Origin of the sequence: Cedecea selenatireducens (genome assembly GCF_042138895.1) — a bacterium.
Lineage (GTDB): Bacteria > Pseudomonadota > Gammaproteobacteria > Enterobacterales > Enterobacteriaceae > Cedecea > Cedecea selenatireducens.
The window spans coordinates 171,477-229,147 of record NZ_JBHIKW010000008.1 but is presented as its reverse complement, the minus strand read 5'-3'; the positions used below and the strand labels follow the sequence as shown (position 1 = coordinate 229,147).

Annotated in this window: 49 protein-coding genes (2 of these 49 cut by a window edge); 26 read left to right on the top strand and 23 right to left on the bottom strand. The window is 55.8% G+C overall.

The genetic code is table 11. The features are described from left to right. A protein-coding gene (gene hrpA, locus ACE38U_RS14940) for an ATP-dependent RNA helicase HrpA (RefSeq protein ID WP_038472844.1) crosses the window boundary here: on the bottom strand, positions 1–1,533 show its 5' end (the start). 2,367 nt of this gene lie to the left of the window's left edge; the window shows 1,533 of its 3,900 coding nt (coding positions 1–1,533); the start codon lies at positions 1,531–1,533; its stop codon lies off the left edge, out of view. A 213-nt stretch (positions 1,534–1,746) separates the two neighbouring features. On the opposite strand from hrpA, the gene azoR reads away from it, so the two are divergent. Then, positions 1,747–2,352 carry an FMN-dependent NADH-azoreductase gene (gene azoR, locus ACE38U_RS14935; RefSeq protein ID WP_008459208.1) on the top strand — a complete coding sequence of 202 codons (606 nt, stop codon included), beginning with the start codon at positions 1,747–1,749 and terminating at the stop codon, positions 2,350–2,352. A 690-nt stretch (positions 2,353–3,042) separates the two neighbouring features. Here the strand turns inward: azoR and paaY are convergent. The 7 genes from paaY to ACE38U_RS14900 all read right to left on the bottom strand — a co-directional run bounded on the left by paaY (position 3,043) and on the right by ACE38U_RS14900 (position 9,677). Then, positions 3,043–3,633: a phenylacetic acid degradation protein PaaY gene (gene paaY, locus ACE38U_RS14930; protein WP_176982158.1), complete on the bottom strand. Its 591-nt coding sequence runs from the start codon at positions 3,631–3,633 to the stop codon at positions 3,043–3,045. A 14-nt stretch (positions 3,634–3,647) separates the two neighbouring features. Continuing rightward, entirely contained in the window at positions 3,648–4,574 is a 927-nt protein-coding gene (gene paaX, locus ACE38U_RS14925) for a phenylacetic acid degradation operon negative regulatory protein PaaX (RefSeq protein ID WP_038472850.1), read from the bottom strand. 126 nt (positions 4,575–4,700) lie between these two features. After that, entirely contained in the window at positions 4,701–5,888 is a 1,188-nt protein-coding gene (locus ACE38U_RS14920; protein WP_375530043.1) for a glycoside hydrolase family 5 protein, read from the bottom strand. An 89-nt stretch (positions 5,889–5,977) separates the two neighbouring features. Next, entirely contained in the window at positions 5,978–6,793 is an 816-nt protein-coding gene (locus ACE38U_RS14915; protein ID WP_375530042.1) for a DUF2861 family protein, read from the bottom strand. Next, positions 6,790–7,452 carry a response regulator transcription factor gene (locus ACE38U_RS14910; protein ID WP_375530041.1) on the bottom strand — a complete coding sequence of 221 codons (663 nt, stop codon included), beginning with the start codon at positions 7,450–7,452 and terminating at the stop codon, positions 6,790–6,792. Before ACE38U_RS14910 ends, ACE38U_RS14915 begins: the two co-directional genes overlap by 4 nt. Further along, the gene (locus ACE38U_RS14905) at positions 7,439–8,857 is read right to left on the bottom strand and encodes an ATP-binding protein (protein WP_375530040.1); all 1,419 of its coding nucleotides are present in this window, start codon (positions 8,855–8,857) and stop codon (positions 7,439–7,441) included. The genes ACE38U_RS14910 and ACE38U_RS14905 overlap by 14 nt, the downstream gene beginning before the upstream one ends. A 109-nt stretch (positions 8,858–8,966) precedes the next feature. Continuing rightward, a complete protein-coding gene (locus tag ACE38U_RS14900) occupies positions 8,967–9,677 on the bottom strand; it encodes a YnfC family lipoprotein (RefSeq protein WP_375530059.1) in 711 nt (236 codons plus the stop codon). Between the two features lie 239 nt (positions 9,678–9,916). On the opposite strand from ACE38U_RS14900, the gene ACE38U_RS14895 reads away from it, so the two are divergent. The 8 genes from ACE38U_RS14895 to clcB all read left to right on the top strand — a co-directional run bounded on the left by ACE38U_RS14895 (position 9,917) and on the right by clcB (position 18,658). Continuing rightward, positions 9,917–10,189, top strand: a complete 273-nt coding sequence (locus tag ACE38U_RS14895) for a DUF1161 domain-containing protein (RefSeq protein ID WP_176982885.1) — start codon at positions 9,917–9,919, stop codon at positions 10,187–10,189. 214 nt (positions 10,190–10,403) lie between these two features. Further along, on the top strand, positions 10,404–12,845 hold the full coding sequence (gene ynfE, locus ACE38U_RS14890; protein ID WP_375530039.1) for a selenate/tellurate reductase subunit YnfE: 2,442 nt from the start codon (positions 10,404–10,406) through the stop codon (positions 12,843–12,845). 13 nt (positions 12,846–12,858) lie between these two features. Continuing rightward, positions 12,859–13,485, top strand: a complete 627-nt coding sequence (gene dmsD, locus ACE38U_RS14885) for a Tat proofreading chaperone DmsD (RefSeq protein ID WP_176982887.1) — start codon at positions 12,859–12,861, stop codon at positions 13,483–13,485. Between the two features lie 312 nt (positions 13,486–13,797). Continuing rightward, positions 13,798–14,514, top strand: a complete 717-nt coding sequence (osmY, locus tag ACE38U_RS14880; protein ID WP_038472886.1) for an osmoprotectant ABC transporter permease OsmY — start codon at positions 13,798–13,800, stop codon at positions 14,512–14,514. A gap of 18 nt (positions 14,515–14,532) precedes the next feature. Further along, positions 14,533–15,438, top strand: a complete 906-nt coding sequence (locus ACE38U_RS14875) for a glycine betaine ABC transporter substrate-binding protein (RefSeq protein WP_038472888.1) — start codon at positions 14,533–14,535, stop codon at positions 15,436–15,438. A 9-nt stretch (positions 15,439–15,447) separates the two neighbouring features. Further along, positions 15,448–16,086, top strand: coding sequence for an osmoprotectant ABC transporter permease OsmW (gene osmW, locus ACE38U_RS14870; protein WP_038472891.1), 639 nt, complete (start codon positions 15,448–15,450; stop codon positions 16,084–16,086). 36 nt (positions 16,087–16,122) lie between these two features. Then, positions 16,123–17,268, top strand: coding sequence for an osmoprotectant ABC transporter ATP-binding protein OsmV (gene osmV / locus ACE38U_RS14865; RefSeq protein ID WP_038472895.1), 1,146 nt, complete (start codon positions 16,123–16,125; stop codon positions 17,266–17,268). Between the two features lie 97 nt (positions 17,269–17,365). Continuing rightward, positions 17,366–18,658, top strand: coding sequence for a voltage-gated ClC-type chloride channel ClcB (clcB, locus tag ACE38U_RS14860; protein WP_038472898.1), 1,293 nt, complete (start codon positions 17,366–17,368; stop codon positions 18,656–18,658). On the opposite strand, the gene bioD is transcribed toward clcB, so the two are convergent. The 3 genes from bioD to ynfL all read right to left on the bottom strand — a co-directional run bounded on the left by bioD (position 18,611) and on the right by ynfL (position 21,674). After that, positions 18,611–19,306: a dethiobiotin synthase gene (gene bioD / locus ACE38U_RS14855; RefSeq protein ID WP_038472900.1), complete on the bottom strand. Its 696-nt coding sequence runs from the start codon at positions 19,304–19,306 to the stop codon at positions 18,611–18,613. The genes clcB and bioD overlap by 48 nt on opposite strands. 122 nt (positions 19,307–19,428) lie before the next feature. Next, complete coding sequence (gene mlc, locus ACE38U_RS14850) at positions 19,429–20,646, bottom strand: sugar metabolism global transcriptional regulator Mlc (protein WP_038472904.1); 1,218 nt, start codon at positions 20,644–20,646, stop codon at positions 19,429–19,431. 125 nt (positions 20,647–20,771) lie between these two features. After that, on the bottom strand, positions 20,772–21,674 hold the full coding sequence (gene ynfL / locus ACE38U_RS14845) for a multidrug efflux transcriptional activator YnfL/SxtR(Kp) (RefSeq protein ID WP_375530038.1): 903 nt from the start codon (positions 21,672–21,674) through the stop codon (positions 20,772–20,774). Between the two features lie 99 nt (positions 21,675–21,773). Between ynfL and ynfM the strand changes: the two genes are divergently transcribed. The 5 genes from ynfM (at position 21,774) to ACE38U_RS14825 (ending at position 26,262) form a co-directional block, all read left to right on the top strand. Next, positions 21,774–23,024 (top strand): multidrug efflux MFS transporter YnfM/SxtP(Kp), encoded by a 1,251-nt coding sequence (gene ynfM, locus ACE38U_RS14840; protein WP_038472909.1) that lies wholly within the window; start codon positions 21,774–21,776, stop codon positions 23,022–23,024. Between the two features lie 74 nt (positions 23,025–23,098). Next, positions 23,099–24,583, top strand: a complete 1,485-nt coding sequence (locus tag ACE38U_RS14835; protein ID WP_176982890.1) for a carboxypeptidase M32 — start codon at positions 23,099–23,101, stop codon at positions 24,581–24,583. 152 nt (positions 24,584–24,735) lie between these two features. Then, the gene (gene asr / locus ACE38U_RS14830) at positions 24,736–25,161 is read left to right on the top strand and encodes an acid resistance repetitive basic protein Asr (protein WP_375530037.1); all 426 of its coding nucleotides are present in this window, start codon (positions 24,736–24,738) and stop codon (positions 25,159–25,161) included. 115 nt (positions 25,162–25,276) lie between these two features. Continuing rightward, positions 25,277–25,357, top strand: a complete 81-nt coding sequence (ydgU, locus tag ACE38U_RS22470; RefSeq protein WP_483862443.1) for a small membrane protein YdgU — start codon at positions 25,277–25,279, stop codon at positions 25,355–25,357. A gap of 98 nt (positions 25,358–25,455) precedes the next feature. After that, positions 25,456–26,262 carry a trypsin-like serine peptidase gene (locus ACE38U_RS14825; RefSeq protein ID WP_038472918.1) on the top strand — a complete coding sequence of 269 codons (807 nt, stop codon included), beginning with the start codon at positions 25,456–25,458 and terminating at the stop codon, positions 26,260–26,262. Between the two features lie 3 nt (positions 26,263–26,265). Here the strand turns inward: ACE38U_RS14825 and ACE38U_RS14820 are convergent, their stop codons facing one another. The 4 genes from ACE38U_RS14820 to ACE38U_RS22435 all read right to left on the bottom strand — a co-directional run bounded on the left by ACE38U_RS14820 (position 26,266) and on the right by ACE38U_RS22435 (position 29,449). Then, entirely contained in the window at positions 26,266–28,434 is a 2,169-nt protein-coding gene (locus tag ACE38U_RS14820) for a putative bifunctional diguanylate cyclase/phosphodiesterase (protein ID WP_375530036.1), read from the bottom strand. Between the two features lie 127 nt (positions 28,435–28,561). After that, entirely contained in the window at positions 28,562–28,891 is a 330-nt protein-coding gene (gene mdtI / locus ACE38U_RS14815) for a multidrug/spermidine efflux SMR transporter subunit MdtI (protein ID WP_038472920.1), read from the bottom strand. Beyond that, positions 28,878–29,255 carry a multidrug/spermidine efflux SMR transporter subunit MdtJ gene (gene mdtJ / locus ACE38U_RS14810; protein WP_375530058.1) on the bottom strand — a complete coding sequence of 126 codons (378 nt, stop codon included), beginning with the start codon at positions 29,253–29,255 and terminating at the stop codon, positions 28,878–28,880. The genes mdtI and mdtJ overlap by 14 nt, the downstream gene beginning before the upstream one ends. 104 nt (positions 29,256–29,359) lie before the next feature. Further along, the gene (locus ACE38U_RS22435; RefSeq protein ID WP_445986272.1) at positions 29,360–29,449 is read right to left on the bottom strand and encodes a protein YdgV; all 90 of its coding nucleotides are present in this window, start codon (positions 29,447–29,449) and stop codon (positions 29,360–29,362) included. A gap of 265 nt (positions 29,450–29,714) precedes the next feature. Here ACE38U_RS22435 and ACE38U_RS14805 point away from each other — a divergent pair, with 265 nt between their 5' ends. Beyond that, entirely contained in the window at positions 29,715–30,749 is a 1,035-nt protein-coding gene (locus ACE38U_RS14805) for an AI-2E family transporter (protein ID WP_038472926.1), read from the top strand. A 723-nt stretch (positions 30,750–31,472) separates the two neighbouring features. Here ACE38U_RS14805 and ACE38U_RS14800 read toward each other — a convergent pair. After that, positions 31,473–32,114, bottom strand: coding sequence for an alpha/beta hydrolase (locus ACE38U_RS14800; protein WP_268747105.1), 642 nt, complete (start codon positions 32,112–32,114; stop codon positions 31,473–31,475). Between the two features lie 161 nt (positions 32,115–32,275). On the opposite strand from ACE38U_RS14800, the gene ACE38U_RS14795 reads away from it, so the two are divergent. After that, on the top strand, positions 32,276–33,781 hold the full coding sequence (locus tag ACE38U_RS14795; protein WP_176982892.1) for an MFS transporter: 1,506 nt from the start codon (positions 32,276–32,278) through the stop codon (positions 33,779–33,781). Between the two features lie 40 nt (positions 33,782–33,821). Then, positions 33,822–34,403, top strand: coding sequence for a TetR/AcrR family transcriptional regulator (locus tag ACE38U_RS14790; RefSeq protein ID WP_375530035.1), 582 nt, complete (start codon positions 33,822–33,824; stop codon positions 34,401–34,403). On the opposite strand, the gene ACE38U_RS14785 is transcribed toward ACE38U_RS14790, so the two are convergent. The 4 genes from ACE38U_RS14785 to budA form a co-directional block, all read right to left on the bottom strand. After that, on the bottom strand, positions 34,400–36,292 hold the full coding sequence (locus ACE38U_RS14785; RefSeq protein WP_375530034.1) for a potassium transporter Kup: 1,893 nt from the start codon (positions 36,290–36,292) through the stop codon (positions 34,400–34,402). The genes ACE38U_RS14790 and ACE38U_RS14785 overlap by 4 nt on opposite strands. Before the next feature lie 143 nt (positions 36,293–36,435). Continuing rightward, a complete protein-coding gene (locus ACE38U_RS14780) occupies positions 36,436–37,206 on the bottom strand; it encodes a (S)-acetoin forming diacetyl reductase (protein WP_038472938.1) in 771 nt (256 codons plus the stop codon). A 19-nt stretch (positions 37,207–37,225) separates the two neighbouring features. Further along, complete coding sequence (gene alsS, locus ACE38U_RS14775; RefSeq protein ID WP_038472941.1) at positions 37,226–38,905, bottom strand: acetolactate synthase AlsS; 1,680 nt, start codon at positions 38,903–38,905, stop codon at positions 37,226–37,228. A 24-nt stretch (positions 38,906–38,929) separates the two neighbouring features. Then, positions 38,930–39,709, bottom strand: coding sequence for an acetolactate decarboxylase (gene budA, locus ACE38U_RS14770; protein ID WP_375530033.1), 780 nt, complete (start codon positions 39,707–39,709; stop codon positions 38,930–38,932). Positions 39,710–39,816: 107 nt separating this feature from the next. Here budA and ACE38U_RS14765 point away from each other — a divergent pair, with 107 nt between their 5' ends. The 5 genes from ACE38U_RS14765 to ACE38U_RS14745 all read left to right on the top strand — a co-directional run bounded on the left by ACE38U_RS14765 (position 39,817) and on the right by ACE38U_RS14745 (position 45,077). Further along, a complete protein-coding gene (locus ACE38U_RS14765) occupies positions 39,817–40,695 on the top strand; it encodes a LysR family transcriptional regulator (RefSeq protein ID WP_038472945.1) in 879 nt (292 codons plus the stop codon). A gap of 338 nt (positions 40,696–41,033) precedes the next feature. Then, entirely contained in the window at positions 41,034–42,011 is a 978-nt protein-coding gene (locus ACE38U_RS14760) for a DUF1852 domain-containing protein (protein WP_375530032.1), read from the top strand. A 25-nt stretch (positions 42,012–42,036) separates the two neighbouring features. Further along, positions 42,037–43,068, top strand: coding sequence for a methionine synthase (locus tag ACE38U_RS14755; RefSeq protein WP_038472952.1), 1,032 nt, complete (start codon positions 42,037–42,039; stop codon positions 43,066–43,068). 549 nt (positions 43,069–43,617) lie between these two features. Then, a complete protein-coding gene (locus ACE38U_RS14750) occupies positions 43,618–44,793 on the top strand; it encodes a hypothetical protein (protein WP_038472954.1) in 1,176 nt (391 codons plus the stop codon). After that, complete coding sequence (locus ACE38U_RS14745; RefSeq protein WP_375530031.1) at positions 44,790–45,077, top strand: hypothetical protein; 288 nt, start codon at positions 44,790–44,792, stop codon at positions 45,075–45,077. Before ACE38U_RS14750 ends, ACE38U_RS14745 begins: the two co-directional genes overlap by 4 nt. A 103-nt stretch (positions 45,078–45,180) precedes the next feature. Here the strand turns inward: ACE38U_RS14745 and ACE38U_RS14740 are convergent, their stop codons facing one another. Beyond that, positions 45,181–45,663: a glutathione peroxidase gene (locus ACE38U_RS14740; protein WP_176982933.1), complete on the bottom strand. Its 483-nt coding sequence runs from the start codon at positions 45,661–45,663 to the stop codon at positions 45,181–45,183. Positions 45,664–45,764: 101 nt separating this feature from the next. Continuing rightward, complete coding sequence (locus tag ACE38U_RS14735; protein ID WP_375530030.1) at positions 45,765–46,667, bottom strand: LysR substrate-binding domain-containing protein; 903 nt, start codon at positions 46,665–46,667, stop codon at positions 45,765–45,767. 123 nt (positions 46,668–46,790) lie between these two features. Between ACE38U_RS14735 and ACE38U_RS14730 the strand changes: the two genes are divergently transcribed. Further along, positions 46,791–47,681 carry an MBL fold metallo-hydrolase gene (locus ACE38U_RS14730; RefSeq protein WP_375530029.1) on the top strand — a complete coding sequence of 297 codons (891 nt, stop codon included), beginning with the start codon at positions 46,791–46,793 and terminating at the stop codon, positions 47,679–47,681. Here the strand turns inward: ACE38U_RS14730 and ACE38U_RS14725 are convergent. Next, positions 47,611–48,549 (bottom strand): LysR family transcriptional regulator, encoded by a 939-nt coding sequence (locus tag ACE38U_RS14725; RefSeq protein ID WP_375530028.1) that lies wholly within the window; start codon positions 48,547–48,549, stop codon positions 47,611–47,613. The genes ACE38U_RS14730 and ACE38U_RS14725 overlap by 71 nt on opposite strands. A gap of 93 nt (positions 48,550–48,642) precedes the next feature. Here ACE38U_RS14725 and ACE38U_RS14720 point away from each other — a divergent pair, with 93 nt between their 5' ends. From ACE38U_RS14720 to ACE38U_RS14710, 3 genes are all read left to right on the top strand, one after another. Next, positions 48,643–49,782, top strand: coding sequence for a DSD1 family PLP-dependent enzyme (locus ACE38U_RS14720; protein ID WP_375530027.1), 1,140 nt, complete (start codon positions 48,643–48,645; stop codon positions 49,780–49,782). Between the two features lie 91 nt (positions 49,783–49,873). After that, the gene (locus ACE38U_RS14715) at positions 49,874–50,041 is read left to right on the top strand and encodes a YnfU family zinc-binding protein (RefSeq protein ID WP_375530026.1); all 168 of its coding nucleotides are present in this window, start codon (positions 49,874–49,876) and stop codon (positions 50,039–50,041) included. A gap of 156 nt (positions 50,042–50,197) precedes the next feature. Further along, on the top strand, positions 50,198–57,671 hold the 5' portion of the coding sequence (locus ACE38U_RS14710) for a glycoside hydrolase family 94 protein (RefSeq protein WP_375530025.1). It continues 1,094 nt past the right edge of the window; the window shows 7,474 of its 8,568 coding nt (coding positions 1–7,474); it begins with the start codon at positions 50,198–50,200; its stop codon lies off the right edge, out of view.

The following is a 57,671-nucleotide window of genomic DNA, read 5'->3' as shown; positions in this document are numbered from 1 at the left end:
AAACCTCTGCGCTTCCAGCACCATTTTGGCGAGGCGCGGGTCGACCGGCAGCTGTGAAAGCTGGCGACCAGATGGCGTCAGTTTGTAAACGCTGTGATCTTCATCGCTGGTAATGGCGCCCAGCTCTTCCAGCAGGCGCACGCCGTCCTGGATATTGCGCTTATCCGGCGCTTCAACGAACGGAAACGCCTGAATATCACCCAGCCCCAGCGCCGTCATCTGCAAAATGACCGACGCGAGGTTGGTTCGCAGAATTTCCGGGTCGGTAAACTCAGGGCGCGACAGGAAGTCGTCTTCGGAGTAAAGACGAATACAGATCCCTTCCGACACGCGACCGCAACGGCCTTTACGCTGGTTGGCCGAAGCCTGAGAAACCGGCTCAATCGGCAGGCGCTGGACTTTGGTTCGGTAGCTGTAGCGGCTAATACGCGCCGTACCCGGGTCGATAACGTACTTAATACCCGGCACGGTCAGCGAGGTTTCCGCGACGTTGGTCGCCAGCACAATACGCCGCCCGACGTGGGCCTGGAAAACGCGGTTCTGCTCGCTGTTGGACAGGCGAGCATAGAGCGGCAGGATTTCCGTATGCGGCAAATTAAGCTTCGTCAGCGCGTCTGCGGTATCGCGAATTTCCCGCTCGCCGCTCATGAAGATCAGGATATCGCCCGCGCTTTCATGGCCAAGCTCGTCAACGGCATCGAAAATAGCCTGCAGCTGATCGCGGTCGGTATCGTCGTTGTCTTCGACCATCGGGCGGTAGCGCACTTCCACCGGATAAGTACGGCCCGAAACTTCGATAATCGGCGCGTTATTAAAGTGGCGCGAGAAGCGTTCCGGGTCGATAGTCGCCGAGGTAATAATTATCTTCAGATCGGGGCGCTTCGGCAGCAGCTCGCGCAGGTAGCCGAGCAGGAAGTCGATATTCAGGCTGCGTTCGTGGGCTTCATCGATGATGATGGTGTCGTACTGCATCAGCAGCCTGTCCTGCTGAATTTCAGCCAGCAGGATCCCGTCCGTCATCAGCTTGACCATGGTGTTATCGCCGACGTGGTCGGAGAAACGTACCTTGTAGCCTACGCAGCCGCCGGGTTCGGTTTGCAGCTCTTCCGCAATACGGTTTGCCACGGTACGCGCCGCCAGGCGGCGAGGCTGAGTGTGGCCAATCAGGCCTTTAACACCGCGCCCCAGCTCCATGCAGATTTTTGGCAACTGGGTGGTTTTGCCCGAGCCGGTTTCACCCGCCACGATCACCACCTGGTTTTCGCGCACGGCATTAAGAATGTCCTGTTTTTTCTGGCTGACGGGCAGGTTTTCAGGATAGGTAATCGCCGGCCGCGCGGCTTCGCGCAGCAGCACTTTAGCCGCCGCGGCGTCTATTTCTGCGGCCAGCGTGTCGAATAAGGCCTGCTGAGAATCAGCGTTTTTAATTTTCTTCGCGCCGTGAAGACGGCGAGAAAAGCGTTGTCTGTCGCGGAGCATCAGCCCGTCAAGACGGGCAAACAAAGAGGACAGCGAGGGTTTAGTCATTTCCATTTTATCTATCGTTATTTCGCTACCGGGCACAACCGGATAAGTCACGGCGTTGATTTCAGCTATTTTACCACACCCCGATTTTTAGCGCCTTGTTCAATAAATTCGAATATAGGGTTCGATATATTGCGCTATCTCTGTAATCGGATTGTGAATACATTAAGTCCTAGCGAACGGGCACATTGTCCGACTGACCAAACACTAAGGAATCACCCCATGAGCAAAGTATTAGTTCTAAAATCCAGCATCCTGGCAGGTTACTCTCAGTCCAACCAGCTGTCCGACTATTTTGTTGAACAATGGCGTGAAAAACACAGCGCTGACGAAATCACCGTTCGTGACCTGGCAGCAAACCCAATTCCGGTGCTGGATGGCGAACTGGTCGGTGCTCTGCGCCCTTCTGATGCGGCACTGACGCCGCGCCAGCAGGAAGCTCTGGCGCTGTCTGATGAGCTGATTGCCGAACTGAAAGCGCACGACGTGATTGTGTTCAACGCGCCGATGTACAACTTCAACATCCCTACCCAGTTGAAGAACTACTTCGACCTGGTGGCTCGCGCTGGCGTCACCTTCCGTTACACCGAGAAAGGCCCTGAAGGCCTGGTGACCGGTAAACGTGCCCTGGTTGTGACCAGCCGCGGCGGGATCCACAAAGACACCCCAACCGACCTGCTGGTGCCATACCTGAACGTGTTCCTGGGCTTCATCGGGATCACCGACGTGAACTACGTGTTTGCTGAAGGTTTTGGTTACGGCCCGGAAGTGGCTGCTAAAGCACAAACTGATGCGAAAGCCGCTATCGACAGCATCGTTGCTGCGTAAGATTTGTTCCTGGAGTGACTAACCCTCACCCCGCGCTGTGTCTTAGTCACAAATACGCTCTATGAAGGACTGCCCAAGTTTCCGTTCACTTCCAGTCCTGCTTCACATGTCACCATTATACCGGTGAACGTCTCGGGGAAATCACCGTCATTCCCCCGAGACCCCGGACTCCCGGCCAAATAAATCGCCGCAAGCGGTAAACCTCCGTTTTATCTCCCAGTCCTGGGTCGGCTGAGATGCGTTCCCGACGCTCTCAGCCTCCGGCCGTTCCCGACGTCCGGACCCTGGCCAGTCGGAGAGAAAACGGAGGCGATTTAAGCCGGAACCGAGCCTCGCTTCTTATTTTTACCCTCACCCTAACCCTCTCCCTGGAAGGGAGAGGGGATAAACAATGTTTCCCATAGCTTTTGTTTTCTCCCTCGCCCCTTTGGGGAGAGGGCTGGGGTGAGGGGAAGATTTGTTCCCGGCTCTCATCGCCCCCGGTTATGACCCAACTCAGGCGGGGTTGAGCTGCCGGGCGCCGGGGGTTGTCAGGGGGCATGGCGTAATGCCACCTGACACGTTCACCGTGCTCTGAGCGTGCACAGAAAACAGATCTATGGGTGAACGGAATAACTGCGGAGCGAAAGATACCTCCTGCATTTGAAAGGAAAATATGTAACAGAGATAACCTCCGGGGAGAGGGTCACTTTACCGCTTAGGCTGGTGCAAATCCTCAAACACCAGACGTTTACGCCCCGCCTCTACCTCACGCAGCGGCTCAACCTGATGCATCGTTTGCTGACAGCGAATCACCAAATCCTGATACTCCTTCGTCCCCTGTTTTTTCCAGGCCAGCTCTTCCGGTCTTAACTCACGGATCGCTTTCGCCGGGCTGCCAATAATCATCGTATTCGCCGGAAACTCGGCTTTGCCTTTGACAAAGGCCGCCGCGCCGACAATTGAGTTTTCGCCAATTTGCGCGCCGTCCAGAATGACCGCGTTCATGCCAATCAACGCATTTTTGCCGATGCGGCAGCCATGAAGAATTGCGCCGTGGCCGATATGGCCGTCCTGCTCCACAACCGTATCCTGCTCCGGAAATCCGTGCATTACGCAGTTATCCTGCACGTTCGCCCCATCTTCTACAATGATGCGCCCAAAGTCGCCGCGCAGGCTGGCATTAGGGCCGATGTAGACGCGGTGGCCGAGGATAACATCGCCAATCAGCACCGCCGTGGGATGCACATAGCTGTCTTCCGGGACAACCGGCGTCAGGCCATCAATCTGATAAATGGACATACGGGCTCCTTATTTTAGGGTGTGAGTCCGCCGAATCGCGTGTGGTAGCCGCTTACCGGGGCAGGCAAATCACCCACCGAAGTTTCGCCCAGTTCGCTGAGGTAAGCCAGTGAACCGGCGGCAACCCGCTGATAGATATTGATGCACAGCTGACGGGCGCTCTGCCCCAGCCAGTGCGGCGGCAGCAGTTCGTCCGGCAACAGCGGATCTTTCAGCACAACACGACGGTAGAAATGGATCAACAGCAGCTGAATCTGGAAACAGCGCTGCGGCGTCAGTTCATCGCTTCCCGCCTCGCGCAGCAGCGGCAGCAGCGGGCGGAAGGAGTGAATAAACTCGGCGTAGCGTTCGTTTTTATCGGTCAAAAGCCAGCACTCTTCGACGCGGGACTTTAGCGCCGCGCGCGATGTTTGCAGCGGGGATTCGGCCTCAAAACAGATAACCTGCTCGGCCACGCCCGCCTCGTGCAGCAGGCTTTGAATGTCCGCCAGATTTTGTGAGGGAGAAGCCATCAGGTTTGGCGCCAGCGCCCCAAAGCCCTGCCAGATAAGCTGTTTTTTCACCTGCTGCAGCGTGGTTTTTTCCAGACCTTCAGAAAGCAGCAGCAGCCACTTCCCGTCCCAGGCCGGCTGGCCGGCACGGTAAATTTTGGACTCCGCACGGCGGGTCATTCTCTGGCCCATGTCCGTCAGGCGATAAAAACTGCGTCGCCCCACCCGCTCCACGTCGAGCCAGCCCTCTTTATTAAGGCGGAAAAGCGACGTCCGGACAAAACGCTCGCCAAATCCTAAAGGCTCCAGCATCGCCGCCAGGCTGCCCAGCCAGATCTCGCCGCCGCGATGGGCCAGCGCATCGCCGTATAAAGAAACAATCAGCGAAGTGCCGCTGATGGGCACCGCGCTGACGGCCTGCTGAATAAACTGATCGAGTTTGCTGCTCATCCTGCCTCATTGCCGCTATGGGAATTCCTGAGAAAAAACATAGCATAATAAAGCCATAGAGCATGACTGAATTAGTCATTATGATTCAAAATACCCATCAACTGGCATTAGTGCGTAACGCTTAACTCATCGCGTGGGTGATGCCAGCCGGCGGCTTATCGGCTCAAACTCGGGCGTGGCATGGCGCGGTAAAGTATCTCGCTTATGCGCATCAATCGCCTTCCAGTACGACCAGGGCACTTTGCTTTTCCCGAGTTCGTAATCCATGCCGTCCCAGGCATCTTCGCGGAAGCTGTAAAATGCCCAGTGGGCCTGCGTTTTATCCATGACGCGGAGGACATCTTCGAGATACTGACGGCACCCGGCCAGCTGCCGCATACAGCCAAACTCACCGGCCACCATGCGATTCTCTGCCACGCCGCGCTGCTTAGCCCACGAAAACGGCTGCTGCAAATAGCCGGCCACGCGTTCACCGTCCCATTTTTCCTGTTTGCCGCCGAAAGGGACGACGCCGGGATAGGCATAGGGCTTCAGACGTTTAAGGTTGGGTGCGCTGGTCGCGTCGTAGGGTTCGTACATATGGAAGCTGTAGAGCACGCGACTGTCGCTCAGGGCGGATGGCCAGTAGCTGAAGCTGTCGGCGGCGGCATACCAGCCGCTATCTACCATCACAGGCGTGGTCTTATCGACTTCACGTATCGCTTTAATAACGGTTTGATAGAACTCAGGCAAGTCTCTCGCCGTACCCTGCTGTTTTTTATACCAGGCCTTCATTTCCTCCGGTGAGGCGTGTTCCGGCAGCCCCGCCCGCTTCTCTGGCGCAGGCTCGTTAATCAGGTTGTACGCGGCAACAGCCGGGTTATCTTTTAGCTGTGCGGCCAGATCGCGCCAGAACTTCGCGCTTTGCTGCCAGTAACGTTTGTCCTGCCACAGCCGGTCGTCAAACCGGCCATTATTGTTCTGTGACCAGCGCATACCGGGCAGCGAAAGCGGCGTAATCACCACTTTAAGCCCGGCGGCATGGGCGCGGGCCAGCGTGTCTTTGAGCGTTTGCAGATCCTGCTTCATCAGCCCCTGATAGTTGTCGGCATTCCCCAACAAAAAATCACGCTGCTCCGGCTGCCATTTATCCCAGGACAGCCTTACCCAGGTGGCGCCGTAGCCCTTAAGAGCAGAAAAATAGGCCTGGTCAGGCGGCAGGCGGTTAAAGCTGTTGCCGCCGTGCTGCGGCGAATCCCAGAAAGCGAGGCTGTCAGCGGCAAAAGATGAGGCAGAGATCAGGGCCAGCCCTGCCAGGAGTGCTTTAAGTTTCATGGCAAATGTCTCGGTAACAAAAGAGACTGCAGTATTGCTGGTTAGTAGAGGGGGATTGTCAGATGAATGTCAGAAAAGCGCTGCGAGCGTTAATTTTGTAGCATCACCAGCGGCCCGGCCAGGCGATGCTCGATTCTCACCGCCACGCTTCCCCTGTTTTCAGCGCTCACCACTGCAACGGTTGCCCATACGCTGTCAGGCAGCTTAGAAGGCCAGGGAACCAGCGACAATTTATCGCTCCTTGCCCACCAAATATGGCTGTAGTCTGTCCGGTTAAGCAGAGTCTGCTCAAGCCATGGCTCAGGACATGAGGAAGCTACCTGCGGTGCATTAAGCGTAATTTCACGATCGTGAAGTTGGATGCGGCTAAGTCCCGCAATACCCTGCAACGCCAGAGGCTGCTGCCATTGCTGCCCGCCGCTTGAGACGGTCAGCAAATAGACGCCCTCGCTCAGCGGCTGGTTAAACTCCTGACTCTCAACGCGATATTCATTTTCCGGTTCGTGCTGTATTGGCGCGGTGGAAAGTACCTCTTTACCGTCAGGCAGCACCAGGGAAACCTTCAGATCGTGGCGGAGGCTTTTGCCGCTCAGGGTAATGCGATAAATACGATTAAGCGGCATATCCCGCTGCATCAGCGTTAACGTTGTATCGTCCAGCCACTCAGGCGCTGCGGGAGGCAGATCTTTGCCACACTGCTTGCTGACCAGGGCGTAAAGCGCGTCTTTCCATGCCGTGCGCTGTGCATCGCTGTTCAACTGAGGCCAGACATGAATCAACTGGCTATTGGCAAGATCGCTACGCTCGTTAAACAGTTGATGATAAAACGGCTCCAGCGGCGTTTGCGGCAGCGTCGCGCCGGCGGTGACAGACGAGATCATGAGGGCAAAGAGACACCGTTTCATGACGATATCTCCAGCCGATAACCAACGCCACGCACGCTCGCAATAGGCAGGCCAGGAAGCTTTTGCCGTAATTGCAAAACATGAGTATCAACCGTTCGGGTAGACGGAAAATGTTGATAGCCCCAGACCTGATTAAGCAGTTCATCACGGGTAAATACGCGCCCTGCCATCTGCATTAGCATTGCCAGCAGCGCAAACTCTGTTGCCGTCAGTGCAACCTCTTTCTGCTGCCAGTTCGCCACCTGCCGCGCCGGAAGTAAGCTGAGCTCCCCGCAAATCAGCAGGCCATCCCCTAACGGGCGAAGCTGGGCCCGGATCCGCGCCAGCAGTTCGACATGGGCAAAAGGCTTGCTGAGGTAATCCCGCGCCCCTGCCTCAAGCCCTGCCACCCGTTCTGCAACGCTCACTTTTGCCGTCAAAACTATCACCGGCAGGGCTTTCTTAGCCAGCCACTGCGGCAGTAGCCGGAGGCTGTCACCCTCGGGAAGCTGGCGATCGAGAATCGCTAAATCGACCTGATACCAATATTCAAGAACATGCTCAGTACTACGCAACCAGCGGCAGATAAACCCTTCCTGTTCCAGAAATGCCGCCAGCCCCTCGCCCAGCGCAATATCATCTTCAATTAACAATAAAGAGTGCGCTTTATTCGTGGTCATAAGGCAACTCCAGGGTGAAAGTGGTTGGTCCGGGGCTGAACGTCAACCTGCCGTTGAGCCGATGAGAAACGCGCTGAACAATGGTTAACCCCAGGCCAAGACTGCTGTTTGACCAGCGCAAGCGGCGGGTCTTCAGCAGAGGATTGTGGCTTATGTTCCCGCGATCGCTCACCTGAAATATAAGGTGTGTTTTATTTTTGCAGACCGTCAAATGCACGGGAGCAGCACCGTGACGAAGAGCATTATCCAGTAAATTCGTCAGACAAAGGCTGCTCCAGTACAGCGAGACGCCAACGGTAGCGTCCTCTTCCAGGCAGTAATTCACTCCGTCCCTGCCTGCACAAAGATGATCAAGCCAGTCGCTAATCTGCACCTGGGTTAGTGTTTCCAGCGCTTCCTTCTGGTGCTCAGCAATAAGGTAATGTTTGCTGGTTTCAGCCATCTGACGCATGCGTTGCAGCGTGTCGGCAAGCGCCACAAAATTGAGCTGTGCACCTTCGGGGAGCAAGTCAAAGTCACGGCGAAAATGCTCGACAACATTGCTTAACTGGGCGATGGGCGTACGCAGCTCGTGCGTCAGCATCTGCGTGATAAATCTCTGCCGTTCACGTAGCTGGTGCCGTTGCCAGCCCATCCACATCAGGCCTGCAGTAGTCAATATCGCCAGCAGGCCAAAAAGCCAACGCCAGACATCGCGGTATCCTTCACGAGCATTGACGCACAGCGCCCCTGCGCGCAAATCGCAGCGCCCTCCTGCATTCACGAGTTCAAGGCCGGACTGCCGGGCCAACGGCTGCCAGACCCTGGGGGCATAGCGCCGCCACTGCTGGTGATTAAGCTGCCAGAGTTCACCGTTCTGCAACAGCCAACGTTGGCCACCCAGCAGCGCATTGAGATTGTCATCGGACAAAGTACCTATGCCCGCAAGGTCGTCGGGTCTTTCCCGCACATGCAGCGAGTTTCTTAGCGCAGCGGCTGCCTCCGGGTGACGCAAAATATACTGCCGGGCGCTGCTTCCGCCTAAAGGGTAGATGGGATTCGCGTTGAACCAGGACGCAGAAGGTATGTTCGGCTGGCATAACGCCGCAATGAATGATTTCACTGCGGCGGATAACCCGATCTCGCTGGCACAGCGCTTGTCCAGGTGATAAAACGCCGTGAGTTCCGGCAACGACCAGGCCTGAAACTGTGGATACATGGATTCGGGCTTGAGCAGCGTAGCATCTAGCTGTTGCAGGGTTTGCAGCGAGACCTGCGCCGAGGGCGTGGACTGGTTTAACGCCGCGCTAAACTGCTCCATCTGCTCATTGAGATCTGCGCCACGCGCTGCCTTTGCGGGCAGCCAGCAGCTGACGCACAGGCAAAACAGCGCTAAATATAAATCGAGCGAGAGACGCTGGGCCACGGGAGAAACCTTAGTCAAGAGCAAACGGCAAAGTTGTAGCTTTGCGCCAGGTGGTTGTCAAAAAATTACGAAGAAAGAAAACGGCTTCAATCTTCGTAATATGGCGCTATCAATAATACTCCACCGTATTTTTGATGGTGTAATGCGTGACGGTTGGCGGCGTGACGGAGTCATCCGTCATTTCCAGGTCGCAGGACAGCGAGTTGAAATGGCTGTCGTAATCACAGGTTTGCTTCGCTACGCCGATGATTTTGCCGTTCAGGCTGGTGGTTGCGCTGTAATCCAACTTTTTCTTTTTATCGTCCCCGGCTGTTGCCACGATGGCAAGCTCGCTGTCTTTTGATTTAGTCACCTTTCCCAGCGGATAGCCTTCGCTGTCGTATTTGTAGGTCACCAGCACGTCTTTGCCCTTCGCGGCTATCACAAAATCATTGTCGTCGGTGTCGTAGCTGATGCCTGCGGCGGGCAACTCTGCAAGCTGGCATTTGCCCTGCAGCCTCACCCGTTTTTCACGGCTGACTTGATCAACATAGTAGTTAGCGTCGAGCGCTAGCGAAGCGCCGCTGTTGTTTTCAAGATCGTGAAATTCCAGGCTGTCGAAGCACCCTTCCTCAGACAGCGAGCCGCTGACCCTTTTCAGCACCTGCCCCTGCTCATTCATCAAGGTCTGGCTAAAGTCTTTGACCGGGCCGCGCATAGGATCGAAATCGAACTCGTTAGAAAAACTGGCCATTTCCGGCGTGAACGCCTGCGGTGACGTCGAGTTGTCGCACCCGACAAGCCCTAAAGCCAGCGTACCGAGGATAATGATTTTCTTCACGTTTTGCCGCTCTCTTGTTTTCATGTCATAACATGATATAAGCAAATACAACACTTTACACTAGAAGCGCTATTCTTATAGAAAGGGTAACGGCAATGTTCATTGTTTCTTTAAGTCCGGCTTATGGTCTGATAAAAACAATGAATAATGTTTTCTGGTTTGCCCCAAACGGCCGAAAACCACGTTTTTCGGCCGTTTGACATCAAGCTTATAGTTCGCCTCAACATAAGGAAGAGATGATGAAACGTACCGTTTGGTTAAGCACGATACTGCTGATCGCTGCCACCCCGGCGTTGGCCGCACAGGGCAGTTGCGAAAAGGTAAAAGCTGACATTCAGCAGAAAATTATCAATAACGGCGTACCGGAGTCAGGCTTCTCGCTCACCATCGTCCCGAACGATCAGGCGGATAAAGCCGGCGGTCAGGTCGTTGGTCACTGCGCTAACGATACGCAAAAAATTGTCTATACCCGCATTGCCGGCGGCGCCGCGCCGGAAAATGAACCGCAATAAACGTTGGCAGGGTGCCTGGCGCCCTGCTTCCCCCTGTATACCTGCCTATTTGCCCTCAACAGCCGCAACTTTGATTGGCGTTAATAACCTCTACTCCTAAATAAGTAACACTCTTCCCCCGAAAGCGCCCGTTAGCGGGCAGCCTTAGCAATCACCAAAACTCAAAACACAAATAATAACGTCTTCCACACGACAAAAAGTCATGGAGAGAGCGATGTCGAACCTCAATAATCCAGGCGGGATCAGCCGCCGTAGCCTGGTAAAATCTTCTGCAATTGGCGGCCTGGCGCTCGCCGCTGGCGGCATTTCTCTGCCTTTTGGCATGCGTAGCGCGGCAGCCGCGGTCGCTGACGCCCTGTCGCCGGAGAGCAAAGACAAAGTTGTCTGGGGAGCCTGTTCGGTAAACTGCGGCAGCCGCTGCGCCCTGCGGTTGCACGTTCGTGACGAGGAAGTCTTCTGGGTTGAAACGGACAATACCGGGTTGGACACCTACGGCGACCACCAGGTCCGTGCCTGCCTGCGCGGGCGCTCTATTCGCCGCAGGATCAACCATCCGGAACGCCTGAATTACCCGATGAAGCGCGTAGGCGCCCGAGGCGAAGGCAAGTTTGAACGCATCAGTTGGGACGAAGCGCTGGACATCGTCAGCGCCAGCCTGAAACAAACCGTCGAAAAATACGGCAACGAAGCGGTTTACATTAACTACTCTTCCGGCGTAGTCGGCGGGAACATTACCCGCTCGTCCCCTTACGCCTCATTGGTGGCTCGCCTGATGAACTGCTACGGCGGTTTTCTGAGCCATTACGGCACCTACAGCACCGCTCAAATCGCCTGCGCGATGCCGTATACCTACGGCAGCAATGACGGCAACAGCACGTCGGATATCGAAAACAGCAAGCTGGTCGTTCTGTTCGGCAATAATCCGGCGGAAACACGCATGAGCGGCGGCGGCATCACCTATTACCTTGAACAAGCCCGCGAGCGTTCAAACGCCAGAATGATCGTTATCGACCCGCGCTACACCGACACGGCCGCTGGCCGCGAAGATGAATGGATCCCCATTCGTCCCGGCACCGACGCGGCGCTTGTGGCGGGTCTCGCCCACGTAATGATTAGCGAAAATCTGGTCGATCGGCCCTTCCTGGATAAATACTGCGTCGGCTACGACGAGAAAACCCTGCCGGCAAATGCCCCGCGTAACGGGCACTATAAGGCCTATATTCTGGGCGAAGGCGACGACGGCGTGGAGAAAACCCCGCGGTGGGCCTCCGCAATTACCGGCATTCCTGCTGACAGAATCATCAAGCTGGCGCGTGAAATTGCCGGTACAAAACCGGCCTACATTGCCCAGGGCTGGGGTCCGCAGCGCCAGGCTAACGGTGAGCTGACCTCACGCGCCATCGCTATGCTGCCGATTCTGACCGGCAACGTGGGCGTTAACGGCGGCAACAGCGGAGCTCGCGAATCCACCTACACCATTACCATCGAACGCATGCCGGTGCTGGAAAACCCGATCAAAACGCAAATCTCCTGCTTTAGCTGGACCGATGCCATCACCCGCGGCCCGGAAATGACCGCCAAACGCGACGGCGTGCGTGGCAAAGATAAGCTGGACGTGCCGATTAAGTTCATCTGGAACTACGCGGGCAATACCATCATCAACCAGCATTCCGACATTAATAAGACCCACGCCATTCTGCAGGACGACAAGCAGTGCGAGATGATTGTGGTGATCGAGAACTTTATGACCTCTTCGGCGAAATACGCTGACATTTTACTGCCGGACCTGATGACCGTTGAGCAGGAGGACATCATTCCTAACGATTACGCGGGCAATATGGGTTACCTGATTTTCATTCAGCCCGCCACCGCGCCTAAGTTCGAGCGCAAGCCTATTTACTGGATGATGAGCGAGGTTGCAAAACGGCTGGGCGACGATGTGCATCAGGCCTTTACGGAAGGCAGAACCCAGCGCGAGTGGCTGCAATATCTGTACGCGAAAATGCTGGCAAAAGACCCGGCACTGCCCGCCTATGAGGCCCTGCGTGAGATGGGCATTTACAAGCGTAAAGATCCGGCGGGTCATTTTGTGGCTTACAAAAAATTCCGTGAAGATCCGCAGGGCAACCCGCTCAAAACAGCGTCCGGCAAAATTGAAATTTACTCCAGCAAACTGGCCGATATTGCCGCCAGCTGGGAGCTGGAAAAAGACGAAACCATCAGCCCGCTGCCGGTATATGCCTCAACGTTTGAAGGCTGGGACTCTCCGCAGCGCAGCGAGTTTCCGCTCCAGCTGTTTGGCTTCCACTACAAATCCAGAACACACTCAACCTATGGCAATATTGACGTCCTGCAGGCCGCAGCGCGTCAGGAAGTCTGGATTAACCCGCTCGACGCCAAACGGCGCGGAATAACCAACGGCGACAAGGTCAGCGTGTTTAACGGGCGCGGTGAAGTGCGTATTGAGGCCAAAGTCACTCCACGCATCATGCCAGGGGTTGCGGCGATGGGCCAGGGTGCCTGGCATAATGCCGATATGGGGGGCGATCGAATCGACCACGGGGCCTGCATCAATACGCTGACAACGCATCGCCCATCGCCGCTGGCAAAGGGCAACCCGCAGCACACCAATCTCGTTGAGATTAAAAAGATCTAAGAAGGAATCAATCATGACCTCTGAACAACAACGCCTGTCGGCGGTAGCCCTTAGCGGCCGGGTGCTCGGAGCCCTGTTTTACCATGCGCCGAACCACCCGGACTGCGCCTCGCTTCTCGGGATGCTCTCAGCCCCTGAGTGGGTAAAAGAATGGCCGGTACAGGCTCCCGAACTTGCGGAAATAGCCTCGATGATGGCCACAGGCCTGGCGGACAGCGACACGCCGGTAGGCGAAGAATATCAGCGCCTGTTTATTGGCCCGTACGCGCTGCCCGCGCCGCCCTGGGGTTCCGTCTATCTGGATAAAGAAAACGTGCTGTTTGGCGACTCGATGCTTGAGCTTCGCCAGTGGATGCGCGCGCAGGGCTTTGCCCCGCAAACGGAGCAAAACGAGCCAGAAGATCATTTTGGCTTAATGCTGATGCTGGCGGCCTGGCTTGCCGACCAGGGGCAACAGCCGCAGCTTGACGAGCTGCTTGCCTGGCACCTGCTGCCCTGGGCCGATCGTTATCTGAACCTGTTTACCGAAAACGCGGCGAATGATTTCTATCGTGGGCTAGGTTTACTGACCAGAATGACGCTTTCAGGCTGGCAGCAAGGCATGCTGATGCCCGTTGCCCGCAAAGAACTGCACTTCTAAGAATCCTGGACTTTCAGGAGGCCGGGCGCGACCGGTTTCCTGAAAAATCGCTGATTTCCCCACACCACAAATGTGACAACGTCACTTCACGTTAACATTTTTAAGACAAATCTTTACTTTTCTCCCTCAGACCAGAAGCCATAAGGCCTGGGCATTACTTTATCCGCTAAACCATTAGCCACTTAATTGTCCCCAAAGCTGGAATCCTTCCCGCTGCGTTGCTATAGCTCCAGACACCCTGCCGACACATGGCATAACAACAGGCCGCCCCTCCGGCGGCGATAACGCGTGCACCCAGGGAGACACACTGCAATGCAAAACGCATCCTTCGCAACACGGTTCCTGCTCGGACTGCTTGCGCTTTTTTTAGTGCTCGGTCTACTGGTTTGGGGCATCGGCCTCGACACCCTTAAAGCCCGCCAGGTCGATTTACTCTACCTCGGGCAGCAACACCTGATTCTGGTCTTCAGCTCTATGGCTCTCGCCCTGCTGGTCGGTATTCCCAGCGGGATTTTGCTCAGCCGACCTGCGGCTCGCCGCTGGGCAGAGTACGTCATGCAAATTTTCAACATTGGCAACACGCTGCCGCCGCTAGCGGTGCTGGCGCTGGCGATGGTTATCATTGGCATCGGCGACAAGCCGGCCATTATCGCCCTGTTCCTCGCCTCGCTGCTTCCCATCGTACGCAATACCTATGCCGGACTTTGCAGCGTTCCCCCCTCGCTAATAGAGGCCGCCAACGGGATTGGCATGACCAAAATGCAGCGACTGCGTCAGGTAGAAATCCCCAACGCCTGGCCGGTAATTCTTTCCGGCGTGCGTATTGCCACCGCCATTAACGTCGGTACGGCGCCGCTGGCCTTTCTTATCGGCGCGAGCAGCTACGGCGAGCTTATCTTCCCGGGGATTTACCTGAACGACTTCCCGACGCTGATACTCGGCGCCGTGGCAACGGCTCTGTTTGCCTTGATTCTTGACCTGGCGCTGGCCAGCCTGGGCCGGGTGCTCAGCCCCCACACAGCTCAATAACAACAATAAGGAGCGTTTATGAGACTGCTTTCACGCGTGCTGACGGCGGCGTTTGCCGCGGCATCACTTATCGCCTCACAGGCCCAGGCCGCGCCGCTGATTCTGGCGACCAAGAGCTTTACCGAGCAGCATATTTTGTCGGCCATGACCACCCAGTATCTGGCTAAAAAAGGGTTTCAGGTTACGCCCCAGACCAACATCGCGACGGTGATTTCTCGTAATGCGATGATCAATAAACAGATTGATATGACCTGGGAGTACACCGGTACTTCGCTGATTATCTTCAACCATATTAATAAGCGCATGACGCCCGAAGAGTCGTACAACACGGTCAAAAAGCTGGATGCAAAACTTGGCCTCGTCTGGCTTAAACCGGCCGAAATGAACAACACCTACGCCTTCGCCATGAAGCGCGAGCGGGCAGAAAAAGAAGGCATCACCACGATGTCGCAGCTGGTAGAACGCATCGAGCATATTCGCCAGACCGACCCGAAACATAACTGGATGCTCGGCCTTGATCTCGAATTCGCCGGACGCAGCGACGGCCTGAAGCCTCTGCAACAGGTTTACAACATGCCGCTGGACCGCCCGCAGATCCGCCAGATGGACCCTGGCCTGGTCTATAACGCCATCCGCGACGGTTTTGTCGATGCCGGGCTGATCTACACCACCGACGGACGGATGAAGGGCTTTGACCTGAAAGCGCTGGTGGACGATAAGGGCTTCTTCCCAAGTTACGCTGTCACGCCCGTCGTGCGTAAAGACGTGCTGGACTCGCATCCCGGGCTTGAAGAGGCGCTGAACACCCTTTCGTCCGAGCTGAACAATGAGGTGATAACAACCCTGAACGCCAAAGTTGATATCGACCATGAAACCCCGCAGCAGGTCGCTCGAGAATTCCTGCAGCAGAAAGGCTTGCTCTAAGGAGGTATCGTGGAAACGTTACACTATATGATTGATAACGCGGGGTATATTGGTTCCCTTACCCTGCACCACCTTTGGTTAGTCCTGATTGCCGTCGGCCTGGCCATCATCATTGGCGTGCCGCTGGGTATTCTTATCGTGCGTCACAAATGGCTTGCTACGCCGGTTCTGGGCTTTGCCACGATTTTGCTCACCATTCCGTCCGTGGCGCTGTTTGGCCTGATGATCCCCCTGTTTTCGCTGATCGGTCAGGGTATTGGCGTGGTGCCTGCCGTTACGGCGGTATTCCTCTATTCCCTGCTGCCGATTGTGCGCAACACTCACACCGCGCTGGACAGCCTGCCGCCGGGGCTGCGTGAAGCCGGACGCGGCATCGGCATGACGTTCTGGCAGCGCTTGCGCTGGGTGGAAATTCCCATGGCGCTGCCGGTGATTTTTGGCGGCATCCGCACCGCCGTAGTCATGAACATTGGCGTCATGGCGATTGCCGCCGTCATCGGCGCGGGCGGCCTGGGCCTGCTGTTGCTCAACGGCATCGGCGGGAGTGACATCCGCATGCTGATTGCCGGCGCGGTGATGATCTGCCTGTTAGCCATAGTACTTGACTGGCTGCTGCATCGCCTGCAGCTGCATTTCACTAAGTGGTAGCCCCACCGTGAAGCCGTATTCAAAGGAGAGTTAATAATGATAAAACTTGAAAATCTCACGCGACAATTTGTGCAGAAAAACGGCCAGACCTTTAACGCCGTCGACAACATCAGCCTGAACGTGCCCGAAGGAGAAATGTGCGTCCTGCTCGGCCCTTCCGGCTGTGGCAAGACCACCACGCTGAAAATGATCAATCGCCTGATAAAACCGACCGGCGGCAAAATCTTAATCAACGGCCAGGACACCAACGATCTGGATACCGTCACCCTGCGGCGTAATATCGGCTACGTTATCCAGCAAATCGGCCTGTTCCCCAACATGACGATCGAAGAAAACATTACCGTCGTGCCGCGTATGCTGGGCTGGGACAAAGCCCGCTGTAAAGAGCGCGCCAGCGAGCTAATGAGCATGGTGGCGCTCGACCCCAACCGCTTCCTTAACCGCTACCCGCGTGAAATGTCGGGCGGCCAGCAGCAGAGAATTGGCGTGATCCGCGCCCTCGCGGCGGATCCTCCGGTGCTGCTGATGGATGAGCCGTTTGGCGCGGTCGACCCGATTAACCGCGAAACCATCCAGAACGAGTTTCTGGATATGCAGCGCCAGCTCAAAAAGACGGTGATGCTGGTCAGCCACGATATTGATGAAGCGCTGAAGCTGGGCGACCGGATTGCGGTCTTCCGCCAGGGCAAAATCGTCCAGTGTGCCAGCCCGGATGAGCTGCTGGCGAAACCGGCCAATGACTTCGTCGGCTCGTTTGTCGGCCAGGACCGCACGCTGAAGCGCCTGCTGCTGGTGCAGGCCGGGGACGTCACCGACCAGCAGCCTACCATTACGGCGCGAGAATCCACGCCTCTGGCGGAAGCATTCGCCACCATGGACGATAACGACATGCGTTCGATAACCGTGGTTGACGCCGACGGCAAACCCCTGGGCTTCGTTAAGCGTCGCGAAGCTCGAGGCACAACCGGCAGCTGTATCGACCTGCTTCATCCGTTCCGTGTAACAGGCCGCGCGGAGGAAAACCTGCGCATCGTGCTTTCTAAGCTGTATGAGCACAACATGGTCTGGATGCCGATCACCGATGAAGATGGCCGCTACAGTGGGGAAATTTCGCAGGATTATATTGCCGATTATCTCAGCTCGGGCCGAACGCGCCGGGCGCTGAATATTCAGCAGAGCTAAGCAACTTCATGCGCTGCCTCCCGGTGGCGCATTTTCCTTTTGAGCTTATCGGCTTTCTCCCCCACAATAGCGCCATTCCCCCGCCACCTTTTGCGCTATGCACCGTTTACACGCCTTTCCTGACATCAGAGAAATGCTTCGCCGCCTGGTGATTGCGATCTTTATTGGCCTGGCCTCCGCGCTGGTTGTGTGGCTATTTCGTCAGGCTATGTATCTGCTGGAAAACGTCTTCCTGGGCGACCACGGCGGCAGCCTTGTTGCGGCGGCGTCCGCGCTCGCGCCATGGCGACGCGTATTAACACCTGCGGCAGGCGGCCTGCTGGCCGGGCTTCTGCTATGGGGCTGGCAGAGAGCTACCCGCCAGCGCCCTTCTGCGCCAACCGACTATATGGAAGCCATTGAAACAGGCGACGGCAGGCTGGACGTTCCTTCCAGCCTGGTCAAATCCGCCGCATCGCTGATCGTCGTGTCAAGCGGCAGCGCCATCGGCCGTGAAGGGGCGATGATCCTGCTGGCAACGGTTTTTGCCTCCGTATTTGCGCAGCGCTTTACCCCAGACAAAGAATGGAAGCTATGGGTGGCCTGCGGAGCCGCCGCCGGGATGGCAAGCGCCTACCATGCGCCGCTGGCGGGCAGCCTGTTTATCGCGGAGATTTTATTTGGCTCGCTGATGCTTGCCTCGCTGGGGCCGGTGGTGATTGCCGCCGTCAGCGCCCTGCTGATGACCCACCTGCTGAACGGCGGCCAGGCCCCGCTGTACATCGTCACCCTGCTCGATCCGCCTTTGCCTGCCCATTACGGGCTGATGGCGCTGCTCGGGTTAACGGCGGGTGTCGCCGGGCCGCTCATGCTGTGGCTGCTGGCCAAAAGCAGCGCGCTATTTCGCGGTCTTCGGCTGTCGCCGCCGCTGCAGCTGGCGCTCGGCGGGCTGATTGTCGGCCTGCTCTCGCTGGTGACGCCAACCGCCTGGGGCAACGGGTACAGCGTGGTGCAGTCGTTTCTTTCCAGCCCGCCCGCGCTGCTGTTTGTGGCGGGCGTATTGCTGTGCAAGCTGCTGGCGGTGATGGCAAGCAGCGGCTCCGGGGCACCGGGCGGCGTCTTTACGCCAACGTTGTTTATGGGCGCGGCGCTGGGCATGCTGTTTGGGCAGATTTGCGGGCTTTGGGGTGGCGGCGAACCGCTGATTATCCTGCTGGGGCTAACGGGAATGGCGTCTTTGCTGGCGGCGACCACGCATGCGCCGATTATGGCGACGCTGATGATTTGCGAAATGACCGGGGAGTTTACGCTGCTCCCCGGTTTACTGCTGACCTGCGTTATCGCCTCAACGCTGTCGCGCTGGCTACGCCCGCAGTCGGTCTACCGTCAGAGCGTTGCGCAACCGGGATAAATCGATATATGCGCCCAGCTCGCGCTGTTCTGCTCGGGGCAGATACGGCAGCTCACCGACCAGCGGCCCGGGCAGTTTCTTACTCAGCACCTCGATGATTTCCGCGTAGTGCGCCAGGCCTGGGTTAATGCGGTTAGCCACCCAGCCAATGAACGGCAGCCCGTCATTAGCAATCGCCTGCGCGGTCAGTAAAGCGTGATTGATGCAGCCTTCCTGAATGCCCACCACCAGCAGCACCGGCAGTTGCTCCTGAACAACCCAGTCAGACAGCGGGCGCAGATCGTTCATCAGGCTACGCCAGCCGCCCGTGCCTTCCACCACGACGTGGTCCATTTGGTCGGAAAGCCTTTGCAGCCCGCTCGACAGCAGCGAATAGTTAATCGGCCCGTGATGGCTGATGCTGCTCTCTTCTTCGCTCAGCGCAATGGGGTTAATGGCTTCGTAAGGCAGTTTGATCGTCGAGACGCTTTGCAGTACCAACGCATCCCTGTTGCGCAGCCCCTCTGGCGTCTCTTTACTGCCCTTCGCGACCGGTTTGTAACCGACGACGCTTTTCCCGCTGGCCGACAACGCCTGCAGCAAGGCTCGTGAAACCACCGTCTTCCCCACGGCGGTATCGGTACCTGTTATAAAGAAACGCTTAAGCATGACTGTCTCCCGAGGTAATGCTAGCCATATAAGTAAAGAGAAAAATTAACTCGGGAAGTCTAAAAGAATGGCGCTTTAGCCAGATTGAGATAGCGCAATTTTTGGTGAATCAGGGCCTAAGATTAGCCCTGCAGCAGGCGAATTAGTAAAGAGCCGTTATACATTGCGTCTTTTACCAGCGCCGCCCCGGCCATGGTGCCGCGGTTATTAAACTGTGTGCCTTCCACCACGGTGTGGCTGCTGTAGGCGGGTAAGGCCTGCTGGCGGATACAGTCGGTGATGGCCGGATGAAGGATCGCCGCGGCGCGATTAAGTGGCGAACCGATAAGGATCTTTTGCGGGTTAAACAGGTTAACCATGATGGCCAGAATGCGCCCAACGTTTTGCCCGACGCCGGTGATAATGTCTTTGGCCAGCAGATCACCGTTCAGCGCGGCGTCGCACAGCGATTCCACGCTCAGCGGCTGGCCGTGCAGCATCGAGCCCATAGACTGGCTCATACGCTGCTGCGCCAGTTCCAGCACGCTTTCCACGCTGGCGATAGTTTCCAGGCAGCCGTGGTTGCCGCAGTAGCAGCGTTTGCCATACGGGTCGACCTGCGTATGACCAATTTCCACCAGGCTGCTGCTGCCGGCGTGAAGCAGGCGGCCATCGGTGATCACCCCGGCCCCCACGTTATGATCAATCACTACCTGAATAACATCCCTGGCTCCCTGAGAGGCACCAAACAGCCCTTCTGCCATGGTCCACGCGCTGATGTCGTGCTGGATGAATACCGGCACGCCGGTGTGCTTTTCCAGCGCCTCGCCCAGCGGCATATCGCAGATATCGTAGAACGGCATGCGATGAATAATGCCGTGCACGGTATCAATAATGCCAGGGAGCGTGATAGCGATGGCGGTGAGACGTTCAAGCTTATGCTGATGGCGAATAAAGAACTGGTCAACCTGGTAAACGATGCGTTCCAGCAGAGGCTGCTGGTCATCCGTCGGGAGGTCCACCGAGTCTTCTACCACCAGCTTGCTGCTGAGGTCGCGCAGGCCAAGGGAGATTTCGCCCCGGCTCAGGCGTATGGAGAGGTAATGCCACGCTTCGGTTTCCAGCATCAGGCCCACCGCAGGGCGGCCCCGGCTGCCGGGATCCTGGATTTCCGTTTCCTGTACCAGATGCGCCTCAATCATTTCTCGCACAATCTTGGTGATACTGGCCGGGGCCAGCTGCGCCAGGCGGGAAAGATCGATCCGCGACACCGGGCCGTGGGTATCAATCAAGCGATAAACAACGCCGGCATTGGTTTGTTTAATCTGATCGATATGGCCCGGTTGACTATCAGCAACCACGTGGTACTCCCTTTATTTTCGCGCTTCGAAATAAACTTTCAGGCTATGGTGAAACACTTCCCGCAGGGTCGTCAAATATTTAGGTAGGGATGTGATTTACCGCACATAATCCCGCCACATTAGGCCTATTTTAACGCCCATGAGGCTTCAGTTAACAGCGCCGAGATACGCTTTGCCGCCTCCGACAGCTCCCGGTGCTTCGGCCAGACCAGCCAAAGTTCCGACTGCGCTTCCTGTTCGTCAATGGGCAGCCACACCACATCGCTCAGGCGAATGCGTTGAAACGAAGCAGGAAGAATCGATACCCCCAGCCCGGCAGAAACCAGACCAATGATGGTCATCGCCTCACCGACCTCCTGAGTGATGTACGGCACGATATGATGACGTCGGAGTAAGCCGATAATGTCGTCGTACAGCCCGGTACCAACGTGCGGGTCAAAGAAAACAAACGGCTCTTGCGCAAGCTGCTTAAGCGATACCGAGCGGCTGCTGGCCAGCGGATGGTCGCGATGAACCATCGCCAGCAGCGGTTCACGCAAAATCAGCGTCCAGTTCAGGGTATCCGGCAGGCGCGTATTACGCATTAGCCCCAGCTCAAGCTCGCCCTCATTCAAAGGGGAAATTTGCTCGCGGGTATTCACCTCACGCATCTGGAGATGCACGTCAGGGTAACGCTTGCGAAAGCGGGACAGGCTGTCTGAAACTGCTTTAATAAACGGCGCGGAGGACGTAAAACCGATACGCAGCTCGCCGGTTTCCCCCTGATGCAGGCGTGCGGCACGTGCGGCAGAGGCATCAACCTGACTGAGAATTTGCCGGGCATCGCTGAGAAACTGCTGCCCCGCCGCGGTGAGGTTAACGCTACGATTAGTGCGCGCCAGCAGTCGGGCACCGATTTGCTCTTCGAGGATTTGAATTTGCTGGCTAAGCGGCGGCTGGGAGATCCGCAGCCGGGCAGCCGCCCGGCCAAAATGCAGCTCTTCGGCGACGGCGACAAAATAGCGAAGATGGCGCAGCTCAATATTCATATGTTTAAAGTATCATTTGAGATTATTAATATATTAGACAGAACATTTACACTTTTCTACTCTGTAAAGAATAAGTTAACGCCCGCGTAAGGATTTATCTTGAGTCGTACAACTACCGTCAGCACCGCCCCGACAGAGGATGCCGACGAAAGCCCTGCTTCCCACTCTGTCAGCTATATCAAACGAGGTACTCCCCAGTTTATGCGCGTCACGCTGGCGCTGTTTTCCGCCGGCCTTGCTACCTTCGCCCTGCTTTATTGCGTGCAGCCTATTTTGCCGGTGCTATCCCATGAGTTTGGCGTCAGCCCGGCGAGCAGCAGTATCTCGCTCTCGGTCTCTACCGCCATGCTGGCCATTGGCCTGCTGTTTACCGGCCCACTTTCGGACGCCATCGGCCGTAAACAGGTGATGGTGACCGCGCTGCTGCTGGCCTCCTGCTGTACCCTGCTGTCGACGCTGATGACCAGCTGGCACGGCATTCTTATTATGCGCGCCCTTATCGGCCTCTCTTTAAGCGGCGTTGCGGCAGTCGGCATGACCTACCTTAGCGAGGAGATGCACCCCAGCGTGGTGGCCTTCTCGATGGGCTTATACATTAGCGGGAACTCCATCGGCGGTATGAGCGGCCGCCTTATCACCGGCGTCCTGACCGACTTCTTTACCTGGCGCGTGGCGGTGGCGGCTATCGGCTGTTTTGCCCTCGCCTCGGCGCTGATGTTCTGGAAAATATTGCCCCAGTCCCGGCATTTCCGCGCATCCAGCCTGCGGCCAAAAACGCTGTTTATTAACTTCCGCCTGCACTGGCGTGATGAAGGGCTGCCGCTGCTGTTTGCCGAGGGCTTCCTGCTGATGGGGGCGTTTGTCACGCTGTTTAACTACATTGGCTACCGGATGATGGAAGCGCCGTGGTTCCTCAGCCAGGCCATTGTGGGCCTGCTCTCCGTGGCCTACCTCACCGGCACCTGGAGCTCGCCAAAAGCGGGCGCCATGACCGCGAAATATGGCCGTGGCCCGGTGCTGATTGGCTTCACCGCCATTATGTTTCTTGGCCTGACGCTGACCGTCTTCTCCTCGCTGATCGTCATTTTTGCCGGGATGCTGCTGTTCTCTGCGGGATTTTTTGCTGCCCACTCGGTTGCCAGCAGCTGGATTGGCCCACGCGCCCGGCGGGCAAAAGGCCAGGCCTCCTCGCTTTATCTGTTTAGCTATTATCTTGGCTCCAGCCTCGCGGGCACCCTCGGCGGCGTGTTCTGGCACCAGTTTGGCTGGAACGGCGTAGCGGCATTTATCGGCTCGCTGCTGCTGGTGGCTTTGCTGGTCGCCACGCGTTTGCACCACAAGGCACACTAACCTGCTGCCGCTCTCGTGTTCAGGTAAGCTTAATGCTATTTTCTTTGGCGTTAACAACCTGTTCACGAGGCCATATGGAAAAGCAAAACTATAATCACCTGACCCGAACCTTCCAGCGTCTGTCCCGTTTTGATCACCTGTCTGCCATTGCAGGCTGGGATATGTCCACCATGATGCCGGCCAACGGCAGTCAGGCTCGCGGCGAGGCCCTCGCTGAACTTAGCGTGCTTAAGCACCAGATCCTGACCGACAAGAAAATTGCCACCTTGCTACAGGCCGCCGCTCAGGAAGATCTTAATGACGTTGAGCGCGCCAACCTGCGCGAAATGACCCGCCATTATCAGGAAGCCGTGCTGCTGCCTGACGCGCTGGTGGAAGAAAAGTCGCTGGTCGGCACCCGCTGTGAACACGGCTGGCGCACCCAGCGCCCGGCCAACGACTGGCAGAGTTTCTCCACGAACCTGAAAGAAGTGGTTCGCGTTAGTCGCGAAGAAGCTCGCCTGCGTGCGGAGGCCAAAGGCATTTCCCGCTACGATGCGCTGCTGGATATCTACGAGCCGGGCATGACCAGCGCCAAGCTCGACGTATTGTTTGGCGATCTGCGTGACTGGCTGCCGGACCTGCTACAGAAGGTCGTCGACAAGCAGTCCAAAGAAAAAACGCTGACCCCGCAGGGGCCTTTTGCCACCGAAACTCAACGTCAGCTGGGCCTTGATACCATGGCGCTGCTGGGCTTTGACTTCAACGGCGGGCGTCTGGACGTTAGCGCGCACCCGTTCTGCGGCGGCGTGCCTGAAGACGTGCGCATCACCACGCGCTATAACGAAGAAGAGTTGTTCAGCTCGCTGTTTGGCGTGATTCACGAAACCGGCCACGCGCGCTACGAGCAAAACCTGCCGCGTGAATGGCTGGGCCAGCCGGTTTCCCTTGCCCGTTCTACCGCCATCCATGAATCGCAGAGCCTATTCTTTGAAATGCAGCTTGGCCGCAGCGCGCCTTTCCTGAAGCTGCTTCTGCCGAAGGTTATTGAGCGTTTTGGTCCGCAGCCGGCGTTTGAACTAAACAACTTTATCAACGTTAACCAGCAGGTTGAGCGAGGCTATATTCGCGTTGATGCTGATGAGGTGAGCTACCCGGCGCACGTTGTTCTGCGCTATGAGATTGAACGGGCGCTTATCGACGGCGATATCGAAGTCGACGACATCCCTGCGCTGTGGAATGAGAAAATGCAGTCCTGGCTCGGCCTCTCCACCGAAGGCAACTACCGCAACGGCTGCATGCAGGATATTCACTGGACCGACGGCGCTTTCGGCTACTTCCCGTCTTATACGCTCGGCGCGATGTACGCGGCCCAGCTGTTCAGCGCGGCTTCACGGGCGCTGCCAAACCTGGAGCAGGAGATAGCCGGGGGGAATTTCGGCGCATTATTTGACTGGTTAAAACAAAATATCTGGCAGCACGGCAGCCGTTTCACCACCTCACAGCTGATAACCAATGCTACCGGAGAAGACCTTAACCCATTGTATTTCCGCAAACATTTAGAGTCTCGCTACCTGTAAACCCCTCACGCCGGGTCGTCCGTACCCGGCGTTGTACATTACGTTACACGCCGATACCAATCACTCACTGAAGACTTTGATCCACAAGCCTATAGTTCATTTCAACGGCCCCGCAGTGGGGTTGACACACAAACAAATTCGAGGATGTCGAAATGAAAAAAGTATTAGCTCTGGTTGTTGCCGCTGCTATGGGTCTGTCTTCTGCTGCTTTCGCTGCTGACACTACCGCTACCGCGCCAGCTGCTGCTCCAGCAACCACCGCTGCTGCACCTGCTGCTAAAGCTCCAGCTGCAAAAGTAACTCATCATAAAAAACACAAAAAAGCTGCCGCTCAGAAAGCTCAGGCTGCTAAAAAGCACCACAAAAAAGCCGCTAAGCCAGCGACCGAGCAGAAAGCTCAGGCTGCCAAAAAGCACCACAAAAAAGCAACCAAACCAGCTGCTCAGAAAGCCCAGGCTGCTAAAAAACACCACAAAAAAGCAGTAAAACCAGCTGCTCAGAAAGCTCAGGCTGCTAAAAAACACGTGAAAAAACATTACAAAGCCGCTGCTAAACCAGCTGCACAGCCAGCAGCATAAGCCAGACGGGGTAACCCGTTAGCTTAAAGCGTTTACAAAGACACCCGGCTTGCCGGGTGTTTTCTTAGGAATAAGGCACAGCCTTTAGTACGTACTTATTTCTGGAGTGCGGATAATGTTGCGACGCTACAGTTTCGAGTTAATCCTCGCCCTGCTGATCATCTGCGGTATTATTACGCTGAGCTTTTGGCTCTGAAAGCGTAGTCTGCTGTTTTCACTCCCACTTTCGGCCCGTTCCGACTATAGTTACTGCATCTATAAAAACCATAATTATTAGCCCCTTCAGAGAAAGCTATGCGCAAAAGTGTTGTGTTGTTTTTAGGAGCTTTGATCCTTTTACCTCAACTCGGTCATGCGGATGATGACGATAGCCCGGCTAACGTTAAAACGCTATTCTTCGGTAAAGATGACCGTGTTCGCGTCACCAATCCTCAGGATGCCCCCTGGGATGCCATCGGCCAGTTGGAAACAGCCAGCGGCAATTTATGCACTGCCACCCTTATTTCGCCGCACCTGGCCTTGACCGCCGGGCACTGCCTGTTACAGCCGCCGCGTGGCAAAGCCGACAAGGCTATCGCGCTGCGCTTTATTTCCCATAAAGGGCAATGGCGCTATGAGATCCATGACATTGAAGGCCGGGTGGATAAATCACTGGGTCACCGTCTTAAGCCGGACGGCGACGGCTGGCTTGTGCCGTCTAACGCGGCGCCTTATGACTTTGGCCTGATTATTATTCGTAATCCGCCGTCAGGCATCACGCCGTTGCCGCTTTTTAACGGCGACAAAGACGCGCTGACCGAAGCGTTAAAGGCACAGGATCGCAAAGTCACGCAATCCGGCTACCCGCTGGATCACCTGGACGACCTGTATACCCATAACAACTGCCTGGTCACGGGCTGGGCACAGGCTTCCGTGCTGTCGCACCAGTGCGATACCCTGCCCGGCGACAGCGGCTCCCCGCTGCTGTTGAAAACGGACCAGGGCTGGCAGCTAATTGCGGTGCAAAGTTCAGCCCCGGCGGCAAAAGACCGTTACCGGGCAGATAACCGTGCGATTTCTGTCACCGGCTTTCGCGACAGGCTGGAAGCGCTGGCCCAGTAAGCGTTATACCTGATGCCGCTGACGCAGCGATAATACTGCGTCCAGCGGCACCGGCTGGCTAAAGTAGTACCCCTGCAGCCGGTCACATCCCGCAAGGCACAGCAGCTTAAGCTGATACTCGTTTTCCACCCCTTCTGCCGTGACCGCCATGCCCAGCGCGCTGGCAATGCGCACCGTGCCGCTGACCAGCGCCAGCGCTTGCTCATCGCTGTCCACCAGCCCGGCCAGGGATTTGTCTATTTTGATGGTGTCGAAATTAAAGCGGCGCAGATAGCCAATGCTCGAATAGCCGTTGCCGAAGTCGTCGAGCGCCACCGCCATCCCCTGAGATTTAAGATTACGGATGGCCGCCAGCGCACGTTCCGGGTTTTCCAGCACGTAGCTTTCGGTGACCTCAAGCTCCAGCCGCTGCGCCGAAAACTGCGTATCCTGCAATACCCGGGCAACCTTATCTTCAAACTCCGGATCGCGGAACTGCGCCGGAGAGATGTTCACCGACAGCCGTAAATCCTCATAAGGTTCTAAATCCCGGCACGCGCGACGAAGCACAAACTGCCCCAGGGCGTAAATCAGGCCGCTGGTTTCGGCCACGGTGATAAACTCATCCGGGAACAGTTCGCCTTCCGGGCGACGTGGCCAGCGCACCAGCGCTTCAACGCCGGTCATCACCTGGCTACGCGCATCAATAATGGGTTGATACCAGACCTCAAACTCATCCCGCGCAAGGCCCGCACGGATATCATTTTCGATAATCAACCGACGTTCGCGCACGTTGTTTAGCGCCGCATCATAGTAGGTGGTGCGCCCTTTACCGGTAATTTTAGAATGGTACATGGCGATATCGGCGCGGCGGAAAAGCTCAGAGCTGCTGCAGTCCACCAGCGACCCGGAAGCAATACCGATGCTGGCGCTGATGTGGATGGTGCTTTCCCCCACGGGGATCGGCTGGCTAAGATAATCCAGCACCGACCCGGCAAAGGCCGAAGAGTGTTCCCCGGCGTGCTCTCCGCCGAGCATCATGGCAAATTCATCTCCACCCATACGAACCAGCATGCCGTTTTTCGGCACCCTGTCGCGAAGCTCATGAGCAATGGTGACGATCAGCTTGTCACCAATGTCGTGCCCGTAGATATCGTTCACGTCCTTAAAGCCGTCGAGATCGATAAACACCACGCTTTTCTCATCGGTATCACCGCGCTTACTGATGGTTTCCAGCCGCTCGATCAACGCCCGGCGGTTAGGCAAATGGCTGAGCCAGTCGGTCAGCGCGATAGTTCTGGCCTGCTTTTCGCCACGAGCAAGCTTGTACAACCCCAGGCTGCTGATGGCGATAAATAGCAGAATCAATACTGCTGCAAGCACGGCAATGCGCATAATGTCGGCCGACGCCGCTTGTGCCGCCTCCGCGCCCGGCAGCCTTGGCCGCCAGCTCAGATAGCCCAGCGTCTCACCTGACGTACTGTTTAACGGTACGCTGGCCGACACCGACGGGCCGGGCATTAAGCGCAGATTTTCAATCTGAAACGTGTTACCCAGTTCTTTAAGCATGCCGCTATTAATCTGGCGGCCAATCACCAGATAACGCCGCGTGGCGTCGCGCACCTGAAGCCGGCCCAGCATCGGGCGAATCAGGCCAATGCCGATAAACGACACGCCGTATTCTGTCTGGGTGATACCGGCGAAAATCTTTTTATCGTCCCTCAGCGTTTGGGCATTCTGATGAACCAGAGCTTCAAAACCCTTACCCAGCTGGCTGATATCCCGCCCCGCCACTCGCTGGCCGCGAAAAGAACCCCAGAGGATGTTGAAGCTCTCATCCAGGACGTAAACGCCGTCATAAAGGTTATTGATTTTGTAGCCCGCGCCCCAGGTGTTATACAGCCAGTTCACGTCCAGTACCGGGCGATAAACCTGATTCACGGCGTCATCCCAGACGGCGTTGTCGATGACCAACGCCCACACGCGGTTTACCGAGGTCTGAATTGCCCCCTGCACCGACAGCGCGCTGCGGTGTTCATCTATCTCATTGGTTTTGCTGCTGATAAGGTGAAGTGACAGGTAGAGTAGCGCGAGGGTAGAAACGATCAGCCCGATCCCTGCCATAAAAACCATGGCAAACAGGGTTCCGGCAACGGGCGTACTTTTCCAGCTAAGAGGATTACGCAATTTCATCTCTCTTCTCAGTGAAATAATATGGAGATTTCCGGCTTTTTAATTTAGAGAAGTTCTATTGCCGTTAAATAAGCGTAATACACCTTGAGGAAAGCGCTGCCCGATAATTAACGGGCAGCGTGATAGATCAGGCAATTTTGATAATAATCATCCCGACCAGCAGTAAAGCAAGGCCAACCCAACCTTTGCGGTTGAGGCGCTGGCCGAAGAGGATCCAGCCCGCCGCCACGGTCGCGGCAATACCAAAGCCGCCCCACAGCGCGTAAGCCACGGATAATTCGATGCCTTTAACCGCCTGTGCCAGGGCACTGAATGCTGCCAGAACCGCCAGCAGAGACAGGACGCCGTACAGCGGGCGACGGAAACCGTCCGAATGTTTTAATAATATATTGGCGGCGATTTCCAGAACGATTGCCAGCAGCAGCCACAGAGCGTGAACCCACTCAAACGACGGCATGATGATCCCCCTTCTCTGACGTCACCGGACGAGTTTTTTTCGCTCGCGTACCCGATTTAATCAGCGCAATACCGACAACCAGCGTGGTCAGGCCGAGTATTTTCAGCGGAGAAATGGACTCATCAAACAGCAGAACGCTGAATAAGGTAATAAACAGAATACCAATCCCTTCCCACATGGCATAGGCCACGCCAAGGGCGATTTTTTTCACCGAAAACGACAGTAAAATATAAGAAAGCGCGATCATGACCAGCATGAAAATATAACCTGCGTTATTTTCGCTGACGCTTGACCATTTCATGGATAAGGTGCCGGTAATTTCGGCGGCGATAGCTAATCCCAGTAAAATCCAGTAAATCATGATTTCTCTCCTGACAGAGAAAATAGTGCTGCACAAAGCCTGCAAGCCACGTCAAACGACGAGCAAGGGCAAATTAAAAAACCAGAAAAATTGTCAGAAGAAAGGGACTAAAGCGCGTTGCGCCAGTGCTGCTCACCAGAGAGTGAAGAAGTAGAAGTGATAAAAATAGAATGCTGATTTAATGAAGTGCTGAACATATTGTCCATAATATTTCCAACTTATCCGCGGTGTTGCTTCTCGTCAGTTGCGGATAGAAAATTGTCCTCGGTAGTTAAACACGCCGATTTTATACCATAATTCGGTATGTTAGCGCCTGACACTTACACTCCTTTACGCTGCGCATCGCCCATGCCGTAATGTATTAAACTGTTTTCAACGGTTAAAATAGCGTAATTAATGGATGAACTTTTTACTGGCGGTGTATTATTTTTTTTGTCCCGTCACACTGGAGAATCAGCAACAATGGCAAAACCGATCATTACTCTCAAGGCGTTGAAGGCCGTGATTATGCTGGGCATGCTGGTCATTATTCTGGTGGGAATAAAAGCCGCAGCGGATATCATCGTGCCTTTTATTCTGGCACTGTTTATTGCCGTTATTCTTAACCCGCTGATTCGTCGTCTCGAACGACTGCGGGTGCCACGCGTACTGGCAATTAGCCTCGTTATCGTGGTGATTATTCTGAGCATGGTACTGCTGCTGGCCTATCTTGGCACCTCGCTTAACGAGCTGGCGAGAACCCTGCCGCAATATCGTTCTTCGCTGGTGGTGCCGTTAAAGACGATTGAGCCCTGGCTGCAGCGCGTGGGGATCTCAGTTTCCGTCGACGAATTAATGAAGTACGTCGATCCTAACGCCCTGATGACGCTGGTGACCAGCCTGCTGACCCAGCTTTCCAACGCGATGTCTTCCATCTTCCTGCTGCTGCTCACCGTGGTGTTTATGCTGATTGAAGTCCCTCAACTGCCGCGCAAACTGCAACAGCTGATGTCTCGTCCCGAAGAAGGGATGGGCGCCATTCAGCGAGCGCTGGACAGCGTCAGCCATTATTTGGTGCTGAAAACGGCGATCAGCATCGTGACCGGGCTGGTGGTCTGGGGCATGCTCGCCGCGCTCGACGTTCGTTTTGCCTTTATCTGGGGTCTGCTGGCCTTTGCGCTGAACTACATTCCAAACATCGGCTCAGTGCTGGCCGCTATCCCGCCCGTGGTGCAGGTCCTGGTATTTAGCGGACTGTATGAAACCCTGATCGTCGTGGCGGGTTATCTGCTGATTAATCTGGTGTTCGGCAACATTCTCGAGCCGCGAATGATGGGCCGCGGGCTTGGGCTGTCGACGCTGGTGGTGTTTCTGTCGTTAATCTTCTGGGGCTGGCTGCTCGGCCCGGTGGGAATGCTGCTTTCCGTTCCGCTGACCATTGCGGTGAAAATTGCGCTTGAGCAAACGGAAGGCGGCAAGAGTATTGCGGTACTGCTGAGTGATATGAGTAAGTCTTGAAGGTTGAGCTCTTTACCCTGGTCCTCTCCCCACCGGGAAGAGGGGATCCAAACCACGATGGGATTCTGTTACTTTGCGGAGTTCCGTTCACCCATAGATCGGTTTTCCCTGCACGTTCCCGGCACGGTGAACGTGCCAGGGAGATTACGCCATCTCCCTGGCAACCCAGGCGCCCGGCGAGCTCATCGCCGCTGAAGCGGTAAACCCACCGGCTATCACCCAAACATTCGGGGTCGTTCGCGATTCGTTCCCGACGATCGTTCTCTTTCGCTGCTCCCGGCAGCTCAACCCCGCCTGAGTTGGGTCATAGCCGGGGGCGATGAGAGCCGGGAACAAGGGCATGGCTTTGGGACTTGCTGCAATTTTTATGCTCAGAGTAGCTATGAGCTTGAAGCGAGGCACGGTTCCGGCTTAAATCGCCTCGGTTTTCTCTCCGACTGGCCGGGGTCCGGGCGTCGGGAACGACCGGAGGCTGAGAGCGTTGGGAACGCATCTCAGCCGACCCAGGACTGGGAGATAAAACTGAGGTCTGCCGCTTCAGCGGTCGATTTATTTGGCCGGGAGTCCGGGGTCTCGGGGGAATGACGGTGATTCTCCCGAGACGTTCACCGATTCGGTGGCTGCATATGAAACAGGGCTGGAAGTGAACGGAAATTTAACCAGCCCTGCATAGCCGAGGATATTTGTGATTTAGAGGCAGCCGCTGAGGGATGAAGGGAAAAACTACTCCGGATCTAACTCAAAACGCTCCGCAATATACCCCAGCGCCTGAGACACCCCATCCGCACTGATGGTATGCACCACGCCCGGCTCAAACAGCGTTTCGACCTCTGCCCCGGCCTCCGTCAGCGCAGCGGCCGCCGCTTCACTTTCAGACCACGGAATAACCTGGTCGGCCATACCGTGAATCAGCAACGCCGATGCATCTGCCGCGACTTGATACGGTTTTGGCGACGCCAGACGGCCTGAAAATGCTACCACGCCCGCCAGTGGGAACCGTGAAGTGGCCAGCACATCCAGAGCCATGATAGAACCTTGCGAAAAACCGAGCAGGATGACCTGATCTTTACCCGGCGTCACATCATGTTGTTCAAAAATCGCCTGCAGCTTAGCGTCAAACGCGGCGCGGGCGTCAACCACGCGCTGCGGCCGGTTCTGCTCGGTAACGTCCGCAAGGCTGAACCACTGCCAGGCATCGCCGCCGCCGTCAAACGGCTCGCTGCCGTTCGGTGAGGCGAATAATACTTCCGGCATCACCTGCTGAACGAAGAGCCCCAGCCCTTCCAGATCCGCCCCTGAACTTCCTACGCCGTGCAACATAACGATCAGTTTTTTCATGTCCCTGCCTTCTGCTAAAACCGGTATTGACTGCTTCTCAGGCGCTTACCTTATCCTGGTCACACCCCACGGAACAAGTAAACCGCAGCTAACCGGGTGCCAGAATCGCACTTGCCTTTGAGCAACTGCTCAAGTATATTTCGCGCTTGAGCAACCGCTCAAATTTGTTCTTTTTAGAGGCATTAACCATGCGCTTCACTAATCGCTGGCTGATTCTGGCGATCCTGACCAGCACCCTGTTTCTTATCATTATTGATATGACGGTGCTCTATACCGCGCTGCCGCGGCTCACCCAGGCTTTAAACGCAACCGCGTCAGAAAAGCTGTGGATCATTAACGCCTATCCGCTTGTGGCGGCGGGCCTCCTGCCGGGCGCGGGAATGCTGAGCGATCGTCTCGGCCACAAACTGATGTTTATGTCCGGGCTGCCGGTTTTCGGCATAGCTTCGCTTTGCGCGGCTTATTCGCCCACGGCCGAGCTGCTGATCGCTTCACGCGTATTTCTGGCTATTGGCGCAACCATGATGATGCCCGCCACGCTTGCCATCGTGCGTCAGGTCTTTACCAACGAACGCGAGCGCGCGCTGGCTATCGGCATCTGGTCTGCCGTCGCCTCGGCGGCTGCCGCGCTTGGCCCGGTTATCGGCGGCGTGCTGCTGGAATACTTCTGGTGGGGCTCGGTCTTCCTCATCAACGTGCCGGTCGTGTTGCTGGTTATCGTCTTTGCCTGGTTCCTGATCCCACGTGACGCCGGGAACGCGAGCCGCCCGTGCGATTTCACCGCTTCGCTGCTGATTATGCTTGGCCTGGTGGGCGTAATTTATGCCCTGAAGGAACTCAGCAAAATGGACGCCTCGCTGCTTATCGCGGTGGGTTCCCTGCTGGCTGGCGTGGTATTTTTAACGCTGTTTGTTCGCCGCCAGCAGCGTTCGGCGCAGCCGATGATCGACTTCTCTCTGTTCCGTAACCGCATGTTTGCCAGCGGCATTAGCGTGGCGATTATCACCATGATCGCGTTAACGGGCATTGAGCTGGTGCTGACCCAGCGCCTGCAGCTCGTTCTGGGCCTGACGCCGCTTTTAGCGGGACTGTCAATTTTACCCATCCCGATTGGCTCCGCCCTTGCCTCACCGCTGGCGGGCGTCATGCTGCCGCGCTGGGGAGGTGCAAAATTAATGGTCTTTGGCCTGCTGGTCACGACGATTGGCATGAGCGGCATGGCTTTGCTGGCCGATTACAGCCTGACGCCGCAGCTCGGCGCGCTGTTTGTCATCGGGCTTGGGCTTGGCGTGGCGTTTACCGCCGCTTCGACCTCAATCATGCTCAACGCGCCGGAAGAGAAAGCCGGCATGGTCGCCGCGATTGAAGACGTGTCCTGGGAAATGGGCGGCGTGCTCGGCGTCACCCTGCTGGGCGGCCTGATGACCGCGGTCTACAGCGCAAGCCTGGTGCTGCCGGAAGGGTTAGTCGCCGGGAACAGCGCCTACGACAGCCTCGATGAAGCATTGCATCTTGCAGGCTCAATGAGCACGGCGAGCGCCCAAATGCTGACGGAGCTGGCGCGTATCGCGTTCAGCCAGGCCTATCTCACCGTGGTTATCTGCGCTGCGGTCCTGGTCGCGGCGAGTACCTTGGTCTTGAAATATGTGCTGCGTCAGTCAGGAAAGCAATCCAGCCAGATCGCTAAAAGCTGATAAGATGCCCCGCTAGCGTTCAGATAACCGTGGATACGTCATGAAAGAAGCACCGGACACGCTGAGAAGCAAAATCCTGAGCGGGGCCATTGAGCTGTTCATTGAGAAAGGCATCGAGAAAGTCACCACCCGCGAACTCACCGAGCGGGTGGGCATCTCGCGCAGCCATATCTATCACTACTTTCGCGACTGGCAAACGCTGTGCATTGAGGCGATGACCGAGTTTTTAATGGCCGACCTGCACAGGTTTACCGCTGAAACCGACTCACTTTCCCCAGCAGATAAACTGCAGCGGCTGATCCACACCTATCTTCCTCATGCTCCGGACGCGGTCTGGCAGCTCTACGGCACACTCTGGCACCAGGCGGCACACAGTACCCTCTGGGCCGAACTGGCGCTGGTGATGACGCAGAAATGGGAAAAAGTGCTGGCCGATATCGTCGATGACGGTATTGCCGCTGGGGTGTTTAAAGCGGTGGATGCGGCAAGAATTACGCGCCAGTTTAGCGCCCTGCTAAACGGCTATGCCGACAAACTGCTGGTCGCCTCAGCGCCCACCGACAGGCAGCTGGCGCTGGACGATATTGACGATTTTATCCGCCTGCTGCTTCGCGCGGGCTAAATCGCTATCCTGCGGCTTATCTCTACCACCCGATCGCCTGGCAGACGATAATAGTGCGTCACGTGCGTGGCGTTTCTCACCATAAAGGCAAAGCACTTCCGCTGCCAGATCGCCATGCCCTGCCCGTCCTCACGGGCAACAATGGTTTCGTGCCCAAGGTAATACGTTACGTCCTCAACGCTAAAGTCGCAGGCCATTTCCCCTAACCTCGACATCAGCTCCGGAATGTCCGGGCGCTCCATAAAACCGTACTGGGCGATGCCGCGCCAGTAGCCCGCCGCCTGTTCCACGATTACCAGCCTTTCACCCGCCGGCACGCGCGGCACGTTCATGATTGAAATCGTCAGCGACAGCACCTGCTGCTGTAGCGCGTGGTTGCGGGCCACGTGCCAGCGCATCACCGGGGGAATGCCGTTACGGGTTTTGGTCAGGAACACCGCCGAGCCCTGCACGCGCGGCACCTCACGCTCTTTTAGTGCGGCAAAGAACGTGTTCACGTCGATAACTTTTTCGTTCACCGCGTTGGACGCCGCCGCCGCGCCACGGTGCCAGACCAGCATCGTCGTGCAGACCACCGCCGCCAGCAGCAGCGGAATATAACCGCCTTCCAGGACTTTGATCAGGTTCGCTATCAGGAAGCAGGTATCGACAATTAAAAAGCCCCCCGCCACCAGCGCGCTGGTCAGCCGCCGCCACTGCCAGATATGGCGCATCGCGACATACAGCAGCCCGGAGGTCATCAGCATGGTGAGGGAAACGGCAATCCCGTAGGCAGCCGCCAGATTTTCAGAGGACTTAAAGAACACCGTCAGGAACAGCGTAACGCCCATCAACAGCCAGTTGATTGTGCCGATATAAATTTGCCCGTAGCTCTCCGCTGCCGTCTGGCGAATACGCAGGCGCGGCAGCCAGCCCAGCTGTATTGCCTGCCGGGTCATCGAAAATGCCCCGGTGATAATCGCCTGGCTGGCAATAATCGTGGCCAGCGTGGCCAGAATCACCAGCGGGATCAGCAACACAGGTGGGCAAAGGCGGAAGAAGATATTCTGGGTGATATCGGCCCCGGAAAGGATCAGCGCCGACTGCCCGGCATAGTTGAGCAGCAGGCTCGGAAACACCACGCCGTACCACGCCAGCCAGATAGGCTTTTTGCCAAAATGCCCCATGTCGGCATACAGCGCCTCCGCCCCGGTAACGCACAGAAACACGCCGCCCAGCACCATAAAGCTGACAAAACCATTGGAGACGAGAAACTGCAGGCCGTACCACGGATTGATAGCCAGCAGCACGGCAGGATGCTGCGCGATGCCCCAAATCCCCAGCCCGGCGATAGAAATAAACCACAGCGCCATAATCGGCCCGAAGACTTTGCCGATCTTCGCCGTCCCGAAAGGCTGTACGGCAAACAGCAGCACCAGAATGGTCACCGCAATCGGCAGCACCCAGGTTTCTGCCTCCGGCAGGATCATGTTCAGCCCTTCGATTGCGGAGAGCACCGAAATCGCCGGCGTAATCGCCCCGTCGCCATAAATCAGCGCCGCCCCTAACAAAGCCGCCAACACCACCCAGCGTGAGCCTTTATCTCGAGCCACCAGCAGCGACATCAGCGCCATGATCCCGCCCTCGCCGTGGTTGTCGATGCGCATGGCGAACATCGCATACTTCACCGAGGTAATAAGGATAAGCGTCCAGATAATCAGCGACAGCAGCCCCAATATCACCGACGGGGTTGGGTTGTTCCCGGAAAGCAGCAGTACCGTTTTCAGGGTATAAAGCGGGCTGGTGCCGATATCGCCGAACACCACGCCGAGCGCGCTCCCGGCGAGAATAAACTGATGCGGCGTTGTCCCGGAGGCTTCCGCGCCGGCCGTCTGCGGCTGGTTTGTCATGCACAATCCTTTCGGTGATTTTTCTGGCAGTTGCCATGACAAAGTATAGAGGTGGATAAAAAACTTCAGATAAACAGCGGCAAATAAAAAAGGCCCAACGGTTCCCCGCCAGGCCAAAAGGTACTCCACATTAAAACTCTTTTTTAATTAAAGACCATCCCGCCGTCGATAAGCAGCGACTGGCCGGTCATATAGTTGGAGTCGGCGCTGGCCAGGTAAGACACGCAGGCGGCGACGTCTTCTGGTTCAGACAGACGGCCCAGGGTGATGCGTTTTGCGAACTCAGCGGTGCCGTAGCCCAGCGGTTTGCCTGCAGCTTCGGAGACCTGGCGGTCGATTTCAGCCCACATCGGGGTTTTAACGATCCCCGGGCAGTAGCCGTTAACGGTAATACCGAGCGGAGCCAGGTCACGGGCGGCGGTTTGGGTCAGGCCGCGAACGGCAAATTTGCTGGAGCTGTAAACGGCCAGTTCCGGGTTGCCCACGTGCCCTGCCTGGGAACAGGCGTTAATGATTTTCCCGCCGTGGCCTTCCGCTTTGAAGGCTTTAACCGCCGCCTGAATGCCCCAAATCACGCCCTTCACGTTGATGTTGTAAACCTTGTCGACGATTTCCGGGGTAATGTCTTCGATCGGCGTAGAAGGCGCCACGCCCGCGTTATTCACGATAACGTCAAACCCACCCAGTCCTTTACGGGCAGCTTCAACGGCGGCAAACACCTGGTCGCGGTCGGAAACGTCTGCGGTCACTTCCAGCGCGCGGCCACCGTTGCGGTTAATTTCGTCCGCCACTTCTTTGGCTGTTTTCGCGTTAAAGTCAGCCACGGCGACGGCAAAACCGTCTTTGGCCAGACGCAGCGCGATAGCTTTACCGATCCCCTGACCGGCACCGGTAACCAATGCTACTTTTTTCATCACAATATCCTTCTGTCATTTAAAGAATTTGGCTGAGATGCAGCTGACTCATCAGCAGATGGTTGTCGCTGTAATCAACCGGAATCGCTACCACCGCCGGGCCGTTAACGTCCATTGCGGCGCGTAAAGTCGGCTCCAGCGCCTCGGCGCTTTCCACCGCAAAGCCTCGTGCGCCAAAGGCGTCCGCGTAAGCTTTGAAATCCACCGGCCCGAAGTTAACGCCCGACAGGCGCTGGTATTTTTTCTCTTCCTGAATCGCCACCATGTTGTAGGCGTTGTCCACCCAGATGATGTGCAGCACGTTTGCCCCCAGGCGCACCGCCGTTTCAAGCTCCATGCTGGACTGCAGGAAACCGCCGTCGCCGGAAACCGAAACCACCTTGCGGCCGGGGTTCACCAGCCAGGCACCGATGGCCCACGGCAGCGCCACGCCCATGGTTTGCTGGCCGTTAGAAATCATTAACTGACGGGCACGGAAGCTATACAGGTAACGGGCGATCCAGATATGGAAGCTGCCCATGTCGACGGTTAAGGTCACGTCGTCGTTCACGATGTCCTGCATCGCACGCACGATACGCAGAGGGTGCAGCGCAAACTGGTTTAGCTGTGCGCCACGGCGGCTCAACAGCTCGCGCTGATGCTGCCTGTCGACGAGAATTTCGGACGCCCGCGGGCTAAGAATCAGCGGTTTATCGATGCGAGCGGTGAGTTTGTCCAGCGTGCTGGCAATATCGCCAACCAGCTCAACGTCCGGCACGTAATTACGTTCTTCATAGGCGGGCAACACGTCGATATGCACCAGCGTGGCATCGCCGGTATTCCACATCGCCGGCTCATATTCTACCGGGCTATAGCCGATACAAATCACCAGGTCGGCAAGCTGCAGCAGTCGGTCACCGGCCTGATTGTTAAACAGCCCTACACGCCCGGCGAAGCGAGCAAAGTGCTGCTGATTCACCGCGCCAGCGGCCTGGTAGGTGCTGGTCACCGGGATATGGCTTTTTTCCAGCAGATGGAACAGCGCGGCGCTGTTTTCGTCCTGGCTTGCCATCAGGCCCAGCAGGAAAATCGGGTTTTTAGCGCCAGCGATAAGCTTCGCAACTTCTGCAATGCCGGCATCAGGCGCGGCACCGGCTTTAACTGAGCCGTTAGCAGGCAGGATATTGCCGGTTGCCGGGCCGTCGCTGATGTCCTGCGGCAGGCTGACAAAGGCGCTGCCGGGGCGACCGTGCTCGGCGGCGCGGAAAGCATTCGACACCACCTCAGCAATCGCATCCGAAGAAGAAACCTCTACCGAGTATTTGGTGACCGGGCTGAACATCGCCACCGTGTCCATGCTTTGATGCACTAGCTTGGCTTTATCCGAACGTTTCACCGCCCCACCCAGCGCCACAACCGGGTCGCCTTCGCTGTTGGCGGTCGCCATGCCGGTAATCAGGTTTGAACAGCCAGGGCCGGACGTCACCAGCGCAACGCCCGCTTTTCCGGTGATGCGCCCAACCGCCGCGGCCATAAAGGCGGCGTTGGCCTCATGGCGCACCGGAATAAGCTCAATCGGCGAATCATTCAGTGAGTCAAAAACCTTATCAATTTTCGCCCCGGGGATCCCAAAGACGTGCTTCACGCCCTGCGCTTCCAGCTGGCCGACCACCATGTCTGCGCCATGCGCCCACTGACGCAAAGGTTTTTTATTATTCATTGCTCACATCTCCTTCAGGGAACGCTAGTTTTCGACCGCACGAATTGCGGCGTCGAGATTTTCGGGGTGCAGGTTGGCGTTAAGAAATGCCTTGTCTGCGGGGAGGTCGATCATCAGTTTGTGGATCTCGCCGAAGGTCAGCACGCCATGCTCCAGCTGATAATCGAGCAGGTGTCCGCCGCCCTGGCGGTCATCGGTAATAAAGTGTTCGTGATAGCCCGCGACGTTAATGCCCTGCATATGCTGCGGCGTGCGGAACCCTACCAGGACGCCTTCCCGGCCGTTAAAACGGAACACCGGCTGGTCGTCCAGCACGTCCGTCATGGCGCGATAAGGTGGCTTCTGGCGAGGAACCGTGCGGGTGTGGGCATGGCGGAAGTGACCGTCGATGCGCAGCGCACAAAACAGGTTATCGGAAGGGATTTTTGCATCGATAATCTCGTGCAGCTTCTGGCGGCTGGTGGTGCTGTCAATCTGCAGGCGGTGCTGCGGCTTAAACCAGGTCATCACCGCAAACGGCGTTTTCTGCTGCGGGCTGGCCGCCCTGGCGCTGCCGTCTGAACGTAGCTGGTAAACCTGACTATTAAAGGCGATCATCTCGCCGTCCAGCTCGTTAAACGTCCCCAGGCCAAAGTCACCGCGCTTCAGCAGGTCGGCCATGGTGGTTTCTCCTTCATAGACGCCGCTCAGCAGAGCGCTCATCAATGAAGTCTGATATATCATATTTTCTTTATTGGCTTTGGCGAAGGTCTCGACCATCTCCAACAGACTTTCTTCACAGGAACATAGAGTTAGATCGCTCATGGCGTCCGCCCTCTCTTGCTAAAGGTTAAGAAACATTAATTAAATGTTGACGTGATCAAGCTCACAGTTCCAATATAAAAGCCCTTCTGGTTTGAGACGTTTTTGATATGGAACTTCGCTATCTCCGCTACTTCGTCGCCGTCGCGCAGACGCACAACTTCACCCGAGCAGCCGAATTATTGGGTATTTCCCAGCCTCCTCTTAGCCAGCAAATTCAAAGACTTGAACGTGAAGTAGGCACCCCACTGCTGCATCGCCTAACGCGCGGCGTTGAGCTGACCGATGCGGGAGAAGCGTTTTACCAGGATGCCTGCCAGATTCTGGCCCACAGTGACGCGGCGCTAGAAAAAGCGCGCGGCATTGCACGCGGTATTAACGGCAAGCTGTCGCTGGGCATCGCCAGCTCTAACGCTTTTCATCCGAAGATCTTTTCCCTGCTGCGCCAGTTTCAGGCGCATTACCCTGCCATTGAGCTGCGCCAGCGGGAAACCAATATGGCCGGGTTAATGCAGGAACTGGATGAAGGATTGCTGGACGTGGCGTTTGTGCGCCTGCCCTGTGAAAGCAGCAAAAGATTCAATCTCAAGCCGATCGCCGAAGAGCCGATGACGATCGCCCTGCATAAAGATCATCCGCTGTCCGGGGAGAGCGAACTCGCGCTACAGGCGCTGGTTGATGTTCCACCGATACTTTTCCCTCAGGAAGTCGCCCCGGGGCTTTATGAATTGATGTACAACGCCTGCCTGCGGGCCGGCATTAACCTGAAGAACGCTCGCCAGGCTTCACAAATCTCCTCCTCTCTGAGCATGGTGGCCGCAGGCTTCGGCTTTGCTTTAGTGCCACAGTCCATGACCTGTATCGGCAGCCCGAACGTGACTTTTCATGCGATTCGCGGTGACCAGGTGAAAACGGACGTCGCCCTCGCCTGGCGGCAGTTTGAGCGCTCGCCGTCGGTGAAACGTTTTATACAGCTGTTCGGCCACTAGCGGGTATGACGCTGCTGTTCCTGCCCGCAATGTATGCCATTTGGTTCAAAATTCGCCCATAAAAGGCCAAAAGCTAACCTATTCCCTCGGCCCGTAGAACCTCTCTGCGGGCCATATTCCAAATCATGAACGGCGCTCATGTTCTAATGAAATTAAATCACTTTTACTAAAACTGTGACTCAGGCATAAAAGATGCAATATTGTTAACAACACGCAAATTGTTAATGACATGCAATATGAAGATTACTGACAGGTAAAACCACAGCTAACCAAAGGTTATCTGTGTGAAATCAAGCAGTAGAACAGGCCAAAAAACAGAATTAAGGTGCCGGATTACCATGACTAAAGCGTTTACTTTTACTCTTAAGAGCATTGTTTTTGATGAGAATTACAACCCATCAGGGAATACTCGCATCACAACCAATTTTGCTAACCTGGCCCGCGGCGAGAAGCGTCAGGAGAACCTGCGTAACGCTTTGATCATGATGAATAACCGCTTCAATTCGCTGGCAAGCTGGGACAACCCAACGTCCGATCGCTACGCCGTTGAACTTGAAATTGTTTCCGTTGAGCTGGATATCGAAGGCCAGGGTAAAACCTTCCCGGCGATTGAAATCCTTAAAACACATGTTCTGGATAAAAAAACTAATCAGCGCATCGAAGGTATCGTGGGGAACAACTTCTCTTCCTACGTGCGTGACTACGACTTCAGCGTTCTGCTGCCGGCCTACAACCAGGATCGCGCTAAGTTCAGCATCCCGGAGAACTACGGTGACCTGCACGGGAACCTGTTCAGACACTTCGTCAGCTCGGACACTTACAAAGAAAACTTCAACAAAGCGCCGGTGATTTGCCTGAGCGTATCGAGCAAGAACGTCTACCGTCAGACGGGTAATCGCCACCCGGTGCTCGGCATCGAATACGAGCAGGATGCGTCTTCCCTGACCGATATCTATTTCAACAAAATGGGGCTGAAGGCTCGCTACTTCATGCCGCCAAACAGCGTGGCGCCTTTCGCGTTCTACCACACGGGCGACCTGGTGAATGATTACTCGAATCTCGAGCTTATCAGCACCATCAGCACCATGGAGACGTTCCAGAAGATTTATCGCCCTGAGATTTACAACGCGAATTCCCCGGCCGGGCTGTGCTACCAGCCGAGCCTGAACCACCAGGATCATTCATTTACTCAAATTGTTTACGATCGAGAAGAACGCAGCCGGTTGGCCATCGAACAAGGGAAGTTTACTGAAGAGCACTTCATCAAACCGTACCAAACAATTTTAGAACAGTGGTCTGCTAACTACCCTCTTTGAGACACCAAATACAAGGTCATCCGTCATGAAAAGATTATTGCCTACGTCCACCGCCGGCAGCCTGCCTAAACCATCCTGGCTGGCTCAGCCTGAAACGCTGTGGTCGCCGTGGAAACTGCAGGATCAGGAATTAATTGAGGGTAAACAGGACGCCCTGCGCCTGTCGCTGCACGAACAACAGCTGGCCGATATCGATATCGTCAGCGACGGCGAGCAGACTCGTCAGCACTTCGTCACCACCTTCATCGAGCACCTGGACGGCGTGGATTTTGAGAAGCGCGAAACCGTGCGTATTCGTAACCGCTACGATGCCAGCGTCCCGACCGTTGTCGGCGCCGTGGCTCGCCAGAAGCCGGTATTTGTGGAAGACGCTAAGTATCTTCGCAAGCTGACCAAACAGCCGATCAAGTGGGCGCTGCCTGGGCCGATGACCATGATCGACACGCTGTATGACAACCACTACAAAAGCCGTGAAAAGCTGGCCTGGGAATTCGCCAAGATCCTGAACCAGGAGGCGAAAGAGCTGGAAGCCGCCGGGGTGGACATCATTCAGTTCGATGAGCCAGCCTTCAACGTGTTCTTCGACGAAGTTAACGAGTGGGGCATTGCCACGCTGGAACGCGCCATCGAAGGTCTGAAGTGCGAAACCGCCGTGCACATCTGCTACGGCTACGGCATCAAAGCCAACACCGACTGGAAAAAGACGCTGGGCTCCGAGTGGCGTCAGTACGAAGAGGCGTTTCCAAAGCTGCAGACTTCGAACATCGATATCATCTCGCTGGAGTGCCACAACTCTCACGTGCCGATGGATCTGCTCGAGCTGATCCGTGGCAAGAAAGTGATGGTTGGCGCTATCGACGTGGCAAACCACGCCATTGAGACGCCGGAAGAAGTCGCCAACACGCTGCGTAAAGCGCTGCAGTTCGTCGATGCCGAAAATCTCTACCCTTCCACCAACTGCGGCATGGCTCCGCTGCCGCGTCAGGTAGCCAGAGGCAAACTGCACGCGCTAAGCGCAGGGGCCGAGATCGTTCGCAGAGAGATTCTGGGTAAATAACCGGAAGTTTATGTTGCCAGCCTGGCGGTTGAAAAATCGCCAGGCTTTTTTCGCCCTGCCAGCGCCCTATCCCGTCAATGCCCGCCCTGGCAAGTGATTTAATGCTCCAATACGCAACCCATCAAACTATTCAGACATGTATTATTAATCTGCTAACATGCAGCATTACTTGAATAAATACATTATAAATTAGCTGAGCAAATATTTTAAATATGTTGCATTCTATATTCCACGTTTCATCTTTGATGATTTAAAAAACCAGCCCACACCAAAATAAGATAAATATCACTCTTATTTTGTTCATGTCAGCACAAAAAATCAGCCAAAAATAATTTAACCCTACAAGACTGCCGTCAAGGCTATTAACGCTACAAATCCGCATAAAATAGACTCTGTGTTTTATAAGGAATATATTCCCACATCAAAAATAGTGGTTTTGACAAAAAAACAGTACCACTCTAACTTTCTAACTCACTCAGCAATTCTCTCGCCTTTTAGGTTTGCTCTGCCCGCTATTTAATTAGCTGTCTTTTAATGAGGAGTAGAAATATGGCTTGGACCTTTTATCTAACAATAACGAATGCCACGGACAGGGTGCTTGAAGTCGACAGTAGTTCTATCGAATGGGGAACCTGGTACCGGAACTCCGTAGATGGCCGGGGCCCCATTAGCATTGAACCTAACGCTACCGTTCAGGCCCTGGGTATCCGTGCGGCCAGGGGAACATGGACGGGGTATGAATGCCACGCGCAATGGAAAGACAAAGTACCTCCCGGGCAAAAAGGCTATGGCGCAGTTTCTCTCATGATCGATGTTCCTTTTAGCGGCTCTAACGACTCAAGCCTGGTTGCAGGCGGAGCCCTGACCGCAAGCGGATGGACGGATTTACCCGGCGGAGGCCATGACTTTAGTCGTTCGATAACGATCCGAGCCGGGCGAGACAAGAAATTGTTGATACTGGATGAAGGAGTAATCCCGGTGAAAGTACAAAAGACTGATGCTGTCGAGGAAGAATATCGTACCTGGCTGCTTGAGCTGGCGGCAAAAAACCCGGACGTTCGCAACTGGAGCGACGTCGAGAAAGATTTACAGGCCATTGATGATTTCAACCCGCTGCAGTACATCCCTGACGGACCTTACCTGACGAAGCGACTGCTGGCTCGCTCAGAGCCTCTGGTGGTAGAACCCGCGCTTTGGGAAGGTATTGGCGATGTGGATTACCCCACGCCCTATGCGCAAGACCTGTTTATCGACGAATATTTTGCCGTGGCAATTTACAGCGTGGGAAATAACCCGCGTACCTTTATTAACGTTCCTGCTGGCTCAACACGCAGCACCAGTGAGAAAGTTACTGTCACTTCAGCCATTAAAAATGTTCTGACCGTCAACTGGTCACTCAAGACTTCTCTTTCCGAAAAAGCCGCAGACCCTATTACAGGATCAGAAGTGGCTTCCAGTATGGATATGGAATTCGGCGTGACCAATGTGCTGGAAGTAAGCCGTGAATCCGTAACCGAAAAAATCGTAGAAGAGTCCTTCACCGCGCCGCCAGACAGCGATGTACTGATTGTTCCCTGGGTATTTAGCACAGCGGTAGTGATTTATCGCCGCACTAAAAAAGGTAACGTCAGCCTGGTCGCCGTCTCCGAATGGGCGCAAATGCAATTCTTTAAAAGCTACAGAGTACAAACCCTGTTCAAACTTGAATCTGGAGATGCGTCATGAAAACACTCGTTATGGCAATACTCACCGCTATTCTATTCCAGGGCATGGCCCTGGCGGATACGCAAAACCCGGCATCCGGAGCTTTGCCTGCTAATGAAAAACCACCTCTTGTTCAGACAGACGACGAACATAAAACCAGCAAGGAAAATGCCGATCGTAATGAATGCTGGTCAGCCAGAAATTGTAGCGGCAAGATCCTTAATAATAAGGATGCGCATAACTGCAAAAACTCCGGGGGTAAATCCTGGCGGGGTAAAAACTCCAGCCAATGCACTAATCTTTAATTTATAGATACCGAAGAAACTATCCTGTCTTTAGATATTATGGACAGGATAGTTTTGGCGAGTGATATAGCTTCATTCATCTACTGATGAATCCAGATACCGCTCAGATTTCAAGTGCAGCAACGATCGCAGCTTCCATTTTCTCCGGAGTCGTAAGCGGTGCAAAACGCTTGAGCGGCTTCCCGTCACGCCCAATCAGGAACTTGGTGAAGTTCCACTTGATTCGTCCCCCCAACACGCCCGGCAATTCATTTTTCAGATAACGAAACACCGGATGCGCTGCGGTTCCGTTGACCTCGACTTTTGCAAACATCGGGAAGCTAACACCGTAGTTAATATGGCAGGTCCGCGCGATGTCATCGGCGTCGCCGGGTTCCTGCTTACCAAACTGATTACAGGGGAAACCAAGCACCACCAGCCCCTGCGCGGCGTACTTCTTATAGAGCGCTTCAAGGCCCGCGTATTGCGGCGTAAAGCCACACTGGCTGGCGGTGTTCACCACCAGAACCAGCTTGCCCGCATAATCAGACATGGAAATCTGTTGGCCGGTGAGGCTGGTGGCCGTCAGTTGATGAAAGGGGTTCATGTTGGAGTCCTTAGAGCTTGTCGACATTGCCACACCGTATACAGGCTCTTTTCATTCAGGCCAAACGTTGCAACATAACATCATAGGTGACGTGAATAACCTTAGCCGAATGTCCCTGTTTGTGTCTTTATTTCGGCCAGCAGCCAGCGTTCAAAATCTCTTAATGCGGAGTCGTTGATTCCCGTTTCTACCGGTTGAACTAAACAGAATTTTTTACTCAACGAGTCTGATTCCGGCCACGGCGCAACCAGCCTGCCGTTGTCGAGTTCTTGTGCAACGTACATGCGCGGCACCAGGGCAACGCCCTGCCCGGCCAATGCGGCAGCAATGGCCATTTCATGAAGATCGTACCGGGCGCCCTGCGCCAGATTATCAAGGCTTATTCCCGTTTCACGGGCATAGTGATGCCATGCGTCCGGGTTCAATCGTCGGTGAATTCTTGGTAAATCCTTCAACTGCCCCTTTCCCTCATGGCCTGTTAACAAAGCCGGGTGGCAGACAGGAACCAGTTTTTCCTCAAAGAGAAATTGCACGCGCATTCCGGCCCACGCGGCATGCTCAAAATGCACGACGGCATCAAAACCGCTTCCGCTCAGAACGAAAGGATCGGTTCTGGCGGCAATATTTAACGTGATGTCCGGATGTAAGGCGGTAAAACGGCTCAGCCGGGGGATAAGCCACCGGCTCGAAAATGTTGGCAGCGCGGCAATATCCAGGCTCCGGCTGTCCCTGGGCATACCCATTATGTACTGAGTATCTCTTTCAATTCGCTCAAGCGTTTCGCGAACATGGCAGGCATAACGCGTGCCGACAGGGTTGAGTTTTACGCGGCTCCCTGCCCGGTCAAATAATTTGCAGTCCAGTAAAGATTCAAGGCGCGCAATCTGGCGGCTAATAGCCCCTTCTGTCAGCGAAAGCTCCTCGGCGGCTCGGGCAAAATTACCGTGCCGGGCAGCCGCCTCAAAAGCCTGCAGGGATGTGCTGCTGGGAATTTTTCTACGCATACGCCTCCAGATGGGGGACAGGCAACGAACACTTAATGACTAAATGTCACTGAATGATGAAATAATATCGATTCATTAGCGAAAATACAGCCGGTAGCATGATAAAAAATCACTGAGGCCTGTATGAAACATTTATCTTTTCCATCCTGCCAGATTGGCGATTTTCTGGTTACCGCCCTAAGTGATGGCGCTATGCCAGCGAGCCTGGATTTACTCTCTGGCATCGACATCGCTGAAGCCGAAGCCATCCAGCAGAGTGCTGGCCTCGCTGAGCCTGGCCATATTCATATCAACTGTTATCTGATTCGCGGCAAGGGGCGAACCCTTCTGGTGGATGCGGGTACTGGCGGGAGGAACAATGTGGGCGGGCAACTGAGAGCCAACCTTGCGGCTCTTAAGATCTGCCCTGATGATATAGACGCTGTCTTGTTGACTCACTGCCACCCCGACCATATTGGTGGCCTGCTGGATGCTGAAGGAAACCCTGTCTATAAAAATGCGGAACTTCATCTGCACCCGCTTGAAGCAGATTACTGGCGGGATGATGAAAAACAAAGAGGCGCTAACGAGCGGGGAAAACTTAACTTCAGGCTGGCCCGCCAAACACTAGAGGCGTACGCATCAAATCTGCATTTTTTTACCGGGGGTGAAATCACGAAGGGCATTCTCCCGGTATGGTTACCGGGCCACACGCCCGGTCACACCGGCTTTCGCATCGATGCGGACGATAAAGGCTTACTCATATGGGGCGACATCGTTCATTACCCGCAAATTCAGTCAGCGCAGCCGAACGTTTCCATTCTTTTTGATGTTGATCCGATGCAAGCCGCAGAAACACGGAAAAATGTGCTGCAGCAATCCGCGAGGGAAAAATTGCTGATTGCTGGCATGCATCTGGACCAAACCGGGTTTGCTACCCTCGACATGGTTGATGATTGTTACCCTATTTCCTATGCTTTAGCGTCAATGGATACGCATGCTGTCCCCACGGCCTCCCCGCAATCCGAGCCTTAAGCAGCTCGATAAACTTCTGCGCCCTTGGACTTCTTTCTGCCTGTGAGGCGCCGCTCAGCGCCACGATGTCGGCATCCGGCAGCGTATATTCCGGCAGCAGTCTCACCAGCTCGCCGAGGTGAATTTGCGGCAGCACGTCCCACTCGGAGCGCATGATGATTCCCCTGCCCGCCAGCGCCCACTCTTTTACCACCCGTCCCTCATTGCTTGCCAGCTTTGGCGAAATACGCTGCGGGCAGTCCCCTTGTGGACCGGAGAAACGCCACAGCGTGACGTCTTCGCTGTTTTCCCGCAGCGCAATACAGTCGTGATCTACAAGCTGTTCCGGCGTCAGCGGCGTACCTTTTCGGTTCAGGTATTCCGGAGAAGCGCAGATAAAGCGTTGGTTCGGCGCAAGCTTAATGCAGTGCATACTTGAGTCGCGCAGCTCACCGATGAAAATCACCAGATCCCATTTGTGCAGCGTCGCCCAGTGCGGGTCATCGGATAGCGTCAGCTCTACTTCGAGGTTTTCATGCTGCGCGGCATATTCCCCCAGCAGTGGAGCAATATAATCGTTGCCAAACCCCAGCGGAGCCAGCACGCGCAGTTTGCCTCTTACCTGCTGCCGTCTGTCGTCCAGCGTCGACTGCAGGCCGGCCAGCTCGGCAAGAATTTTCTCCGCCCGGCTTAGCAGCAGCGAGCCTTCATCGGTGAGCGATACCTGCCGCGAGGGGCGCAGAATAAGATCGACGCCAAGCTTGCGCTCCAGCCCGCGTAGCCGCTGGGTGACAGAGGGCGGCGTGACGTTCAGCGCCCTTGCGGCGGCGGCCAGCGTGCTGTGGGTGGCGATGGTGCGGAAGAAAGAGAGATCGTCGCTGCTTATCATTAACTTGAAACCTAATCATTAATTGCTTTTATATTAATTTATACCTAATCAGCCGGATGGCAACATGGCCTTTCCCACGACAGGAGACACGCTATGCCCGCTAACTGGATGACCACCCTTGATACCCCTTTTTTGCTGATCGAGAAAAGCAAATACCTGCGCAATATTGAGCGGCTTTACTCCCGCATTCACGCCTTAGGAAGCGTGGTCCGGCCGCATCTGAAAACGCTGCGCTCTATTGAGGCCGCTAGCTATCTGCTTGCACAAGGCGATTCTCCGGCCACGGTTTCGACGCTTGCCGAGGCTGAGGCATTTGCCGCCGCGGGCTACACCAATCTGCTTTACGCCGTGGGCATCGCGCCCCACAAACTTCCCCGCGCGGCGGCGCTGATGGCTAAAGGCGTGAACCTGCATATCCTGCTCGACAGCGAGCCGCAGGCCGACGCCGTAGCCGCATTTGGCAAAGAGCATGGCCTCAAATTTTCGGTTTTTATTGAAGTGGATTGCGACGGTCACCGGGGCGGACTCCCGCCCCACAGCGACATGCTTGTAACGCTTGCCCGCATCATTGAAGAAAGCGGTTCAACGCTGACCGGGCTGCTGGCCCATGCCGGAGAGTCATACAGCTGCCGCACCGACGAAGCTATTTTAGCCGCCGCCAGAGCCGAATGCGCCGCGATCAAAACCGCCGGTGACCGCCTACGAGCACACGGTTACGCCTGCCCGATATTAAGCGTTGGCGCGACGCCGACCGCCCACTTTGCGGACGATCTTTCCGGCATAACCGAAGTCAGAGCCGGGGTGTTTACCACCTTCGACCTGGTGATGAAAAACGTCGGCGTCTGCCGCCTGGAGGATATTGCGATTAGCGTTGTCACCACGGTTATCGGGCACAATAAAGAAAAAGGCTGGGTGTTTATCGATGCCGGATGGATGGCGCTTTCCCGCGACAGGGGTACGGCGTCCCAAAGCCAGGACTACGGCTATGGGCTGGTGTGCAGCCTGAGCGGCGATCCCTACGAAAACCTGCTGGTTACCACCACCAACCAGGAACATGGGATTATTGCCCTGCCGCCAAACGCTGCCTTTACCGTCGATGATTTCCCCGTCGGCAGCCGGGTACGTATTCTGCCCAACCACGCGTGTGCCACCGCCGCTATGCATCTGCAATATCAGGTTTTGAGCGACGATGGTCAGGGGCACGAGGTCTGGCAGCGGATCGTCGGCTGGTAAAGTGACGGCAGGCCATTGACAATGCGATGGCCTGCGCACTTTTTAATCACACGTGGTAGGATAGAAAACATTCATTGAAAGGTTGATCATCATGTCTTTTATCGATTACGCAATGAAGCTCCTCGCCGGGGGGTCGTCAACAGCTACGGTAACCTGCCCTGTATGCGGCTTTAAATCTACGCAACCCCGTTCAAAAATTCGTTTGAAGCAGGCCATGCTTTGCCCTGGATGTAAGTCCTTATTTGTCGCGCCTCGCTGATCTTCAGGCTCGTTTTATTACAAAATTCGTGTTCTATACTTAAAGATTGATACAGCAGCTGTAAAATCCCTGATGCCTCACGCCCATCCTGAGAGAACGTTTCTGAACTGATTTCGCAACTGCTCCTGCGCGTTTACGTCGCATCAGAGCAAACCTATGAAAATGAATCCTAAGGCGTGGCTTAGCCGCACCCGTGCCCAGCCACCAGCAGCCGGCCTCGTCCCGTTCCCGGCCAACGACCCTACGGTTGAATCCGAACTTTTTTCCACGCCGCAAATGGAGCGCTACGGGCAGAAGCTAGCCCGTTCACATAAGTTATCTCCTGACAGACAGCCTTACTACCTGCTTAAACGGCTTGGCGACAATGAGACAATCATTACGCAAAACTGCTATCTGCTAAATGCCGGGAAAAAAGCCAGCGTAATGCCCGCCGGAGAGTGGCTGCTGGACAATTACTATCTGATTGAGGAACAGATCCGCATCGTACGCCAGCATCTGCCGAATAACTTTGGTAAAGGGCTACCGGCGCTGGCTCCGCCGCATCATTGCCCGCGTATTTATGATATCGCGGCCGAAGCCATTGCCCACGGAGATGGGCGCTGGGACACAGCCAGCCTGACCGGCTATATCACCGCCTACCAGCAGGAAACGCCTCTTACGCTTGGAGAGATCTGGGCGTTACCCGGCATGCTTAGGCTGGCCTTAATTGAGAACCTCCGCCGGGTAAGTATCGATGTGGTAAAAGCCCAGCAGGAACGCAACCTGGCCGACAGTTGGGTAAGCAAAATCTTCGAGTGTGCAGAGAATGCTCCTGCGGACGTGATCATGGTTGTTGCCGACATGGCGCGTTCCCAGCCGCCGCTGAGCAGCGCCTTTGTCGCCGAGCTGGTACGTCGCCTGCAGGGACACGGCAATATGCTGGCGCTGCCCCTGAGCTGGATTGAGCAACGACTTGCCGCACAAGGTGTCACTCCCGATATTTTGATCCATAACTTTAATCAGCAGCTTGCCGCCAGTCAGCTCTCTGTCAGCAACAGTATTGCCGGTTTGCGTTTACTCAGCGAAACCAACTGGGAGGATTTTGCCGAGACCATGAGCATCGTGGAACAGACCCTGCGCCAGGATCCCGCCGCTATCTATCCCCTGATGCATTTTGATACCCGCGACAATTATCGCCATGTGGTTGAGATCCTCGCCAGGGATAGCCGTTTCAGCGAACAGGAAGTCGCTCAGCTTGTACTTGACCTGTCCCGCCAGGCTTCGGCCAACATGTCAGGCCATCATATTGGCTACTATCTGGTGGGTGAAGGCCGACAGCACCTTGAAAGACAACTGTCTGCAGATACCTCACTCCTCATCCGCCTACGGCATAGCTTCACCAAAATCCCTCTGCTTTCGTGGCTTGGCAGCCTGAGTTTATTGACCACCGCGGCGGTGGCCGAAATTTTGTACCAGACCTCAGAACAGGGAACAGGTTGGCTACTGATACCGCTGGCCGCACCGCTTATCGTCGCGGTAAGCCAGGTAATGAGTGACCTGCTCAGTGAAATGACTACCCGCTTTCGTACGCCCCGGCCGCTACCGCGAATGGATTATTCTGCCGGGATCCCTGCGGATTCGGCGACCATGGTCGTTATTCCCTGCCTGTTGACCAGTCGGCAAGGCATCAGCAAACTCGTGACCAGCCTGGAGGTTTGCCAGATCGGTAATCCCAGCGAAAACCTCTGCTTTGCCCTGTTGACCGACTTTGCAGATTCGACGCATGAAGACTCGCCGGAAAACGCAGCCTTCCTTGAGCTTGCTCGCTCACAGATAGCGGATCTCAACCGGCGCTATCCGGCCAGCCGCCCACGCTTTTATTTGCTTCACCGGGCGCCGGAGTGGAACCCGCAGCAAAAGGTGTGGATGGGCTATGAGCGCAAACGAGGCAAGCTGGCGTTGCTGAACAGCTGGTTACGCCACCCCGATGCACAATTCTCCAGCATGGCCGGTATGCCTGCCCACCTGCTACCGGAGAGCGTCAAATATGTCATTACGCTGGACAGCGACACACTCCTGCCCCGTGACACAGCGCATAAGCTGGTCGCCACGATGAGTCACCCGCTGAACCGCCCGCAGTATGATCCTCAGCGCCAGCGGGTGGTTAAAGGCTACGGCATTTTACAACCTGGGCTGGCGGAAGAAATGCCTCGCAATGGCCAGGGGCGCTATGCCGCAATGTGCAGCAGCATACCGGGTAATAACCCTTATTCGATGATGTCATCAGATATCTACCAGGATCTGTTCGGGGAGGGTTCGTTCGTTGGCAAGGGCATTTACGACGTCGATATTTTTGTGCTAGCCACACAAAATACCTGCCCCGAAAATCTGGTACTCAGCCATGATTTACTGGAAGGCTGCTATGCCCGTTCAGGGCTGCTGAGCGAAGTGTTGCTGTATGAGCAGTATCCGAATAACTATCTGTCGGACGTCATGCGTCGTACCCGATGGATCCGCGGCGACTGGCAATTGCTGAACTGGCTGAAGCTCCATGTTAAAAAAGCGGATGGCACCCGCGATAAAAACCAATTATCCGCCCTCTCTTACTGGAAATTATTCGATAACCTGCGCCGCAGCCTGGTGGCCCCCTCGTTTCTGGCGTTGCTGTTTTGCACATTGTTATGGGTACCCAATCCTCTGTACTGGCTGGGCGTACTGGCGCTGGCGTGGCTACTGCCAACGGCATTGGCCGTTAGCCAGGATCTGATCGCCAAGCCGGCCCAACGATCTTTAAGCCGGCACCTGCTGCAGGTCGCAGGCGGAGCACAGAGGCGGCTTTCCCGCAGCGGGCTAAGTATCGTCACGCTGCCGCATGAGGCAGGGTACTCGCTGTACGCTATTGCAGTCACCCTGTGGCGGCTGGGGTTCAGCAAGCGTAATTTGAACCAATGGGCCAGTTTCAACCCGGACAATGAACCGTCAAAAATCTCCCCGATCCGCTTTTACCGTGCCATGTGGCTAAACCTGGCGAGCGGCGTGGCCTTAACGGTGCTGACGGCCCATTTTTCTCCCTCTCTCTCGGTCATCTCGCTGCCGCTCAGCATTGCCTGGTGTCTCGCGCCGCTGCTTCTGAGCTGGATGAGCCGGCAGCCTGTACGCCAGGCATTTTCAGCAAATAAAGAACAAACGCTGCTGCTACGTCAGACCAGTCGTGAAATCTGGGCCTTTTTTGAAACCTTCGCCACTGAGGAGGAAAACTGGCTGCCGCCGGACAACTATCAGGAAATTCCACAGCCGCGAGTAGCACACCGCACCTCACCCACCAATATTGGCCTCTCATTGCTGGCCAACCTTACCGCCTGGGATTTTGGTTATCTACCGTCCGGGGATGTTCTGCAGCGCATAACCCTTACCCTCGACTCGCTGGATAAGATGGAGCATTTTCGCGGCCATTTGTATAACTGGTATGACACCCAAACCCTTGCCCCGCTCAATCCTCGCTATGTTTCAAGCGTAGACAGCGGCAATATGGCAGGCCACTTACTGACCCTGCGTGAAGGACTCTCCGCCCTGCGCGATATGCCTGTATTAAATGCGTCACGGCTGCTGGCGGGGCTTGACGACACGCTAGGAATTCTTGAAAAACACTGGGGCCAGCATGCCCCAACTGAATTGAGACTACTGCGTAAGCACTGCCTGAGCGCGGCCTTACTGCCACCGGCGCGTCTGTTAGCCGAGCTTAAAAACATGCGCAGTCAAAGCAATCACCTGTCTGCGTCGTATCATCAGGACAACAAGCTGGTGCTCCGCTGGCTCGAACATTTAAAGCGCCAGCTCGTACAACACTGCCAGGAATGGTCACATCTTCTGGCCTGGTTACCGCAGAGTTATAGCGACCCTACGCTGCCGTCTCTGAACTGGCTTGCCCGTGCGAAATTTGCCGGTGAAGGCACGCCCCCCGCCTCGGCTATCGCCCTGGCACGTCTGCGGCTGGACATCATCACCGAGCTTGAACAGCGGCTGAGCGAGCATGCGCGAATGGACTTTACCTTCCTCTATAGCAAAGTCACCAATCAGCTCAGCATCGGCTACAACAGCGACGGTAATTCGCTGGATAAAAGCCAGTACGACCTGCTGCCATCTGAAATTCGCCTGACCAGTTTTGTTGCCATCGCCACTAACCAGCTCCCGCTTAAAAGCTGGTATGCGCTCGGGAGGCTATTCACCACCATTGATAACGATACCGCGTTGATGTCCTGGAGCGGCTCAATGTTTGAGTATCTGATGCCCAATCTGGTGATGCCGGCCTGGTCCGGCAGTCTGCTAGAAAAAATGAGCCAGTCGGCAGTGATGCGCCAGATCCACTGGGGAAAAGAGCGTGGCGTGCCCTGGGGCGTGTCAGAGTCCGGCTATCATGCATTTGATGTTCAACAAAACTATCAATATCAGGCATTTGGCGTTCCCGGCCTGGGCCTGCGTCGCGGGCTGGCAGACGATATGGTGATTGCCCCTTACGCCACGCTACTGGCGCTGATGGTTTCCCCGCAAAAAGCCTGCGAAAATCTGGCTGCACTGGAAAAAAACGGCGCCCGCGGAGAATACGGTTTCTATGAGGCGCTGGACTATACCGCGTCCCGGCTGGCAACCGGCCAGCTGTACGCCGTGGTGCAGTCATGGATGGCACACCACCAGGGTATGGCGTTTCAGGCGCTGGCTCACGTGCTGCTGGATGCCCCGATGGCGGACCGCTTTATGTCCAGTCCCGCCTTTCGCTCTGCCAGCCTTCTCCTCCAGGAGCGGGTACCGGATTCAGTCGATCTTTACAGCCCGCGCCGCCACTTTGAGTCCCACGAAGGCAGAGTGAAGCCTGTTCGCTATGAACCCCGCTGTTTCACCGCGGCTGAGGGCCCTGCGCCCGAGGTTCAGCTGTTATCCAACGGACATTATCACCTGATGATAACCCCCGCGGGAGGAGGCTACAGCCGTTGGAACGACATCGCCCTTACCCGCTGGCGTAGCGATAGCACAAGCGACTGCTGGGGAACGTTCTGTTATATCAGCGATCCGCAAACCGGCGAGATATGGAGTAACACCTGCCAGCCTATGGACGAAGCATATGCCGGTGATGAAGCGATCTTTACCGATGCTGGCGCGGAATTTAAACGAACCCTCGGTACGCTTGGCGTCCGGACGCAGGTGGTTGTGTCACCCGAAGACAATATAGAATTAAGGAGGATCACGCTGCAGCATCGGGGGCGTCAGCCACGTACCCTGGAGCTGACGACCTACGCAGAAGTGGTATTGGCTCCTGCCGACAGCGACCTGGCACACCCTGCGTTCAGCAATCTGTTTATCCAAACGGAGCTGATTCCCGCGCAGGACGCCATTTTGTGCCATCGCAGACCGCGCTCTCAGAACGAAAAAAGCCCGGTCCTGTTCCACATGATGGTGGTGCATGGCGGCAGCCGCAAGAGCGCCTCGTTTGAAACCGACAGGGCAAAATTCCTCGGGCGCGGCAGGGATGCAGCCAATGCCCTGGCTGCCGAAGAAAACGGCCCTCTCAGCAACACCTCCGGGCCTGTACTTGATCCCATCCTGGCTATCCGGCAGTCCATCATCCTGCAGCCAGGGCAGCAGGTAACCGTTGATATCATCTACGGTATCAGCGAAAACCGTCAGCAAAGCCTGGCCCTCCTGGAAAAATATCGCGATCGCCGTATTGCGGACCGTGTTTTTGAGCTGGCGTGGTCCCACAGTCGGGTAGTATTACGGCAAATTAACGCCAACGAAGATGATGCCGCACTGTTTAACCGTCTTGCCAGCGCCGTGCTTTTCCCCTGCCCGGAACTGCGTGCTGACGGCCAGATCCTCTGCCGTAACCGACGCGGTCAGTCTGGCCTGTGGGGGTGGACAATTTCTGGCGATCTGCCGATTGTGTTGCTCAACGTCACCAGCGAGGAGAGTATTCTCTCCATCACCACGCTTATTCAGGCCCACCGCTACTGGCGACTAAAAGGACTGGCAGTAGACCTGGTTATTCTAAATGACGGCCCCGGTGGCTATCAGCAAGTGTTGCAAAATCAGATTATGGACCTGATTTATGCCGGGTCCGAAGCCAGCCTGCTCGATAAGTCGGGCGGTATTTTTGTCCGTAATGCCGAGCACCTTTCCGCAGAAGACAAGCTGCTGCTTATGAGCGTGGCACACCTGTATCTGGACGATCGCGCAGGCGAGCTTAACGAGCAGCTCGATCGCCGTATTCATATTGTTAAAACGGCCCCGAGGGCGTTTGTTCCGCATATGGCGCCCGGCGTGAATCAGCATACTCCATGGTCACCAGATACCAGCCAACTGCTTCATTTCAATGGGTTCGGTGGTTTTTCTCAGGATGGCCGGGAGTACCAAATTGTACTCAGGGAAAATTCGCCTACGCCCGCCCCCTGGTCCAACGTATTGGCAAACCGAGACTTTGGTAGCGTGCTGTCAGAGGCAGGGCAAGCCTACAGCTGGTATGAAAATGCGCATGAATATCGCCTGACCCCGTGGGAAAACGATCCCGTCAGCGACCGCAGCGGCGAAGCTTTTTATCTACGCGATGAAGAAACCGGCGCGTGCTGGTCACCGACCCCACTGCCGATACGCGGCCAGGGAGACTATCTGACCCGCCATGGTTTTGGCTACAGCGTATTTGCCCATCGCGAGAAAGGCATAGACAGTGAGCTCACGGTGCTGGTCGCCGGGCAGGCCCCGGTTAAGCTCGCAATCCTGACGCTCAGTAACAACTCAGGACGCACTCGTAAACTCTCCGTCACCGGTTATGTAGAGTGGACGTTAGGCGAGTCGCGCACCCGCTCCGCTCTTCATATCGTTACCCAGCCGACTGGCCTCGCGGGCGTTTGCGGCATCATGGCAAATAACTTTTACGGCGGTAATGGTGCAGAACGAACCGCATTTTTTGCCGTTACCGGCCCACACTGCTCGCTAACGGGCGATCGCCGCGAGTTTATTGGCCGCAATGGCTCCCTGAAAAATCCGGCCGCAATGCACATGCGCAGGCTGTCTGATAAAACCGGTGCCGGCCTGGATCCTTGCGGTGCGGTGCAATCCGCAGCGACGTTAATCGATGGCGATCAGAAGACATTTGTTTTCGTGCTGGGCATTGGCGAGGATCAAACGCAGGCCCGGGCGACACTCACCCGCTATTTGCATGAAGATACGGCCCGGGAAGAGCTGAACAACGTTCACCGATACTGGCACAATGTGCTCGATAAAATCGTTGTCCATACCCCGGACAGCGGCGTTAATTTACTGGTCAACGGCTGGTTGCTGTACCAGACCATAGCCTGTCGCCTGATGGCGCGCAGCGGTTACTACCAGTCAGGCGGCGCATTTGGTTTCCGCGATCAGTTGCAGGATACGTTGGCTCTGAGTCATGCTGCGCCGGAACGGCTGCGCGAACAAATCGTACTGTGTGCCTCGAGGCAGTTTATCGAGGGCGACGTCCAGCACTGGTGGCACCCTCCTCACGGCAACGGCGTTCGTACACGCTGTTCGGATGATTACCTCTGGCTCCCTTTGGCCGTCTGCCACTATGTGACAACCACGGGAGATAACGTCGTGCTGGAACAACGCATCCCTTATCTGGAAGGCC

What these genes read in the sequence shown, in the direction of transcription:
- paaY (WP_176982158.1), bottom strand. Translation starts at nt 3,633, where the DNA reads ATGTCCATTTATCAGATTGATGGCCTGACGCCGGTTGTCCCGGAAGAC.
- ACE38U_RS14720 (WP_375530027.1), top strand. Translation starts at nt 48,643, where the DNA reads ATGCCCGCTAACTGGATGACCACCCTTGATACCCCTTTTTTGCTGATC.
- ACE38U_RS14910 (WP_375530041.1), bottom strand. Translation starts at nt 7,452, where the DNA reads ATGACCACGAATAAAGCGCACTCTTTATTGTTAATTGAAGATGATATT.
- ACE38U_RS14740 (WP_176982933.1), bottom strand. Translation starts at nt 45,663, where the DNA reads ATGAACCCCTTTCATCAACTGACGGCCACCAGCCTCACCGGCCAACAG.
- ACE38U_RS14785 (WP_375530034.1), bottom strand. Translation starts at nt 36,292, where the DNA reads ATGACAAACCAGCCGCAGACGGCCGGCGCGGAAGCCTCCGGGACAACG.
- ACE38U_RS14895 (WP_176982885.1), top strand. Translation starts at nt 9,917, where the DNA reads ATGAAACGTACCGTTTGGTTAAGCACGATACTGCTGATCGCTGCCACC.
- mdtI (WP_038472920.1), bottom strand. Translation starts at nt 28,891, where the DNA reads ATGCCGTCGTTTGAGTGGGTTCACGCTCTGTGGCTGCTGCTGGCAATC.
- ACE38U_RS14825 (WP_038472918.1), top strand. Translation starts at nt 25,456, where the DNA reads ATGCGCAAAAGTGTTGTGTTGTTTTTAGGAGCTTTGATCCTTTTACCT.
- ACE38U_RS22435 (WP_445986272.1), bottom strand. Translation starts at nt 29,449, where the DNA reads ATGTTCAGCACTTCATTAAATCAGCATTCTATTTTTATCACTTCTACT.
- ACE38U_RS14735 (WP_375530030.1), bottom strand. Translation starts at nt 46,667, where the DNA reads ATGCGTAGAAAAATTCCCAGCAGCACATCCCTGCAGGCTTTTGAGGCG.
- ACE38U_RS14820 (WP_375530036.1), bottom strand. Translation starts at nt 28,434, where the DNA reads ATGAAATTGCGTAATCCTCTTAGCTGGAAAAGTACGCCCGTTGCCGGA.
- ACE38U_RS14920 (WP_375530043.1), bottom strand. Translation starts at nt 5,888, where the DNA reads ATGAAACTTAAAGCACTCCTGGCAGGGCTGGCCCTGATCTCTGCCTCA.
- osmY (WP_038472886.1), top strand. Translation starts at nt 13,798, where the DNA reads ATGCAAAACGCATCCTTCGCAACACGGTTCCTGCTCGGACTGCTTGCG.
- paaX (WP_038472850.1), bottom strand. Translation starts at nt 4,574, where the DNA reads ATGAGCAGCAAACTCGATCAGTTTATTCAGCAGGCCGTCAGCGCGGTG.
- ACE38U_RS14765 (WP_038472945.1), top strand. Translation starts at nt 39,817, where the DNA reads ATGGAACTTCGCTATCTCCGCTACTTCGTCGCCGTCGCGCAGACGCAC.
- bioD (WP_038472900.1), bottom strand. Translation starts at nt 19,306, where the DNA reads ATGCTTAAGCGTTTCTTTATAACAGGTACCGATACCGCCGTGGGGAAG.
- ACE38U_RS14725 (WP_375530028.1), bottom strand. Translation starts at nt 48,549, where the DNA reads ATGATAAGCAGCGACGATCTCTCTTTCTTCCGCACCATCGCCACCCAC.
- alsS (WP_038472941.1), bottom strand. Translation starts at nt 38,905, where the DNA reads ATGAATAATAAAAAACCTTTGCGTCAGTGGGCGCATGGCGCAGACATG.
- ACE38U_RS14760 (WP_375530032.1), top strand. Translation starts at nt 41,034, where the DNA reads ATGACTAAAGCGTTTACTTTTACTCTTAAGAGCATTGTTTTTGATGAG.
- dmsD (WP_176982887.1), top strand. Translation starts at nt 12,859, where the DNA reads ATGACCTCTGAACAACAACGCCTGTCGGCGGTAGCCCTTAGCGGCCGG.
- ACE38U_RS14730 (WP_375530029.1), top strand. Translation starts at nt 46,791, where the DNA reads ATGAAACATTTATCTTTTCCATCCTGCCAGATTGGCGATTTTCTGGTT.
- budA (WP_375530033.1), bottom strand. Translation starts at nt 39,709, where the DNA reads ATGAGCGATCTAACTCTATGTTCCTGTGAAGAAAGTCTGTTGGAGATG.
- asr (WP_375530037.1), top strand. Translation starts at nt 24,736, where the DNA reads ATGAAAAAAGTATTAGCTCTGGTTGTTGCCGCTGCTATGGGTCTGTCT.
- osmV (WP_038472895.1), top strand. Translation starts at nt 16,123, where the DNA reads ATGATAAAACTTGAAAATCTCACGCGACAATTTGTGCAGAAAAACGGC.
- ACE38U_RS14780 (WP_038472938.1), bottom strand. Translation starts at nt 37,206, where the DNA reads ATGAAAAAAGTAGCATTGGTTACCGGTGCCGGTCAGGGGATCGGTAAA.
- ACE38U_RS14835 (WP_176982890.1), top strand. Translation starts at nt 23,099, where the DNA reads ATGGAAAAGCAAAACTATAATCACCTGACCCGAACCTTCCAGCGTCTG.
- ACE38U_RS14790 (WP_375530035.1), top strand. Translation starts at nt 33,822, where the DNA reads ATGAAAGAAGCACCGGACACGCTGAGAAGCAAAATCCTGAGCGGGGCC.
- ynfL (WP_375530038.1), bottom strand. Translation starts at nt 21,674, where the DNA reads ATGAATATTGAGCTGCGCCATCTTCGCTATTTTGTCGCCGTCGCCGAA.
- ACE38U_RS14915 (WP_375530042.1), bottom strand. Translation starts at nt 6,793, where the DNA reads ATGAAACGGTGTCTCTTTGCCCTCATGATCTCGTCTGTCACCGCCGGC.
- ACE38U_RS14795 (WP_176982892.1), top strand. Translation starts at nt 32,276, where the DNA reads ATGCGCTTCACTAATCGCTGGCTGATTCTGGCGATCCTGACCAGCACC.
- azoR (WP_008459208.1), top strand. Translation starts at nt 1,747, where the DNA reads ATGAGCAAAGTATTAGTTCTAAAATCCAGCATCCTGGCAGGTTACTCT.
- clcB (WP_038472898.1), top strand. Translation starts at nt 17,366, where the DNA reads ATGCACCGTTTACACGCCTTTCCTGACATCAGAGAAATGCTTCGCCGC.
- ynfE (WP_375530039.1), top strand. Translation starts at nt 10,404, where the DNA reads ATGTCGAACCTCAATAATCCAGGCGGGATCAGCCGCCGTAGCCTGGTA.
- ACE38U_RS14745 (WP_375530031.1), top strand. Translation starts at nt 44,790, where the DNA reads ATGAAAACACTCGTTATGGCAATACTCACCGCTATTCTATTCCAGGGC.
- ACE38U_RS14750 (WP_038472954.1), top strand. Translation starts at nt 43,618, where the DNA reads ATGGCTTGGACCTTTTATCTAACAATAACGAATGCCACGGACAGGGTG.
- ACE38U_RS14755 (WP_038472952.1), top strand. Translation starts at nt 42,037, where the DNA reads ATGAAAAGATTATTGCCTACGTCCACCGCCGGCAGCCTGCCTAAACCA.
- ACE38U_RS14805 (WP_038472926.1), top strand. Translation starts at nt 29,715, where the DNA reads ATGGCAAAACCGATCATTACTCTCAAGGCGTTGAAGGCCGTGATTATG.
- ydgU (WP_483862443.1), top strand. Translation starts at nt 25,277, where the DNA reads ATGTTGCGACGCTACAGTTTCGAGTTAATCCTCGCCCTGCTGATCATC.
- ACE38U_RS14875 (WP_038472888.1), top strand. Translation starts at nt 14,533, where the DNA reads ATGAGACTGCTTTCACGCGTGCTGACGGCGGCGTTTGCCGCGGCATCA.
- ACE38U_RS14715 (WP_375530026.1), top strand. Translation starts at nt 49,874, where the DNA reads ATGTCTTTTATCGATTACGCAATGAAGCTCCTCGCCGGGGGGTCGTCA.